Source organism: Actinomadura sp. NPDC048955 (assembly GCF_040649435.1).
Taxonomy (GTDB): Bacteria; Actinomycetota; Actinomycetes; order Streptosporangiales; family Streptosporangiaceae; genus Spirillospora; species Spirillospora luteofluorescens.
This window is the reverse complement of the sequence record NZ_JBEZJI010000015.1, coordinates 114,546-155,039: the sequence shown is the minus strand read 5'-3', so window position 1 is coordinate 155,039 and position 40,494 is coordinate 114,546. Positions and strand designations below refer to the sequence as shown.

The 40,494-nt window shown below is 71.8% G+C and carries 36 protein-coding genes, 1 other RNA gene and 1 pseudogene (1 of these 38 cut by a window edge); 12 read left to right on the top strand and 26 right to left on the bottom strand.

Annotation, left to right across the window (positions count from 1 at the left end; genetic code table 11):
* A partial coding sequence (locus AB0C84_RS17570; RefSeq protein WP_361066956.1) for an AAA family ATPase occupies positions 1–1,242 on the top strand: 1,242 nt, incomplete at its 5' end.
* Between the two features lie 13 nt (positions 1,243–1,255).
* Positions 1,256–1,936 (top strand): DUF3841 domain-containing protein, encoded by a 681-nt coding sequence (locus AB0C84_RS17565; RefSeq protein WP_361066953.1) that lies wholly within the window; start codon positions 1,256–1,258, stop codon positions 1,934–1,936.
* 28 nt (positions 1,937–1,964) lie between these two features.
* Here the strand turns inward: AB0C84_RS17565 and AB0C84_RS17560 are convergent, their stop codons facing one another.
* Both AB0C84_RS17560 and AB0C84_RS17555 read right to left on the bottom strand, forming a co-directional pair.
* Positions 1,965–2,516: a GNAT family N-acetyltransferase gene (locus AB0C84_RS17560; RefSeq protein ID WP_361066950.1), complete on the bottom strand. Its 552-nt coding sequence runs from the start codon at positions 2,514–2,516 to the stop codon at positions 1,965–1,967.
* Positions 2,513–3,799, bottom strand: coding sequence for a hypothetical protein (locus AB0C84_RS17555; RefSeq protein ID WP_361066947.1), 1,287 nt, complete (start codon positions 3,797–3,799; stop codon positions 2,513–2,515). Before AB0C84_RS17555 ends, AB0C84_RS17560 begins: the two co-directional genes overlap by 4 nt.
* A 138-nt stretch (positions 3,800–3,937) precedes the next feature.
* On the opposite strand from AB0C84_RS17555, the gene AB0C84_RS17550 reads away from it, so the two are divergent.
* On the top strand, positions 3,938–4,153 hold the full coding sequence (locus tag AB0C84_RS17550; protein ID WP_361066944.1) for a hypothetical protein: 216 nt from the start codon (positions 3,938–3,940) through the stop codon (positions 4,151–4,153).
* Positions 4,143–4,424, top strand: a complete 282-nt coding sequence (locus tag AB0C84_RS17545) for a hypothetical protein (RefSeq protein WP_361066941.1) — start codon at positions 4,143–4,145, stop codon at positions 4,422–4,424. The genes AB0C84_RS17550 and AB0C84_RS17545 overlap by 11 nt, the downstream gene beginning before the upstream one ends.
* A 196-nt stretch (positions 4,425–4,620) precedes the next feature.
* Here AB0C84_RS17545 and ssrA read toward each other — a convergent pair.
* The 6 genes from ssrA to ftsE form a co-directional block, all read right to left on the bottom strand.
* Positions 4,621–4,993, bottom strand: a transfer-messenger RNA (tmRNA) gene (gene ssrA / locus AB0C84_RS17540).
* Between the two features lie 307 nt (positions 4,994–5,300).
* Positions 5,301–7,238, bottom strand: coding sequence for a penicillin-binding transpeptidase domain-containing protein (locus AB0C84_RS17535; protein ID WP_361066938.1), 1,938 nt, complete (start codon positions 7,236–7,238; stop codon positions 5,301–5,303).
* 9 nt (positions 7,239–7,247) lie between these two features.
* Positions 7,248–7,739, bottom strand: coding sequence for an SsrA-binding protein SmpB (gene smpB, locus AB0C84_RS17530; RefSeq protein WP_258942779.1), 492 nt, complete (start codon positions 7,737–7,739; stop codon positions 7,248–7,250).
* 30 nt (positions 7,740–7,769) lie between these two features.
* Positions 7,770–8,948, bottom strand: coding sequence for a S41 family peptidase (locus AB0C84_RS17525; RefSeq protein ID WP_361066935.1), 1,179 nt, complete (start codon positions 8,946–8,948; stop codon positions 7,770–7,772).
* A 93-nt stretch (positions 8,949–9,041) separates the two neighbouring features.
* Positions 9,042–9,947, bottom strand: coding sequence for a permease-like cell division protein FtsX (ftsX, locus tag AB0C84_RS17520; protein WP_179846217.1), 906 nt, complete (start codon positions 9,945–9,947; stop codon positions 9,042–9,044).
* Between the two features lie 183 nt (positions 9,948–10,130).
* A complete protein-coding gene (gene ftsE, locus AB0C84_RS17515) occupies positions 10,131–10,820 on the bottom strand; it encodes a cell division ATP-binding protein FtsE (protein WP_067453578.1) in 690 nt (229 codons plus the stop codon).
* Between the two features lie 409 nt (positions 10,821–11,229).
* Here ftsE and AB0C84_RS17510 point away from each other — a divergent pair, with 409 nt between their 5' ends.
* The gene (locus AB0C84_RS17510; RefSeq protein WP_179846216.1) at positions 11,230–11,415 is read left to right on the top strand and encodes a hypothetical protein; all 186 of its coding nucleotides are present in this window, start codon (positions 11,230–11,232) and stop codon (positions 11,413–11,415) included.
* A gap of 13 nt (positions 11,416–11,428) precedes the next feature.
* On the opposite strand, the gene AB0C84_RS17505 is transcribed toward AB0C84_RS17510, so the two are convergent.
* Positions 11,429–12,487 carry a hypothetical protein gene (locus AB0C84_RS17505; protein ID WP_361066932.1) on the bottom strand — a complete coding sequence of 353 codons (1,059 nt, stop codon included), beginning with the start codon at positions 12,485–12,487 and terminating at the stop codon, positions 11,429–11,431.
* Positions 12,488–12,636: 149 nt separating this feature from the next.
* Here AB0C84_RS17505 and prfB point away from each other — a divergent pair, with 149 nt between their 5' ends.
* Both prfB and AB0C84_RS17495 read left to right on the top strand, forming a co-directional pair.
* Positions 12,637–13,746: a peptide chain release factor 2 gene (prfB, locus tag AB0C84_RS17500; protein WP_179846214.1), complete on the top strand. Its 1,110-nt coding sequence runs from the start codon at positions 12,637–12,639 to the stop codon at positions 13,744–13,746.
* Positions 13,747–13,872: 126 nt separating this feature from the next.
* Entirely contained in the window at positions 13,873–14,856 is a 984-nt protein-coding gene (locus AB0C84_RS17495) for a hypothetical protein (RefSeq protein ID WP_179846213.1), read from the top strand.
* A 425-nt stretch (positions 14,857–15,281) separates the two neighbouring features.
* Here the strand turns inward: AB0C84_RS17495 and AB0C84_RS17490 are convergent, their stop codons facing one another.
* From AB0C84_RS17490 to AB0C84_RS17480, 3 genes are all read right to left on the bottom strand, one after another.
* On the bottom strand, positions 15,282–15,764 hold the full coding sequence (locus AB0C84_RS17490) for a hypothetical protein (protein WP_361066927.1): 483 nt from the start codon (positions 15,762–15,764) through the stop codon (positions 15,282–15,284).
* A 244-nt stretch (positions 15,765–16,008) separates the two neighbouring features.
* Complete coding sequence (locus AB0C84_RS17485; RefSeq protein ID WP_361066924.1) at positions 16,009–20,841, bottom strand: NAD-glutamate dehydrogenase; 4,833 nt, start codon at positions 20,839–20,841, stop codon at positions 16,009–16,011.
* A 179-nt stretch (positions 20,842–21,020) separates the two neighbouring features.
* The gene (locus AB0C84_RS17480; RefSeq protein ID WP_361066921.1) at positions 21,021–22,595 is read right to left on the bottom strand and encodes a serine/threonine-protein kinase; all 1,575 of its coding nucleotides are present in this window, start codon (positions 22,593–22,595) and stop codon (positions 21,021–21,023) included.
* Between the two features lie 301 nt (positions 22,596–22,896).
* On the opposite strand from AB0C84_RS17480, the gene AB0C84_RS17475 reads away from it, so the two are divergent.
* Complete coding sequence (locus AB0C84_RS17475) at positions 22,897–23,490, top strand: hypothetical protein (protein WP_361066918.1); 594 nt, start codon at positions 22,897–22,899, stop codon at positions 23,488–23,490.
* On the opposite strand, the gene AB0C84_RS17470 is transcribed toward AB0C84_RS17475, so the two are convergent.
* The 6 genes from AB0C84_RS17470 to AB0C84_RS17445 form a co-directional block, all read right to left on the bottom strand.
* Positions 23,480–25,435 (bottom strand): acetoacetate--CoA ligase, encoded by a 1,956-nt coding sequence (locus AB0C84_RS17470; protein ID WP_361066915.1) that lies wholly within the window; start codon positions 25,433–25,435, stop codon positions 23,480–23,482. The two genes, AB0C84_RS17475 and AB0C84_RS17470, sit on opposite strands and share 11 nt — an antisense overlap.
* Positions 25,436–25,715: 280 nt before the next feature.
* Entirely contained in the window at positions 25,716–26,030 is a 315-nt protein-coding gene (locus tag AB0C84_RS17465; RefSeq protein WP_258942771.1) for a hypothetical protein, read from the bottom strand.
* 103 nt (positions 26,031–26,133) lie between these two features.
* The gene (locus tag AB0C84_RS17460; protein WP_339155358.1) at positions 26,134–26,844 is read right to left on the bottom strand and encodes a haloacid dehalogenase-like hydrolase; all 711 of its coding nucleotides are present in this window, start codon (positions 26,842–26,844) and stop codon (positions 26,134–26,136) included.
* Between the two features lie 130 nt (positions 26,845–26,974).
* On the bottom strand, positions 26,975–28,603 hold the full coding sequence (pruA, locus tag AB0C84_RS17455) for an L-glutamate gamma-semialdehyde dehydrogenase (RefSeq protein ID WP_361066910.1): 1,629 nt from the start codon (positions 28,601–28,603) through the stop codon (positions 26,975–26,977).
* Positions 28,604–28,669: 66 nt separating this feature from the next.
* Positions 28,670–29,179: a hypothetical protein gene (locus AB0C84_RS17450; RefSeq protein WP_361066968.1), complete on the bottom strand. Its 510-nt coding sequence runs from the start codon at positions 29,177–29,179 to the stop codon at positions 28,670–28,672.
* A gap of 25 nt (positions 29,180–29,204) precedes the next feature.
* On the bottom strand, positions 29,205–29,840 hold the full coding sequence (locus tag AB0C84_RS17445) for an HAD family phosphatase (protein WP_361066907.1): 636 nt from the start codon (positions 29,838–29,840) through the stop codon (positions 29,205–29,207).
* Positions 29,841–29,901: 61 nt separating this feature from the next.
* Between AB0C84_RS17445 and AB0C84_RS17440 the strand changes: the two genes are divergently transcribed.
* Positions 29,902–31,098: an acyl-CoA dehydrogenase family protein gene (locus tag AB0C84_RS17440; RefSeq protein WP_361066904.1), complete on the top strand. Its 1,197-nt coding sequence runs from the start codon at positions 29,902–29,904 to the stop codon at positions 31,096–31,098.
* Positions 31,099–31,335: 237 nt separating this feature from the next.
* On the opposite strand, the gene AB0C84_RS17435 is transcribed toward AB0C84_RS17440, so the two are convergent.
* Positions 31,336–32,232, bottom strand: a complete 897-nt coding sequence (locus AB0C84_RS17435) for an N-acetylmuramic acid 6-phosphate etherase (protein WP_361066901.1) — start codon at positions 32,230–32,232, stop codon at positions 31,336–31,338.
* A complete protein-coding gene (locus AB0C84_RS17430) occupies positions 32,229–33,209 on the bottom strand; it encodes a MurR/RpiR family transcriptional regulator (RefSeq protein ID WP_361066898.1) in 981 nt (326 codons plus the stop codon). Before AB0C84_RS17430 ends, AB0C84_RS17435 begins: the two co-directional genes overlap by 4 nt.
* Before the next feature lie 61 nt (positions 33,210–33,270).
* Between AB0C84_RS17430 and AB0C84_RS17425 the strand changes: the two genes are divergently transcribed.
* The 3 genes from AB0C84_RS17425 (at position 33,271) to AB0C84_RS17415 (ending at position 36,991) form a co-directional block, all read left to right on the top strand.
* Complete coding sequence (locus AB0C84_RS17425) at positions 33,271–34,488, top strand: BadF/BadG/BcrA/BcrD ATPase family protein (RefSeq protein ID WP_258942765.1); 1,218 nt, start codon at positions 33,271–33,273, stop codon at positions 34,486–34,488.
* A gap of 296 nt (positions 34,489–34,784) precedes the next feature.
* The gene (locus AB0C84_RS17420; protein WP_361066895.1) at positions 34,785–36,422 is read left to right on the top strand and encodes a glycoside hydrolase family 3 N-terminal domain-containing protein; all 1,638 of its coding nucleotides are present in this window, start codon (positions 34,785–34,787) and stop codon (positions 36,420–36,422) included.
* A 74-nt stretch (positions 36,423–36,496) separates the two neighbouring features.
* Positions 36,497–36,991, top strand: a complete 495-nt coding sequence (locus AB0C84_RS17415) for a hypothetical protein (RefSeq protein WP_361066892.1) — start codon at positions 36,497–36,499, stop codon at positions 36,989–36,991.
* Positions 36,992–36,998: 7 nt separating this feature from the next.
* Here AB0C84_RS17415 and ptsP read toward each other — a convergent pair whose 3' ends face one another.
* The 6 genes and pseudogenes from ptsP to AB0C84_RS17385 all read right to left on the bottom strand — a co-directional run.
* The gene (gene ptsP / locus AB0C84_RS17410) at positions 36,999–38,681 is read right to left on the bottom strand and encodes a phosphoenolpyruvate--protein phosphotransferase (RefSeq protein ID WP_179846199.1); all 1,683 of its coding nucleotides are present in this window, start codon (positions 38,679–38,681) and stop codon (positions 36,999–37,001) included.
* Between the two features lies 1 nt (position 38,682).
* Positions 38,683–38,955, bottom strand: a complete 273-nt coding sequence (locus tag AB0C84_RS17405; RefSeq protein WP_339155366.1) for an HPr family phosphocarrier protein — start codon at positions 38,953–38,955, stop codon at positions 38,683–38,685.
* Positions 38,956–38,969: 14 nt separating this feature from the next.
* Positions 38,970–39,647, bottom strand: a complete 678-nt coding sequence (locus AB0C84_RS17400) for an HAD family phosphatase (RefSeq protein ID WP_179846197.1) — start codon at positions 39,645–39,647, stop codon at positions 38,970–38,972.
* A 4-nt stretch (positions 39,648–39,651) separates the two neighbouring features.
* On the bottom strand, positions 39,652–40,101 hold the full coding sequence (locus AB0C84_RS17395; protein WP_179846196.1) for a PTS glucose transporter subunit IIA: 450 nt from the start codon (positions 40,099–40,101) through the stop codon (positions 39,652–39,654).
* A 37-nt stretch (positions 40,102–40,138) separates the two neighbouring features.
* Positions 40,139–40,381 (bottom strand): annotated as a pseudogene (locus AB0C84_RS17390) (PTS glucose/sucrose transporter subunit IIB); the annotation flags it as partial.
* 21 nt (positions 40,382–40,402) lie between these two features.
* A protein-coding gene (locus tag AB0C84_RS17385) for an SIS domain-containing protein (protein WP_361066887.1) crosses the window boundary here: on the bottom strand, positions 40,403–40,494 show its final stretch. Its footprint extends 949 nt past the window's final position; only the last 92 of its 1,041 coding nucleotides appear in the window; its start codon lies off the right edge, out of view — the gene reads right to left on this strand; it ends in the stop codon at positions 40,403–40,405.

Below are 40,494 nucleotides of genomic sequence, written 5' to 3'. Positions count from 1 at the left end.
AAGCTGATGGAGGACCACCGCGACGAGGTCGTGGTCATCGCTGCCGGATACTCGGCCGAGATGCGCGAGTTCCTGGCCGCCAACCCGGGGTTGAGCTCGCGGTTCTCCCGGACGGTGGAGTTCGAGAACTACAGCCCCGCCGAACTCGTCCAGATCGTCGGGACGCAGGCCGACAAGGACGGCTACCAGCTGGCCGAGGACGCGCGCACCGCGCTTCTGGCGCACTTCACGTCCATGAAGCGCGACGCCTCCTTCGGCAACGGCCGCGCCGCACGCCGCGTCTTCGAAGCGGCGGTGGAACGGCAGGCACAACGCCTGGCCGACATGGAAGAACTGCCCTCCGGCGAGGAACTGTCCCGGCTGATCGCCGAAGACCTCGACGTCGACACCGGCCTGGCCGCCCGGTTCGGAGAGGCCCGCGACCCCGACCAGGTCACCGCCCTGCTGGCGCGGCTGGCGGCGATGACCGGACTGGACGAGGTCAAACGCGACATCCGCGACCTACTCGACCTCATCGCCTCGGCCCGGCGCCGCCGCGCCGCCGGACTCGAAGCCGAACCCTTCACCGGCCACCTGATCTTCGCCGGCCCACCCGGCACCGGCAAAACCACCGTCGCACGCCTCTACGGAGAACTCCTCACCGCCCTGGGCGTCCTGGCACAAGGCCAGGTCGTCGAAGCCGCACGCGTCGACCTGGTCGGACAGTACGTCGGGCACACCGCACAAAAGACCAGCGAGGTCTTCGAACGCGCCCGCGGCGGCGTCCTGTTCATCGACGAGGCCTACACGCTGTCGCGCCAGGCCGGATCAGGCAACGACTTCGGCCAGGAGGCCATCGACACCCTCGTCAAACTCATGGAGGACCACCGCGACGAGGTCATCGTCATCGCGGCCGGATACACCTCCGAAATGGAAGGATTCCTGGCCACCAACCCCGGCCTGGCATCGCGCTTCGCGCGCACCCTCACCTTCTCCCCCTACGAGGTCGACGGCCTGGTCTCGATCTTCCTGGGCAAAGCCAAGACGGCCGACTACCGCGTCCCAGAACCCACCCAACAAGCCCTCACCACCTACCTGGCGGACAACCGCGACCAATTCCGCGAGGGCAACGGACGCGAGATCGACAAACTGTTCCGTTCCGCGGTGACCGCCCACGCACGCCGCACCGAACAACTCGCCAACACCGGCGCCGAACTCACCACCGAACAACTCACCACCCTCCTCCCCGAAGACATCGGCTAGAGGCCGCAACCCGTTGCTGGACGACGAGACGGCGGGCACCCGTTTCCCGATCCGCGACGCCGAGCCCGAGCAGGCCGTGCCCGCCGGTCCAATGGGCTACGACCTCGACGCGGAACGGCTGCTGCTGCACACCGTCCAATCGGTCGAGGCGTTCGAGGCCCTGCTCACGACGGGCACGCTGACGCCGGACCCGGCCCTGGCGGTGGCCGAGTTCGCGGACGCCTACGACTGGATGTACCGGATGATGGCGGAGCGCCTGCCGACCAGCGGCCAGGGTGCGCTGTGGCTCTGGGCACGCACCAACCGCAAGCATCTGGTCAGTGCCTGCCGCCACTCGCGCGGCCAGGTGCTGCTCACCTGCCGGGTCCCCCGCGACCGCGTGCTCCTCTCACACTTCGATGAGTGGCACATGGTCCTGAACCGAGGCCTTGGCATGCCGAGGCTGCCCGGCGAGCCCGAGGACGAGGCGTTCGCCCGCTGGGAGCAGACTCACGACGAGTTCGACGCCCGCCTCCGGGCAGCGGGGATGCATGACGCCCCGACCCGGGACTGGCCCACCACCCTGCGGAACGAGATCGAGACGTCCTGGGAGAGCATCCTCAACCGGGACAACTACGGCCCCTTCGAGTGCTGGCAGGCCACCGTCCATACCCTCACCGCCGACGAGGTGGTGGAAGCGGTCCGGATCATCTGAGCGGCCAAACGCGGCCCGGCACACGGCCCTAGCTCAACGGCAGATCCACGACCATCACATCGAAGTGCGGGGAGTCGGGGAACGGCTGCGCCTTGCCGGCCTTGCGCCATCCCCACCGTGCGTACGCGCGCTGCGCGGAGTCGTTGTCCTCGCGGACCAGCAGCGTCGCCCGCTCCTCGGACCGGCCGCCCAGCAGTGCATCATGCAGCGCGTGCGCCACCCCCCTGCCCTGCCACTCCGGAATCACCATCAGCTCGTTGAACGCGAACGTCCTCGACCCGGTCTCGACGGTGAACCCGTCCGGGACCGGGGTCGTCAGCCCGTTCCACCAGCGTGTCTTCACCGGCAAGGTGCATCCGAACGCCTGCCCCACCGGCTCGCTTTCGATGTGCGCGACGACGATCTGGAACCCGGGGACTCTCGTGTAGCTGAGGACCCGTTCGGCGAACCGCTCCGCAGAGTAGAACGGCTGGTCGACAACGTCCTGGTGGGAGGCGACATAGACCGGCACGATCACGCTGTCGAGGACCTTCTCGGCCTCGGCGGGGTCGTGGCGGGTGAAGGTGGGATCCGCGGTCATCGGTCTCCCGTCGCTGCTAGCAGTTCGCGCGCCTGCCGGACCGAGGCGCGCCCGGATTGAGCGGGCGCCGCGAGCCGCAACGAGATGAGCGCGCTGCCTTGCAGAAGTCCGTCGCTGCGCTGCTCGGCCGGTAGGCCCTCCAGGACCTGCGTCATATGGTGGACGCCCTCGTCGACGTCCCCGGCCCGGATCAGTGCGCCGGCGCGCTGCATCTCGACCTGGCAGCGGAACTTCCAGCTCTGGGCTGAGCAGACGTCCAGCGCAGCGTCCTGAGCTTCCAACGCCGGTCCAACGTTCCCGGCGCAGGTGTGGACGAGGCTGGCGACGAAGTGGAGGCGGCCGACGGACCAGCCCCAACTGCTCCGCTCGGTCCGCACGGCCCCCGGCAGTTGCTCGAACACGCCGCGCAGGTCCTCCAGGGCATCCTTGGCCTCATCGTGCCTGCCGAGTTCGGCGAGGGCCTGCGCTTTGGCGGCGTGCCCGTTGACGATGCCGTCGGGTATGCCTCGCCCCACCATGATTGCCTCCTCGGCGGCCTCGACGACCGAGAGGCGGGGCGTCTCGGTGTAGAGGGCGAAGATCGCGGCGCGGCCCCGGATGCGGGCGGCGGTGGCGTGGTCGCCGGTGTGGTCGGCGGCGCGGGCGGCGGTGCGCCACCAGCGGCGCGCGGCGCGCCCCTCGCCGAGGTTGGTCAGGTTGATCGCCATGAGCGCTGCCATCTGGGCGGCGACATGGATCAGACGGAGCTGGGCGGTTCCGGGGGCGGTGGGGACGAGCCTCGCCAGCTCGGCAAAGTCCGCCGCGAGTTCCGGCTGGAGGGCGGTCGCGGAAGCCCAGCCGACCTCGTGGGCGTAGTCGTGCGCGACGCGCTCCCAGGTGTCGGCGTCGCGGTCGTTGGCATCGGCAGCGACCGCGGCCTCGAACGCCTCCCGTAACGGTGCCGCGTCACGCGCCAGAGAGCTGGCGGCAGCCGTGGTGGCCAGCAGACCGAGGAGGGCACGGCGTTCCACGTCTTCATTGTCATCGACGCTGTCAAGCCGCCCGAACAGTTCGACTTCCCCGATCCCGAACGCCGCCGCGTAGTCGGTGGCCCACTCCCGGGGGAAGTGCTCGCCGCGTTCGTACTTGCGGATCTGACGGGCGAGCGACTCCACCTGCGTGCGATTGGGGCGCAGGTCACGGGCGGCGTAGAGGGCTTTCGCCATCCTCGGTTTGGACCATGCGCGGGCTTCGCGCTCGGCGCTTAACCGCGCCGCCCAGCGCGGGAGTTCGTCGTCGGTCATGCGTGCACCATCCCGCCGGGGCCGGGGCAGGCGGACCCTTCTGAACAGTCCGCCTTCTGACAGCCAGTATCCGGCTCCCGCGTCGCAGGCGTAGGGCTTTCACTGAGCGTGACCCAATCACCACGAGTGAGGGAGCGCATGGTGCACGCCCCTGACGTGTCAGTCGAAGAGGCCAAGGCGAGGTTGCGGGACGCGTTTCCCGCTTGGTCGATCATCCATACCCGGGACACCGGGCGATGGTGGGCGACCCGCGGGCCCCTCACGCGCGAGATCCTCGACCGGCCTTCCGACGTCTGCGCCGACACCGCCGAGGAGCTCGCGGACAAGATCCGGGAAGTGACCCGTGACGAGTGAGCGGGCGCCGCGCGACACGGCCGTGATCGATCCCGTGCCGATCCGCGTGATGGAGGCCCGCCGCATCCAGGACCACTACGGCGGGACGGCCGTGTGGTTCGGGTACTTCACGCGGAGCTGGTGGGCGCTCCTCCCCGAGGCGCGGCTCGTCGAAGGCACGACCCCGGAACGGCTCGGCTCGGCCATCGCGGCGGCGAGCGGCGCGGTGGCCTCGCTTGATCCGGAGCGGCAGCGCGAGCGGGACCGCGCCCGGCGGGCCGGGCGCCCATAGCCGGGGCAGCGCGGCCGGTCGAGACTTCCCCCTCACTCCCGGCCGCGTTGCCCCTTCCAGCCGTGCGTCGGCCGTAGGACGTCGAGATGAGGGTGTAGCGCGGCGGTCGCCGGGGTGCTCGGGAAGGGGGTGCCTTATGTGGGCGGGCATGCGAGAAGCCGCTGATCGGAACTTGTCTGATCAGCGGCTTCTCTTGCCGTGGAGGTGGCGGGAATCGAACCCGCGTCCTTCGGTGATGGGTCAGGGCTTCTCCGGGTGCAGCCTGCTTAGCGTTTTCTCAGTCCCGGCGCTCACGCAGGCGTGTCGCCGACGGACTCAGTCGCTGTTAGATGTCCCTGCCGGGCCCGCGACCGGACCGGTAGGTGGAGTCTCCTTGCGATGCCAGACCCCGGGACGGAGACGCGCCCGGGCTGACAGAGTTCGCTCCTCGCTCAGGCGGCGAGGGCGAACTCGGACTGCTTCTTGTTGGCAGTTATTGGTTTGCTGTCACAGGATTTACGAGGTCACGACAGCAACCCTCGACCCGCTTCCCCTGGCTCGAACGACCGAAGTCGAAGCCGGTCACCCCCATGTTGAGTTGTCAAAGCATCGGTCCGAAGACGTCCGCACGATGACGTTACAAGGATAACGCGTGCGGGGGCAACGTGATTCCCCTGGGCACACGTGAACCCCGGTGGACGCGAACGATGTCGCGTCCACCGGGGTCGACCGGCAGGGTCGGGCCGGTCCGGACGGCAGAGCCTCCCCCGAGACGAGGCTCTGGTCTCATCACGGCGACTGAGTCCGCAACCCCCCAAGCGGTGGCTCAGTCACCCGTAAAGACGCACGCGGGGGGCGGGTTGGTTGCGTCCGGTCCGTAAAGAGCCGACAAAGGACCTAGCCGCCGAGGAACTTGGCGGCCAGCGCCGGGGTGTTGATGACGCCCTCGACCGCGATGGCGAAGGCGCGGTCGCCGCTGGAGCCCACGAACCAGGAGACGGTCTTCGGGCGGCCGCCCTCGTTGTAGGTCGTGAGGGCGGCGACGCCGACGACGTCGCCTGAAACGCGGGCGCCGCTGGCGTTGCCGCGGGACGCGGTGCGGCTCAGGACCTTCTTGAGGTTGGAGATGGACTCGGGCGGCAGGCTCTGCGCCGGCGGCGCCTGGGCCGTCGTGGACGGGTCCTTGAGGACGTAGGGCGGCCGCCAGGTGCCGCTGTACGCGGCGGCGGCCACCATGGCCATCGCCAGGGGGCTGACCTGGACGGCGCCCTCACCGACCATGGCCGCGGCCTTGTCGCCGTCGTTCGCGGGGGCCGGGACGGCGCCGGTGAAGGCGGGGACGCCGAGGCCCCAGTTCTTGCCGATGCCGAGCTGGGACGCCTCCCGGAGGAGGGTCTGCGCGTCCACCTTGCTGCTGAGCTGCGCGAGGGTCGTCTTGCAGGACGCGGCGAAGTGGTTGGCGAAGCTGCTGTCGGGACGGGCCTTGTTGGTGAACGTCTTGCCGCCGACGGTGACGGTGCCGGGGCAGGTGGTCTCGGTGGACTGCTTCATGCCGGCCTGGGAGAACAGCGCCTCGGCGGACACGATCCCGAACGTCAGGCCGGGCGGGTAGTGGCCCTCGAACGCGGAGTTCCGGCCGCCCGTGCCGTGGTTGGACACGGCGAGCACCTCGCCGGTGCTCGGCCGCACGGCGACCATGGACGCCGGGAACTGGAGGCCGGCCAGCGCGTCGTCGGCATGGCGCTGGTAGCCGGGGTCGAGGGTCGTCTGGACCTGCTGCGGCTCCTGGCCGGGCCAGGAGCGCAGCTGCTCGGTGCTCTTGCCGGTCTCGTCCTGCGCGACGACGCTGACGGTGGGCGTCCCGGCGAGGCGGCGCTGCTGGAGCAGCTGGATGCCGCTGACCCCGATCGTGTCGCCCGGCTGGTAGGGGGCGCCGACCTGCTGGAGCCGGTCGGCGGTGGCGGGGCCGAGGTTGCCGATCAGCTCGGGCGCGTACGCGGGCGCGATCGGCGCGCGGACGCCCTGGAACCGCAGGCCCGGGATGTGGGTGAGCCGCTGGATCAGCAGGTTGTGCGTCGGGACCTGCAGGGTCAGCAGCGGCAGGTACGTCTGCGGCGGGGCGGACCGGACGCGGCCGAGCAGGCGTTCGGAGTCCAGCCGCCGGCCACCGTCGATCTTGGTCTGCCTGGTCAGCTGGTCGATGGTCTTCTGCGGGTCGGCGAGCTGCCCCGGATACACCCCGACCTGGTAGGCACCGATCTCGCGCAGCGCGGAGCGGCCCTGCGTGTCGGTGATCGGGGAGCGCTTGGGCACCTGCGTCACCACGGCGAGGCGCTGCCCCGGCTTCAGCTTGGTGTTGATGATGGACTGGTTCCAGACGACCTTCCACTTGCCGCCGACGCGGCGCAGGTGCATGAGGCCGGGGTACTCCCACGGCTGCCCGTTCTCACCCAGGTCGATCTTCACGGTGAAGCGGGCGTCGGCCTCGTCGCCCTTCTTGACGATCTGGTCGACGCCGGAGCCCTCGACCTCGGTGCCGAGCGACAGCCGCAGGGACGCCGCGTCGAGCTGCTGCCGGACGCGGCCGAGCGCGTCCTCGACCTGCCTGCGGTCGGCGCCGACGGTCCGCCCGGCGGCGGCCTCGTAGTTGCCGACCTGCCAGGCGATCAGAAAGTCGCGGACGGCGGGCATCGCCGACGGCTCGGCCCAGCATCCGGTCGTCATCGTCCCGACCAGGGCGCCGCAGGACGCCAGCGCGACCGCCCGGCGCCGCGCGGGCGAAAGCAACGGCGTCCGGGCCCCGGTACGGGCCCGCCTCCGGCCTCGGTTCGTCATCGACACCCTTCACCGTCTCCTGAACCGGGCCGCCGCGGCCTTCTGCATCTCACGCTCGGCTTCCCGCTTGGCGATGGCCTGGCGCTTGTCGTAGGTCTTCTTACCACGGGCCAGGCCGATCTCGACCTTGGCCTTCCCGTCCTTGAAGTACAGCGAGAGCGGGATCAGCGTCCAGCCCGGCTCCTCCGACCTCGCGATGATCTTCTGGATCTCGCGGCGGTGCAGCAGCAGCTTGCGGCGCCTGCGGGGCGCGTGGTTGGTCCAGGTGCCCTGCGTGTACTCGGGGATGTGGACGTTCTCCAGCCACACCTCGCCGTCGCGCACGTGCGCGAAGCCGTCGGCCAGGGAGGCCCGCCCGGCGCGCAGCGCCTTCACCTCGGTGCCCATGAGCACCATGCCCGCTTCCCACGTGTCGTCGATGTGGAAGTCGTAGCGGGCCCGCTTGTTCTGGGCGATGAGCTTGCGCCCGGTGTCGTTCTTCCGCCCGGTGTCCCGTGCCACGTCCTCAGTCCTCGTCCCGCGTCGTCGTCTTCAGCCCGGCATCGTCGCGTGGAGGCCGCGCAGCACCGTCCGGGCGCGCCGCTCGGCCGCCTTGGCGGGGCGGTCGGCGGAGACCTCCACGTCGGGTTCGATGCCGACCCCGTCGAGGTTACGGCCGCTCGGGGTGCGGTAGCGACCGACGGTCAGTTCGATGACCGACCCGTCGGCGAGCCGGAGGGGTTCCTGCACCGAGCCCTTCCCGTACGTACGCGATCCTACGATCACCGCGCGGTCGCGGTCGCGCAGGGAGCCCGCGACGATCTCCGCGGCGCTCGCGGTGCCCGCGTCGACGAGCACGACGAGCGGGGTCTCGGCGTCACCGGGGGCGGTGACGGTGCGCCGCTGGACGGGCCTGCCGCGCGGCTCGTAGGTCACGACCGGGCCGCCGGACAGGAACGCCGACGCCGTCTCGACCGCCTCGTCGACCAGCCCGCCGGGGTTGCCGCGCAGGTCGAGCAGGACGCCGCCCCGGGGACGGCCCGCGGGCGAGCGCCCGGTCACGGCCGCGCGGACCTGGCCGCCCGTCCCGCGCGTGAAGGCGCCGACCCGGATCATCCGCGCGCGCTCGGGAAGCTCGGTCACGGTGACGTCCCCTCCAGAGACCTTCGTGCGGACGAGGTGGAACCTCCTGGTTCGACGCTCGCGCTCCACGGTGAGTTCGACCGTCTCGTCCGTGCGCCCGCGCAGCGCCTCGGCGACGCGCGAGATGTCCCAGCCGGTCACGGAGGCGTCACCGACGCGGGTGACGACGTCACCGGCCTGGACGCCGGCGCGGGCTGCGGGGGTGCCGGGCTGGACGCTCGCCACCAGCACGCGGGAGTCGCCGTCCTCGCGGCCGAGCCACAGGCCGACACCGCTGTAGCGGCCGGTGAGGCGCCCCTCGACGTCGTCGAACTCGCGGGCCGAGTAGTAGTGCGCCCACCGGTCGCCGAGCCCGCGCAGCATGCCCTCGATGGCGGCGCGGTCGAGGGCGCCGCGGTCGACGGGCCGCGCGGCCCGGCCGCCGATCTTCGCGGCGGCCTCGTCGAGGACGGAGCCGCCCCCGGCGACGGCCGCGTGGCGCTCGGAGCCCGAACCGCTCACGACCCCCGCGCCGTAGGCGCAGACGAGCGCCGCCGCGATGGCGGCGCCGCGCAGCACGCCGCCCGGTCGCCTGCTCAGCGGGGACACGGGCGCGACGGGGGCGCGGAGGGGAACATGCGGCCAAGTGTAGGGCGGTGCCGCGGCCCGGATCCGGCGGTTGGGCCGGATCCGGCCGTCACGTCAGATTCGCAGGTATCTGCGCAGGGTCAGGAACGAGGAGACGGCGCACAGCAGGACGCCGAAGCAGATCGACACGATGATGACGAGGATCACCACGCTCCAACCGAGCTGGCTGACGAGCTGGACGTCCCCCGCGAGTCTGTCGACCAGGAGTTTCTTACTGAAGATCAGTAGGACGGACGCGAACAACCCGCCGATCAGCCCGGCGATCGCGCCCTCCAGGATGAACGGCAACTGGATATAGGTGTTGGACGCCCCGACCAGCCGCATGATGCCGGTCTCCCGGCGCCGGTTGAACGCCGACAGCCGGACGGTGTTGCCGACCAGCATCACCGCGGCGATCACCTGGATCAAGGCGATCGTCAGCGCGGCGACCTGCAGTCCGTTCAGGATCCTGAAGAACCGCTTCAGGATCTCCTGCTCGTTGATGACCGAGTCGACGCCGGGCTGGTTGAGCATCGCCTGCGCGACCGCCTTGTACTCCTCCGGGTTCTTCAGCTTGACCCGGAACGAGTCGGGGATGTCGCCCTCGCGGGTGCTCTCCACGAATCCGGGCGAGCCGGCGAAGCGGTCCTTGAAGCGGGCGTAGGCCTGCTGCTTGTTCTCGTACTGGACATCCGAGACCTGCGGCATCTTCGCCAGCTGCGCCTTGAGCGTCTCCCGCTGCTGTTCGGTGACGTCCTGCTTCTGGCAGACGGGGTTGGAGCTCGTCTTCGCGCACAGGAAGATCGAGACCTCGATCTTGTCGTACCAGTAGCTCTTGGAGGCGGAGACCTGCTGCCGCAGGAGCAGCCCGGTGCCGAAGAGCGCCATGGCGATGGCGACGGTGATGACGAGGGAGATCGTCATCGTCATGTTCCTGCGGAGACCGATCCAGATCTCCTGGAGAACGAACTGTACGCGCATGCCTCGCTGTCCTTGATCGCCGTTGCTGGGCCGGGAGCCGGGGCGCCGCGGGATGCGGCGCGGGCGGCTTCCTTTCGGGCACCCCTCTGGGTTTCCTACGACCCGGCGGGAATCGATGGTTCAGATGTCAGTGCGCCCTTGTCGGCACGCCTGTGTCAGTACGCCTGTGTCAGCGCGCCCGTATCAGTACGCCTGGCCGTAGACGCCGCGCGACTGGTCGCGGACGACGCGGCCGTCCTCCAGCTCGACGACGCGCTTGCGGAAGGCGTCGACGATGGCTGCGTCGTGGGTGGCCATGACGACGGTCGTACCGGTCCGGTTGATGCGGTCCAGCACCTTCATGATGCCGATCGAGGTCGCGGGGTCGATGTTGCCCGTCGGCTCGTCGGCGAGCAGGATCATCGGGCGGTTGACGAACGCCCGCGCGATGGCGACGCGCTGCTGCTCGCCGCCGGACAGCTCGTCCGGCATCCGGTGGGCCTTGCCCTCCAGGCCGACCAGGTCGATGACCTCGGGGACGACCTTGCCGATGAAGCGCCGCGGCTTGCCGATCACCTCGAGGGCGAACGCGACGTTCTCGAAGACGTTCTTGTTGGGCAGGAGCCGGAAGTCCTGGAAGACGCAGCCGATCCTGCGGCGCAGGTGCGGCACCTTCCAGTTGCTCAGCCTGCTCAGGTCCTTGCCCGCCACGTGCACGTGACCCTGGGAAGGACGCTCCTCCTTCAGGACGAGGCGCAGGAAGGTCGACTTACCGGAGCCGGACGGGCCCACCAGGAACAGGAACTCGCCCTTCTCGATGGCGACGTTCACATGCTGCAGGGCGGGCCGGTTCTGGCTCGGGTAGACCTTGGTGACGTTGTCGAAATGGATCACGGCTGCATCACGGCGGTTCGCTGTAGGGGTTGGGGAGCGGGCCGGCCCGCGGCCACGGAAGCGTCCGTGGCCCCTTGCCTGCGCCGCCCGGCTTCACGGCCAGGTGGGACGCGGAGCCTTCGAGCAGTGTAGAGGGGAGAGGCGACCACCTCGTCCCACTCGCAGTGGTACGGGCGTCCGGGGCCGGCACCGCGTCCGATCAGTGCGTGACGTCCGATCAGTGCCATGTAAACCGTCTCCCGACGTCCGGCCGTTTTATACCGTCTAGCCCCCGGACTTGCCGGAACGACCATACAGTCCGGCTAGGCTGGATGACGGCGAAAGATACCTAATAGGTGGACGAACGACCAGACAGGCCGACGCTTCCCGCACGGACCACGTGCCGTTGACGGAGATTGGGGCCCACGACATGAGCTGCGAACATCTCATCTGCGCTCGGTGCTCGAACCCGGTGGTGGAGGGACGCTGCCCCACCTGCCGGGAGGCCCGCTCGGAGCTGCACCACCACGGCCCGTCCGTGCCGCCCGCCGTCGTCCTGGCGGTCCTCGTCGCGCTGCTGTTCGCGGCGCTCGTCCTGCAGCGCGTCTACGGCTGACCGGCCCGGCGCGTCACGGCTTCTTGACCGGCGGCGTGCCCGCCTTGGTCACGGTGCCGTCGTCGGCGACCATGTGCGCCTTCGGCTGGGTCGCGCCCTTCTTGGCCTTCGGCGGATCGAACGCGGCGAAGTGCAGCGTGGCCGTGGTGTCGACCTCGTTGCCCTCGACCGTCCCGTCGAGCAGGTGCTCGGCCTCCTGCGGGATCTCCGGCTTCGGCGTGCCGGGATCCTTGGCGATCAGCGAGGTGTTGCGGAACAGCGAGTAGATCACCAGGCCGCCGCCGTGCTCGGTCCGTAGCCCGAAGTAAGGGAACGGCGTCGCGGTGTAGACGGCCGTGTAGGTGACGTCCTTCTTCTTGGCCTTCTTCCTGGCCTTCTTGGCGTCCTGGTAGAAGCCGGTGGTGACCGCGTTCGACCGCATCACCTTCGCGGCGACACTGCGCGGCCCCTCCGCGGCGATCGTCGCCTGGATCCCGCCGACGTCCCGGGGGCGGATCAGCACGGACGCGTCCTCCGCGCTCATGGCCGTCGCATAGCCGGCGGCGTCGATCGCGACCTTCGGCTCCTTGGCCTTCTCCTGCAGAAGGGTCGCGAGGGTGAGCTTCCAGTGGTCGGACGGGCCCCGCAGGATGAAGCTCATCAGCGCCCTGCGCTTGGTCTTGGGCTGGCCCACGACGGAACGGTCGACCGACACCACGAACCATTGCGGGTAGGCGGCGTCCCTCAGCTTCGGCACGTACAGCTTGGGCGTGCCGTACACGAAACGCCGCACCGGATCGCCGTCGTAGGCGGCCTTGCGGAACTCGGCCGCGGTCAGCTGGGACTGGCCGTCGGACGTCCACGTCAGCGCCAGACGTTCGTCGCCCGCGGCCCTGGCCACGTCCTCGTCGGTGACGTAGGAGCGGAACGCCTGGCCGGCGACCTGCGGGGTCAGCGCCACCGGCGCGGGCGGGGACGTCTCGGGCACGGTGACGGTCGGCCGCGCCTCCGTCTTGTCGCCCTCGGCGCAGCCCGCGGCGGTGAGCAGGGTGAGCAGCGCCCCGGCCGCGACCACCCGCAGGAAGCTGTGCAAAGACCCGTCCCCCGGAGCGAGAATCCTTGGCCGGCCGCCTCGGCCGACCTCCTCGGCCCGTGATTCTGCCACCCGCATGGTATTGGCCGGACCTCCGGTCGCCCGCCACGAGGCGATAAGCAGTGCCGGGACGGCGATAAGCTCGGAACGTGGCAGGCATCGAACCCGAAGAACAGCTCAAGGAGCTCGGCTCGACCCTGTCCAGCATCGAGCAGGTGCTGGACCTCGACACCATGCGCCGCGACATCGCCGAACTGCGCGAGCAGTCGGCCGACCCCGACCTGTGGAGCGACCAGGAGCGCGCCCAGGGGGTGACGCGCCGCCTGTCGTACCTGGAGAGCGAGCTCAACCGGGTCGAGGGCCTGCGGCAGCGGCTGGAGGACGCCGCCACGCTGTACGAGATGGCCCGGGAGATGGACGACGCCGACACGCGCACCGAGGCCGACGAGGAGCTGGCGGCGCTGCACAAGGCCGTCCAGCAGCTCGAGGTGCGCACGCTCATGTCGGGCGAGTACGACGCCCGCGAGGCGCTGGTCACCATCAACGCGCAGGCCGGCGGGGTGGACGCGGCCGACTGGGCCGAGCAGCTGCGGCGGATGTACCTGCGCTGGGCCGAGCGGCACGGCTACCCGACGGAGGTCTACGACACGTCCTACGCCGAAGAGGCCGGGATCAAGTCGACCACCTTCGCCGTGAAGGCCCCCTACGCCTACGGCACGCTGCGCGGCGAGCACGGCACCCACCGGCTCATCCGTATCTCCCCGTTCGACAACCAGGGCCGGCGGCAGACGTCGTTCGCGGGCCTGGACGTCGTCCCCGTGGTGGAGCAGAGCGACCACGTCGAGATCGACGAGAGCGAGCTGCGGATCGACGTCTACCGGTCGTCGGGGCCCGGCGGCCAGGGCGTCAACACGACCGACTCCGCCGTGCGGATCACCCACATCCCGAGCGGCATCGTCGTGTCCTGCCAGAACGAGCGCAGCCAGCTGCAGAACAAGGCCACGGCCATGAACGTCCTGCAGGCCAAGCTGCTGGAGCGCAAGCGCAAGGAAGAGGCGGAGAAGCTCTCCGAACTGCGCGGCGAGGGCACCACGAGCTGGGGCACGCAGATCCGCAACTACGTGCTGCACCCGTTCAAGATCGTCAAGGATCTGCGCACCGGCGTCGAGGTCGGCAACACCTCCGCGGTCCTGGACGGCGACATCGACGAGTTCATCGAGGCCGAGATCCGCTGGCTGCGCCAGCAGGAGAGCGCCTGACCCGAGACCGTCCCCCGACCGGTCCCCCACCTTTTACGGCCGACTTTCGTGTTCGCAGAGTGATCACATGATCACTCTGCGAGGATGCCGGGTGGTCCGGACCAACGTCGCCATTCGGGGGGCCTCATGGCAGCACGCACTCTCGTCCCACTACTCCTACCCGGCCTGCTGGCCGCCGCCGTCAGCACCGGCTGCTCCGGCAACAACACCTCCTCCGCGGCCCCGGGGAAGCCGCAGGGGCCGCCCGCCCTCACCAAAGAGCAGGCACAGCAGGTACTCACGTCCTTCGCCTCGGGCATGAACCAGGCAGGGCTCAGATTCAGCGGCAGGACACTGCGCACCGTCGAAACCGACCCGCAGCTCACCATGGACGTCGCCGCCCTCAAGCTCCGCCGCGCCGTCCGGCAGCGTCCGCCCAAGGTCGTCTTCAGCCACACCACGTTCTACATCCCGCGGCTGACCGGCCACCCGCGCTGGTTCGCGGCCGACGCCGTCAGCGGCAAGGGCAAGCAGGCCCTGCGGCACGCGCTGCTGTTCACCCAGTCCAGCGAGAACGCGCCCTGGCTGCTCGCCGCCGACCCGTACCCGTCCGAACTCGCCCTCGCCCACGTCGCGCTCGACCCGCAGGGGTACGCCACCCCGGTCGCCCCCGACGTCGAAGACCTCGCGGTCGCCCCCGCGAAGCTCCCGAAAGCCCACGCGGCCCTCCTCACCGACGGGCCCCGCGCCTCCGGAGCCTCCGTCCTCGCCGACGGGGCGAAAACCAGCGAAACCTACAAGGCGCTCAAAGCAGGCGAGAAGACCCTCGCCACCCGCGGCGTCACACTCTCGTCCCGCTTCTCTCCCGCCGAGTACAAGGTCTACGGGCTCCGCACCAAAGACCGCGGAGCCGTCGTCTGGTACGTCCTCAAACAGAACGAGGCCTACTCGGCCGCCCAACGAGGCAAACTCGCCGTAAGCGGCGACCTCGTCGGCCTCGCCCCATCCACCACCGCCCGGACGCGCCTCGACACCACCGTCCTCGTGCAGTACCTGGCCACCATCCCACCCAAAGGCCGAGCCACCATCAGCGGCATGTACCGCAAAGCCGTCACCGCCCAAGGCTCCTGAACCCCGTCGGATACCGGCCGGCCCGCCCCTCCTGACCGCTGCGGCGGAACCGGCCGGTGTCCGATGGTTTATTGCTTTTTTCTCTGCAGTGCTCTCCTCCTTCGGGCCTGGCGGCCCTCCATCGTCGAGCACCGCGGGCGATCGCTGGCATCGCTACGACTCGCCTTGCGGCTCGCTGCGCGATCAGATTCTTGCTTCGCTCGAATCTGCCTTCGGACGCGATCGCGACCATTGAGGCTGTTGCGGGGTTGCTGAAGTGGCTGAGCTTGTTGCGCCCGGTGGTCCTCTTCAGGAGAAGGTGCGGGCAGCGCTCCGACTCGCCTCGCGGCTCGCTGCGCGATGAGGTTCTCGCTTCGCTTGGACCTGCCTTCGGGCGCGGTCGGGACCGATGCCGGGTGCTGCGGGTTGCGGTGGGGTTCGTGCGTTCATCGCTTTGCTCGGGGCCTTGGTCCTGGGTGGGGCGGAGTCAGGAGGCCGTGGGAGCTCATGATCGCTAAAGTCACGCCGCTGGCTCCTGTGCCCACGCCCAGGGCGGTGGCGATGATGGCTCCGGTCTCGCCGCCTGCCAGGAGGAGAAAGACGATCAGCGCGGCGACGTTGAGGCCCAGGGAGAGCGCGAGGGATATGCACAGCTTGCGCGTGCCGAGGTTCACGGCAGTCCTTTCAGCGAAAGGCAGTGGCCAGCGCGCCCGCGACAGATCACCAACGGCCCGCGGGACATGCACTACCTGTTCGGGACGCCCTTCAACGAGCGCCCGGGCAAGGGCTCCCGCCGCATGGTTCGGGGTGAACCACGCGGCGGGCTCAATGGTTGCGATCGCGTCCGAAGACAGGTTCAAGCGAAGCGAGAACCTGATCGCGCAGCGAGCCGCAAGGCGAGCCGGAGCGATGCCAGCGATCGCCCGCATTTCTCGACGATGGAGGGCGCCCAGCGCCCGAAGGAGGAGAGAAATGCAATAAGCACGCCCCCGCCGCGTGGTTTGAAGTGAACCACGCGGCGGGCCTCAATGGTTGCGATCGCGTCCGAAGGCAGGTTCAAGCGAAGCGAGAACCTGATCGCGCAGCGAGCCGCAAGGCGAGTCGAAGCGATGCCAGCGATCGCCCAGCTTTTTCGACGATGGAGGGCCGCCAGGCCCGAAGGAGGAGAAAAAGCTATTCAGCGGGAAGGCTGCTGGAGGTTACGAGGGTGCGGATGGCGCCTAGGGCTACTGAGAGGGTTGCCAGGTCGAAGCTGTCGCTTTCCCAGATTTCGCTCAGTGTTTGCTGGGCTCGTTGGACGGCTGGTTTGTTCTTTTCCGCCCAGTAGATCATCCGTTCTTCGGGGTTGCCTCCGGGTTCGCTGGTGACGAGGACGTCGCGGGTGAGGGCGGAGTGGGCGGCGTACAGGTCGTCGCGGAGGGCGGAGCGGGCCATGGAGCGCCACTTGTCGTCGCGGGGCAGCGCGATGATGCGTTCGCGCAGGCGGGACAGTTGGAGGCGGTCGGCCAGGTCGAAGTAGATTTCGGCGACTTCTTCCACCGGGCGTTGGGTGTCGTGGGCTATGCCGACGACGTCGAAGGTGGAGTAGGCGGGGACGAACGTGGCGCATTGTTCGGCGAGTTCGTCCGGGACGCCGAGTTCGGCGAAGCCGTCGCGGCGCTGTTCGAAGGCGGCCAGGTCCAGGCCGACGAGCAGCTTCGAGAGGTGTTCGCTGAGGGTGGCGGCGCCGCCGCGGAAGAAGTCGATCGTCTCCTGGATGTCGAACGGGGGGCGCCGGTTGTGCAGGAGCCAGCGGGCGCCGCGTTCGGTGAGCTTGCGGGCCTCCAGCAGCATCGCGACCTGTGTCGACTCTTCGATGTGGTGCGACAGGCTTTCCACCGACCGCCAGAATCGCGGCATCTGGAAGACGTCGCGGGCGACGAGGTAGGCGCGGGCGATGTCGGAGGAGGACGCGCCGGTCTCCTCGTTCATCCGGAACACGAACGTGCAGCCGCTGGCGTTGACCACGTCGTTCACCACGGCCGTCGTGATGATCTCGCGGCGGAGCGGGTGCCGGTCCATGTGGGGGCGGAACCGTTCGCGCAGCGGGGTCGGGAAGTAGTCGACCAGCCACGACTCCAGGTAGGGGTCTTCGGCGAGGTCGGAGGCGACGAGGTCGGCGTCCAGGGCGAGCTTGGCGTAGGCGAGCAGCACCGAGAACTCGGGGCTGGTCAGCCCGAGGCCGGACTGGCGCCGCTCGGCGAGGGCCTTGTCGTCCGGCAGCGCCTCCAGGCGGCGCTTCAGGCGGCCGTCGCGTTCCAGCTTGCGCATGTAGCGGGCGTGGACGTGCAGCATCGCGGGGGCCTGCGCGCGGGCGGCGGCGAGCACCACGTTCTGCGCGTAGTTGTCGCGCAGGACGAGCCGCCCGACCTCGTCGGTCATCTCGTAGAGCAGGCCGTCGCGCTGCTTGCCGGCCAGTTCGCCGTCCCGCACCGCCTGGTCGAGCAGGATCTTGATGTTGACCTCGTGGTCGGAGGTGTCGACGCCCGCGGAGTTGTCGATGAAGTCGGTGTTGATCAGGCCGCCGCCGCGGGCGAACTCGATGCGGCCGAGCTGCGTCACGCCGAGGTTGCCGCCCTCGCCGACGACCTTGCAGTGCAGTTCGGCGCCGTCCACGCGGACGGGGTCGTTGGCCTTGTCGCCGACGTCGGCGTTGTTCTCGAAGGACGACTTGACGTAGGTGCCGATGCCGCCGTTCCACAGGAGGTCGACCGGGGCGCGCAGGATGGCCCGGATCAGCTCGAAGGGCGGAAGGGTCTTCACGCCGTCGCCGAGCCCGAGCACCGCCCGCATCTGCGGGGTGATCTGGATCGACTTGACGGTGCGGGGGAACACGCCGCCGCCCTTGGAGATCAGCGAGGTGTCGTAGTCGGCCCAGCTGCTGCGCGGCAGTTCGAACAGGCGGCGGCGCTCGGCGAACGAGGCGGCGGCGTCCGGGTCGGGGTCGAGGAAGATGTGCCGGTGGTCGAACGCGGCGACCAGGCGGATGTGCTCCGACAGGAGCATCCCGTTGCCGAACACGTCCCCGGACATGTCGCCGATGCCGACGACGGTGAAGTCCTCGTTCTGAATGTCCTTGCCGAGGGCCCGGAAGTGGTACTTCACCGACTCCCAGGCGCCGCGGGCGGTGATGCCCATGCCCTTGTGGTCGTAGCCGACCGAGCCGCCCGAGGCGAACGCGTCCCCGAGCCAGAACCCGTAGTCGGCGGCGACGCCGTTGGCGATGTCGGAGAACGTCGCGGTGCCCTTGTCGGCGGCGACGACCATGTAGGTGTCGTCGCCGTCGTGGCGGACGACGTTCGGCGGCGGGACGACCTTGCCGTCCACGAGGTTGTCGGTGAGGTCGAGCAGGCCGGAGATGAAGTCCTTGTAGCAGTCGATGCCGGCCTTCTGCCACGCCTCCCGGTCCACGGACGGGTCGGGCAGCTGCTTGCCGACGAAGCCGCCCTTGGCGCCGGCCGGGACGATGACGGTGTTCTTCACCGCCTGCGCCTTGGCCAGGCCGAGGATCTCGGTGCGGAAGTCCTCGCGCCGGTCCGACCAGCGCAGCCCGCCGCGCGCGACCGACCCGAACCGCAGGTGCACGCCCTCGACCTTCGGCGAGTACACGAAGATCTCGTAGGTGGGGCGGGGCAGCGGCAGGTCCGGGATGCCCGCCGGGTCGAACTTCATCGCCAGGTACGGCTTGTTCTGGTAGTGGTTCGTGCGCAGGGTCGCCTGGACGAGCGCCAGGTAGGAGCGCAGGATGCGGTCCTCGTCGAGGCTCGCGACGTCGTCCAGCTTGCCGCGGATCTCCTCGGTGATGCCGTCGCTGCGCTCCTCCTCGCCGCCCTGCAGGGTCGGGTCGAGCCTGCTCTCCCACAGCCGGATGATCAGCCGGGTGATGGAGGCGTTGCGCAGCAGCACCTCCTCGAAGTACCGCTTGGAGAACGCGGCGCCCGCCTGCCGCAGGTACAGGGCGTAGGCGCGCAGGATCATCGCCTGCCACCAGGTCAGGCCGACGTGCAGGACGAGGGCGTTGAAGCCGTCGTTCTCGATGTCGCCGCGCCACAGCACCGTGAACGCGTCCTGGAACAGGTCCTTGACGGCCTCTTCCGGGACGTCCGCGGGCGGCACGTACCGCAGCCCGAGGTCGTAGATCCAGAACCGGCGGCCGTCGGAGGTGTTGATCTCGTAGGGGCGCTCGTCGATCACCTCGACGCCCATGTTCTGCAGCAGCGGCAGCACCCGGGACAGCGAGATCGGCTCGCCCATCCGGTAGATCTTCAGCCGCCGCTCGCCGGGCCCGGCGCCGGCCGGCTCGTACAGGTCGATCGAGGTGTCGACGGCCTCGTCGAGCGCGTCGAGGCGGCGCAGGTCGCTGACGGCGGTGCGGGCCGGGAAGTCGGCCTTGTAGCCCTCGGGGAACGCTTCGCCGAACGAGCGGCCGAGCGTTCCGGAACGTTCCTCTCCGCACTGGGCGACGATCGCGTCGGCGAGGTCGTCCTCCCAGGAGCGGGTGGCGTCGGCGAGGCGCTCCTCCAGCTCCGGGACGTCGACGTCCGGCAGCGGGCGGCCGCGCTCGCCGCGGACCACGACGTGCAGCCGGGCCAGGTTCGACTCGGTCACGTTCGCGCTGTAGTCGACGCTGACGCCCTCGAACGCCTCCTTGAGCAGGTCCTGGACGCGCAGCCGGACCTTGGTGGTGTACCGGTCGCGCGGCAGGTAGACCATGCAGGACATGAAGCGGCCGTACAGGTCCTTGCGCAGGAACAGCTTCAGCTGGCGGCGCTCGCGCAGCCGCAGCACGCCGAGGGAGATCTTCAGCAGGTCGTCCACCGAGATCTGGAACAGCTCGTCGCGCGGGTAGCTCTCCAGGATCTCGATGAGGTCCTGGCCGTCGTAGCTGTCGGGGGTGAACCCGGCGCGCTCCAGCACCTCGTCGAGCTTGGGACGCAGGACGGGGACGTGCGCGATCGACTCGCTGTAGGCGACGTGCGTGAACAGGCCGAGGAACCGGCGCTCCCCGACGACCTCGCCGGACGCGTCGAACTTCTTCACCCCGATGTAGTCCAGGTACAGGGGGCGGTGGACGGTGGAGCGCGAGTTCGCCTTGGTGAGGACGAGCAGGCGCTTCTCCGTCGCCTTCTCGCGGACCTCGGGCGGCAGCGCGGCGAAACCGGCGGACTCGCGCTTGTCCATGCGCAGGATGCCGAGGCCCGAGCCGGGCTCGGGGCGCAGCGCCGTGCCGTCGTCGGTGAGGGTGTAGTCGCGGTAGCCGAGGAACGTGAAGTGCCCGTCGGCCAGCCAGTCCAGCAGCTCGACGCCCTCGGCGAGCTCCTTGTCGGACAGGGGCGGCGGGACCTCCTGGATCGCGGTCGCGATCTCGTGGGCGCGGGCCCGCATCTTGGGCTCGTCCTCGACGGCGACCCGCACGTCCTGCAGGACGCGGATCAGGTCCTTCTCCAGGACGTCCAGGAGAGCCTGGTCGGTCGTGCGGTCGACCTCGATGTGCATCCACGACTCGTCGACGTCGGCGTCGCTGTCGCGCTTGCCGCGGAACGCCCTGAGGTGGCCCGCGACGTCGCGGTCCACGCCCAGCAGCGGGTGGACGATCAGCTGGGTCGCGAGCTGGTGGCGGCTCAGCTCCATCGTCACCGAGTCGACCAGGAACGGCATGTCGTCCGTGACGACCTGGACGACGGTGCGGCCGGGGTTCCAGCCGTCCTCTTCCAGCGTCGGCGTGAACACGCGCACCTTCGCGCGTCCCTGCGGCCGCTCCTCGGCGAGCGCGCGGTGCGCCAGCGCGGGCCCGCAGATGCCGGCCGGGTCGCGCTCCAGCAGGTCCTCCCGCGCGACCTGGCGGTAGTAGAGGCGGAGGTAGGCGAGAACCTCCTCCGCGTCCCCGCGCGCGTCCGGACGCCGCGCGCACGTCTCGGCGGCCCGCCGGAGCAGGTCGTCCTTCTCTTGATCGAGCATGCCGCTCATCGACAATCTCCCCTTGAGACCCATCGCCACCTCGTTGTGGCGCCGCTCACTGCACGAGCGTAACCAGGAATCGCCGCAAAGCCGACCTGGTCGCGTGCATGGCCGACGTGGCCTATCCCACCCTGCCAGGGCCACCGCCGCCGCTCAGGGTGATCTTGAAAATCGGTGCCGCGCGCGCGTCAGCCCGCGGCCTGGCCGCCGGTGCCCGTTCCGGTTCCGGTGCCGGGGTCGGTGCCGCCGCCTCCGGGATCGGTCGGCGGGTCGCCGGGGTCGGTCGGCGGGTCGCCCGGGTCCGTGGGCGGAGACTCCGGGTCGGTGGGCGTGCCCGTCGGCGTGTCGGTCGGGGTCGGGCTGCCGGTCGGCGTGGGGCTGTCGGTCGGCGTGGGGCTGCCGGTCGGGGTGGGGCTGCCGGTGGGCTCCGGGTCGTAGGACGTCGGCGGCTGCTCCTGCACGGCCCGGCGGCTCGTCGGCGGCGCGGTGGTGGGCGCGACGTCGGTCGAGGCGGGCGGCGCGCTCGGGTCGCTGACCTTGCGGCCCGCCTTGCCGCTGTCGCCGGAGCCGAGCAGCAGGACGGAGGACACCACGATGAACGCGACGACGAGGGCCGCGGCCCCGGCGAGCACGGCGGAGCGTCCCGAGCCGGCGAGCGAGCGACGCAGGCCGCCGCCCTTGCCGCCGGAGCCGGGCATCGTCTCGTCCGCGGCCCATTCGGCGGGCGTGCGGTCGGCGTCGTAGGCGTCCGGGACGGCGCCGGCGGCCGCGGGAGCCTCGAAGGCGGCGTCGTCGAAGATCGGGTCATCGGCGGGGAGGGGGGCGCCGGCGCGCGCCGCGGCGGGCTCGAACACCTCGTCCTCGTCGCCGCCCTCGGCCGCGAGGACGGACCCGGCGGCCAGCATCGCGGTCTCGTCGGTGTCGCCGGACGGGCGGGCCGCCGGGCGCGCCGCGGCCTCCTCGTGCCCGAGCAGCCGCATCAGCACCTGCCGGGCGCCGGGACGGCGGGAGGGGTCCTTGTCGAGGCAGTCGAGCACCAGGTCGCGCAGCGGCCCGTCGAGGTCGCCGAGCTCGGGCTCCTCGTGCAGGATCCGGTTGATCACGGCGGGGATGGTGTCCTGCCCGAAGGGCGGCTCCCCGGTCGCGGCGTAGGCCAGCGTCGCCGCCCAGCAGAACACGTCCGCGGGCGTCCCGACCACGTCGCCGCTGATCTGCTCGGGCGCCATGTAGGACGGGGTGCCGATCACCCGGCTGGTGAGGGTGGTGCCGCCGCTGAGCGCGCGGGCGACGCCGAAGTCGATGACGCGCGGGCCGTCGGGGCCGATCAGCACGTTGTGCGGCTTGAAGTCGCGGTGGACGATGTCGGCCTGGTGGATCGCGGCGAGGGCCGTGGCGGTGCCGACGGCGAGCCGGTCGAGCGCGGCGCCGGCGAGCGGGCCGTCCGCCAGCACGTGCTGGTTCAGCGACGGGCCGGGCACGTACTCGCTGACGATGTAGGGCCGGTCGCCGGTCGCGTCGGCGTCGATCACCTGCGCCGTGCAGAACGGCGCCACCTGCTTGGCGACCTCGAGCTCGCGCAGGAAGCGGGCGAGCGCCTTGTCGTCGGACGTCAGTTCGGCGTGCAGCAGCTTGATCGCGACCTGCCGGCCGTCCTCGGCCGCGCCGAGGAACACCGTTCCCTGGCCGCCCTCGCCCACCCGGCCGATCAGGGCGTAGGTCCCGAGCCGGTCCGGGTCTCCGGACCGCAGCGCCCCAACCTCCATGCGTGGAACCGTCCCTCTCCTTGATCGGTGAATCGAGTGTGCGTCGACCCGGATCACCCCTCCGACTGTGTGACGCGCGAGGCCCGAGCCGAGTTCACCGGATCCCGCGACCATTCGGAGCGATATGGACGATCATCTCCGCGGGTCGGCTTTGGGTCGTAGACCACCTTAATGGCGTTACTTCCCCCAGCGCCGGGGGCGCGCCCGCTGTCACTACGGAAGCGGCGTTCATATCCGGCAGTCTCGCTGGCGCGGTGGGGGCGTACAAGCGGAACGCTGCCACACGCGGGAGACTGAGCCCATGGCGACACTCGACGGCCGCCGCGTTCGCACGCGCGCCGAACTCATGGACGAGCACGGGCTCGGGCGCAGCACCCTGGAGAAGTGGTACCGCGAGCGCGCCGCCAACGGCCATCCCGAACCGGTGGGGACGGTCGGTTCCCAGCTGGCGTGGGACGCCGCCGAGTGGGAGCGCTGGTACGAGGCGCGCCGGGCCCGGGACGTCCCGACCGGCCTCGCCACCCGCGACGAGCTGGCGGAACGCCACGGCCTCAGCCGCCACCGCCTCAAGCAGCTCTGGGCGGACCGCGCCTCCAACGGCCACCCCGACGTCGCCCACCGCGCCGGCAAGGCCCTGTACTGGGACGAGGCCGCCTGGACGGCCTGGTACCGCGCCCTGGAGGAACGTCCGGCCGAGGAAGCGCCGGACGACCTGGTCACCCTGGCGGAGGCCGCCCGCATCCTCGGCCTGGCGCAGACGAGCGTCACCGTCTACGCCAGGCGCCCGCCGGCGGGCTGGCCGGAGCCCGCCAGGGTTGAGCCTCTGGGAGGAGGCCGCGTGCGGCGCCTGTACCGCCGCCGCGACGTCCTCGCCTACGCCGCCGCTAAGGGGTGAAGTGGCGGAGCACCTCGGGGTTGGCCATGGAGTCGCGGTTGGCGGCCCGGTCGACCGGGGTGCCCTGGAGGATCTTGCGGACGGGGACCTCCAGCTTCTTGCCGGACAGCGTGCGCGGGATGCCGGGCACCGCGGTGATCTCGTCCGGGACGTGCCGGGGCGACAGCGCCGACCGGATCCGCCCGCGCAGGTCCGCCACCAGCTCGTCGGTGAGCGACGCGCCCTCCGCGAGCTGGACGTAGAGCAGCAGCCGGCCCTCCTGGCCGAGCCGGCCGGTGTCGATGACGAGGCTGTCGGTGATCTCGTCGAACGCCTCGACGACCCGGTAGAAGTCGGAGGTGCCCATGCGGACGCCGCCGCGGTTGAGGGTCGAGTCGGACCGCCCGTAGATCACGCAGCCGCCGTCCGGCAGGACCTTGATCCAGTCGCCGTGCCGCCACACGCCCGGGTACATGTCGAAGTAGGAGTCGCGGTAGCGCTCGCCGCCCTCGTCGTTCCAGAAGAAGACGGGCATGGACGGCATGGGCTCGGTGATGACCAGCTCCCCCACCTCGTCGATCACCGGCTTGCCGTCCTCGCCGAACGCCTCCACCTTGGCGCCGAGGCCGCGGCACTGGATGACGCCGGCGCGCAGCGGCAGCAGCGGCGAGGGGCCGACGAAGCCGGTGCACAGGTCGGTTCCGCCGGAGAACGAGCCGAGCAGCAGGTCGCGGCCGACCGACTCGTACACCCAGGCGAAGCCCTCCGGCGGAAGGGGTGAGCCGGTGGAGCCGATGCCGCGCAGGCGGGACAGGTCGAGTTCCTCGCCGGGGCGGCGCCCCTCCTTCGCCGAGGCGGTGATGTAGGGCGCACCGACCCCCATGTAGGTGACGCCGTTCTCGGCGGCGAGCGACCACAGGTCGAGGGGGGCGCCGTCGTACATGACGACGGTGGACCCCACCAGCAGGCCGCCGATGAGGTAGTTCCACATCATCCAGCCGGTGGTGGTGTACCAGAAGAACACGTCCCCGGGTCCGACGTCCTGGTGGAACGACAGCGCCTTGAGGTGCTCCAGGACCACGCCGCCGTGGCCGTGGACGATCGGCTTCGGCAGCCCGGTCGTCCCGGACGAGTAGACGACCCACAGCGGGTGGTCGAACGGGACGTCCTCGAACTCCAGGGTGTCGTGGCCCTGACGGGGCAGCTCCCCGTAGTGCATGCCGACGCGCAGGCCCTCCGGCGTCGCGGCCGGGTCCAGGTACGGGACGAGCACGGTGGCGGCGAGGGTCGGCAGGGCGGCCTCGATCTCCGCGACGATTCCGCGGCGGTCGAACCGCTTGCCGTTGTAGGCGTAGCCGTCCACGGCGACCAGGACCTTCGGCTCGATCTGCGCGAACCGGTCGATCACCGAGGAGGACCCGAAGTCGGGCGAGCACGACGACCAGACCGCCCCCAGCGACGCCGTCGCCAGGAAGCAGATCAGCGCCTCGGGGATGTTCGGGATGTAGGCGGCGACCCGGTCGCCCTTGCCCACCCCCAGCTCTGCCAGGCCCGCGCGCACCTCCGCGACGTGCAGCGCCAGTTCCCGGTACGACAGCAGCCGGTGCCCGCCCGCCTCCGACCGGAACACGACCGCCGTCTCGTCGGGCGCCTCCCGCGCCCGGCGCAGCGCGTTCGCCGCATAGTTGACGGTCGCGCCCGGGAACCACTCCAGCCCGTCGACCGGCATGGGTCCGCCCGTCCGGACGGGCCCCTCACCGCGCTCGCCGACGACGTCGAAGTACGACCAGATCGCGTCCCAGAACGCGTCGACCTCCGTGACCGACCAGTGCCAGAGCTCGTCGTAGGACTCCTTGAGGACGCCCCGGTCCCCCAGCCAGTGGGCGAACCGCGTCACCCGCGCGTCCGCGACCACCTCCTCCGACGGCTCCCACAGCGCCGAACCCTCGGATACCTCCCGGGCCATCTCTCTCCCTCCCCGCCGCGCCACGCCGCGCGACCATCCCAATATCGGGCCCGCCCGGCACACCGCGCAACCTGCCCGCCACGCCCGCCGTCAAGCCCCGAACCCGGTCCCATCGCAGGTCAAAACGCGTCCTCGGACAACCCCGCGCCCCCACACAGAACCGGCCCCGGACATCCCCCGCCCCCACACACCCGCGAGAACGGGCAGCTTGGAGAGGGCACACCGGCGGGCGCGGCGATGTGTCGGCCGCCGCGCCGAGGAATCGCCCCGGAGGGAGAGATCAGCCTTGCCGGGGCCGGCAGTTCTGGCCGTCGGCCCAGAGCGAGCCCTCGGCCCAGCCCGTCCGGCAGTGGTAGGTGTTGTCGTTGCGGCGGTCGATGACGGTGAAGTCGGAGAGCGGCCCCCCTTGGGCGGAGTCGCAGTTCCGGCCGAAGACCTGGGGATACCGCGACTCCACCTGCTCGCACACGAGCATCTCCCCGGCGCGCTCCGCGGAGGCCCGGCCGGGATCGGCCGGGGGCGTGGTGAGGAGGAGCGCGGCGGCGCCGAGGGCAGCGGCGAGGACGGTGGACAGGGCGACGGTACGACACGGCACGGCAATCACTCCTTGACGTCAAGTGATTACTCAAAGTTAGCGATACCGTCCGGACGGCGCCGCCCTTCCGAGGTGACAACCTTGTCTCACATGCGGGCGCGTCTCACATGCGGGTCAGGTCGGCGACCGCGCTCACCACCGCGTTCGTGTCGGCGAGCGTCGCCAGGACGTGGTCCGCGCCGGCGGCGCGGAGTTCGGCCTCGGTGGCGCTCCCGGTGGCGACGGCGATGATCGGCGAGCCGGCGATGTGCGCGGCCTGGACGTCGCGGGGCGAGTCGGCGACGTAGACGGTCGCGGACTCGGGGTAGCGGGCGCCGTGGCGCTCCCCGGCGCGGGCGCGGGCGACCTCCAGGAGGGCGGCCTTGCTGTAGACGCCGTTCTCGTAGCCGCCGGCCTCCAGGTCGAGGCGGCCGGCCAGGCCGAGCTCGGTCACCTTCAGCACCGCGTTCGGCTGGAGCGATCCGGTCAGCACCGACTGGACGACGCCGGGCACGTGGGCGAGCGCCTCGACGGCCTCCCGGGCGCCGGCCAGGACGCGGCCGTGCGCGCCCAGGTCGGCGCGACGGCTCGCGAACGCCTCGGCCAGCGCGTCGAAGAAGGCGGGGAGGTGGTCGTCGGTGGTGACGACGTCGTTGAACGCGAGGGTCTCGAAGATGATCTCGGATTCGGTGCGGCCGGGGGTGGGCGGCAGGCGCACCAGCGGGCGCCCGATGGTCCGCTGGAACGCCTCGGCATAGGCGTCCCGGGTGATCCGCCCGACGTCGACCAGGGTGTGGTCGATGTTCCACAGCACGAGACGGTTCAGCGTCGACATCCCGTTCCCATGACGCCTCCAGGGGGTGTGCTCAGGCGCCGTCCACCGGACGGCGAGGCGAGCCTATCGTCAAGCCTCCCACCCCTACGACCGGTCGGGAAGAGGGCCCGGGGGCGGGCCTGGCGGGGCCTCAGCCCATGTGCGGGTAGCGGTGGTCGGTGGGCGGGACGAAGGTCTCCTTGATGGAGCGGGCGCTCGTCCAGCGCGTGAGGTTGAGGATCGAGCCGGCCTTGTCGTTGGTCCCGGACGCGCGGGCCCCGCCGAACGGCTGCTGGCCGACGATCGAGCCGGTCGGCTTGTCGTTGATGTAGAAGTTCCCGGCGGCGAAGCGGAGCCGCTCGGTGGCCTCGGCCGCGGCGGCGCGGTCGTCGGCGATGACGGCGCCGGTCAGCGCGTAGTCGGAGACGCCCTCCATCTGGGTGAGGACGCCGTCGTAGTCGGCGTCGTCGTAGACGTGGACGCCGAGGATCGGGCCGAAGTACTCCGTGGTGAAGATCTCGTCGGTCGGGTCGGAACACTCCAGGACCGTGGGGCGGACGAAGTAGCCGCGCGAGTCGTCCAGCTCGCCGCCGGCGAGGATCTGGATGGTGGCGGTCCCGCGGGCTCGCTCGATGGCGCGGCGGTGCTTGGCGAAGGCCCGGTCGTCGATCACGGCGCCCATGAAGGCCGACAGGTCGTCGGCGACGTCGCCCACGGTGAGGGCGTCCACCTCGGCGCAGAAGTCGTCGCGCATGCCGGCCCAGATCGAGCGCGGGATGTAGGCGCGGGACGCGGCGGAGCACTTCTGCCCCTGGTACTCGAAGGCGCCGCGGACGAGCGCCGTCTTCAGCACGGCCGGGTCGGCGGACGGGTGCGCGACGACGAAGTCCTTGCCGCCGGTCTCCCCCACGATGCGCGGGTAGCCCCGGTAGCCGGAGATGTTCTCGCCGATCGTCCGCCAGAGCCGCTGGAACGTGGCGGCCGAGCCGGTGAAGTGCAGGCCGGCGAGCTCGGGGTGGCGCAGGGCCACCGCGGAGACGGCGGCGCCGTTGCCGGTGACCATGTTGATCACGCCGGGCGGGAGCCCGGCGGCCTCCAGCAGGCGCATCGTGTGGTGGGCGGCGAGCTGCTGCGTCGGGGACGGCTTCCACACCACGACGTTGCCCATCAGGGCGGGCGCAGTCGGCAGGTTCCCGGCGATCGCGGTGAAGTTGAACGGGGTGATGGCGAGGACGAAGCCCTCCAGCGGCCGGTACTCCAGCCTGTTCCACACCCCCGGCGGCGACAGCGGCTGCTGCTCGTGGATCTGCTGCGCGTACCGGACGTTGAACCGCCAGAAGTCGATCAGCTCGCAGGCGGCGTCGATCTCGGCCTGCTGCACCGACTTGGACTGGCCGAGGATCGTGGCGGCGTTCACCGTGGACCGCCACGGCCCGGCGAGCAGCTCGGCGGCGCGCAGGAAGATCGCGGCGCGGTCGTCGAAGGACATGGCCCGCCAAGCGGGCGCCGCCTCCCGCGCCGCGGCGACGGCCTCGGCCACGTCCGCCTCGGTCGCCTCGCCCATCCGGCCGAGCACGTGGCCGTGGTCGTGCGGCTCCACGACGTCGACGGGCGTGCCCGCGCCCATGCGCCGCTCGTCGCCGATCGCCATGGTCAGCTCGGTCTGCGCGCCGCCCAGCTCCTTGATCCTGGCTTCCAGCGCGGCGCGCTCGGGGCTTCCCGGCGCGTACGTCCTGACCGGTTCGTTCATGGGAACCGGCACGGTGGTGACGGCGTCCATCTGACGTCTCCCTGCGATCCGACGGCATTGTCGACGTGCCGAGGGACCTACCCCGCGCCCGGGCCGCTAGTCGAGCAGGTGGACGAGTTCCTGGGTGGCGTACCAGAGGAGCTCGTGGCCCTCGGCGCCGTCCACGGTGAAGCGGGCGTCCTCGTCTCCGGCGTCGGCGGCCGCGAGGGCCTCCGCGGCGGCGTCGACGTCGGGGGCGGCATCGGGGTCGTCGACGTGGCCGGAGGCGATCCGCTTCCACGCGACGGGGGCCGCGATCTGGACGAGGGCGCGGTGCCCGTTGCCGAGGGCCGCGTCGCCGCGCGCCCAGGAGACCTGGTCGTCGGGGACCTCGGCGGCCAGCACGACCCGGCGGCGCGGGACGGACGGGTCGGCGGCGAGCAGGCGCAGCGAGGCGCGGGCGGCGGCGGACATCGCCGCGTACTCCAACTCCTCCTGGTCGCCGCCCGCGTACCACTCGCGCAGCGCGGGCGTGACCGCGTGGGCGGCGAGCGGCGCGGGACCGATCTCGCGCGCGGCGTGGACGCCGGCGAGCAGCGTGAGCGTGGACGGCAGGTAGACGCGCATGACGGTCAGCAAGTCTGCCAGACGGTCAGGGCAGCAGGTCCATTCCGCGCAGTTCGGCGATCGTCGTGTCGGGGCCGGTGTGCAGGATGCCGCGGATGCCGAGGGCCTGCGCGGCGCGGATGTTGTGCTCGATGTCGTCGATGAACACGCACTCGGCGGCGTCGAGGCCGAGCAGGTCCAGGGCGTGCCGGAAGATCCGCTCGTCGGGCTTGCGCATCCCGACCTCGCAGGAGATGACGACCGCGTCGAAGAGCTCGGCGAACAGGTCGTGGGGGTAGTCGTTGCCCCAGGAGTTCGACAGCAGGGCGGTGCGGGCGCCCGCCGCGCGGACCGCGCGCAGCGCCTCGTACATCGGCTCGACCGGGGCGAACGCGCCGAACATCCGGGCGATGAGCCCGGCGGCCTCCACGGGGGCGCCGTCGACGGTGAGCAGCTCGGCCGCGAGGAGGCGTTCGAACTCGGAGGTGGGCAGCGAGCCGTCCTCCAAGCCGTGGATGGGGTTCGTCCCGGCGCCGTCGTAGGCCTGCTTCACCCAGGCGCGCATGACGGTCTTGTAGCGCTCGACGTCGATGCGGTCGGCGGTGAGCCAGACCTCGATGGCCTCGGCCAGGGGCGAGGTGAGGACGCCGCCCCAGTCGGTGATCACAGCTTTGACGCTCACGCGCCGATGGTAGGCGATCCCCGGCGAAACGACCGAATCCCGTTCTGTCAGAATGCGGCCCATGGACTTCGAACTCAGCCCGAAGGCACGCGACCACCGGGACCGGCTCCAGGAGTTCATGGAGGCGCGCGTCTACCCGGCCGAGCCCGTCTACGCCGCCTGGCGGGCGGAGAACGACCCGCACGCGCTGCCGCCGGTCGTCGAGGAGTTGAAGGCCGAGGCGCGCGAGCGCGGCCTGTGGAACCTGTTCCTGCCGGACGTCTCCGGCCTGTCCAACCTGGAGTACGCGACCCTCGCCGAGCTGACCGGACGGTCGCCCGACCTCGCGCCCGAGGCGGTCAACTGCGCGGCGCCCGACACCGGGAACATGGAAGTCCTGCACATGTTCGGGACGGACGAGCAGAAGGAGCGCTGGCTCAGGCCCCTGCTGGACGGCGAGATCCGCAGCGCGTTCGCGATGACCGAGCCCGAGGTCGCCTCCTCCGACGCCACCAACATCACCACCTCGATCGTCCGGGACGGCGACGAGTACGTGATCAACGGCCGCAAGTGGTTCATCACCGGGGCCGCCGACGAGCGCTGCAAGATCTTCATCGTGATGGGCAAGACCGACCCCGGGGGGCCGCCGCACCGGCAGCAGTCGCAGGTGCTCGTGCCGCGCGACGCCCCGGGCGTGACGGTCGTCCGGCACCTGCCCGTGTTCGGCTACCAGGACCAGCACGGCCATTCGGAGATCCTCTTCGAGGACGTCCGGGTACCGGTGTCGAACCTCGTCGCGGCCGAGGGCGACGGATTCATGATCGCGCAGGCGCGCCTCGGGCCCGGCCGCATCCACCACTGCATGCGGGCGCTCGGCATGGCGGAGCGGGCGCTGGAGCTGATGTGCCGCCGCGCCCTGTCGCGTGAGGCCTTCGGCGGGCCGCTGGCCCGGCAGGGCGTCGTCCGGGAGCAGGTCGCCGAGTCGCGGATGGCGATCGAGCAGGCCCGGCTGCTGACCCTCAAGACCGCCTGGCTGATCGACCGGCACGGGGCCAGGGGCGCGCGAACGGAGATCGCCGCGATCAAGGTGGTCGTTCCGCGCATCGCCCACGAGGTCCTCGACCGCGCGATCCAGGTGCACGGCGCCGCCGGCGTCTCCGACGACACCCCGCTGGCGGCGATGTACTCCTGGGTCCGCGCGATGCGCATCTTCGACGGCCCCGACGAGGTCCACGTCCGCACCGTGGCCCGCCAGGAACTCCGTAGGTACGAGGCTTGATTTATTGCATTTTTCTCCTCCTTCGGGCGCTGGGCGCCCTCCATCGTCGATAAACGCGGGCGATCGCTGGCATCGCTCCGGCTCGCCTGGCGGCTCGCTGCGCGATCAGATTCTTGCTGCGCTCGAATCTGCCTTCGGACGCGATCGCGGCCACTCAGGTTGTTGCGGGGTTGTTGTGGTGGCCGGTGTTGTCGGGATCGCGAACTTGAGGTGGGGGGCAGCGGTTCGCTTGCTGTTCTATGCGGATCTGAGTCTCTGCAAGGCCTCTCGGACGCCGCCGTCGGTTTCCTCGAGGACCATCGTGGCGCGGGACGCGGGGACCTCGCCGAGGAGCGAGACCAGGGCGACGCGGGTGTTGCCGCCTGCCTCGGACAGCGCGTTCTCGCAGGTGCGGGCGTCCATCCCGGTCGCCTCGGTGAGGATGCGCACCAGCCGGGCGCGCAGCTTGGAGTTCAGCGCGTTCACGCTGACCATCAGGTTGGAGTAGGTGCGCCCCATCCTGATCATCAGGGTGGTGGAGAAGGAGTTGAGCACCAGCTTGGTCGCGGTGCCCGCCTTCATCCGGGTGGAACCGCTGATCACCTCGGGCCCGGTGGCGAGCCCGATGTGCACCTCCACCTCGTCCCCGTACGGCGTGTGCGGGTTGCAGCTGATCAGGGCCGTGCGCGCCCCGACCGCGGCGGCGGCGCGCAGCGCCCCCACCACGTACGGGGTGCGGCCGCTGGCCGCGATGCCGATCGCGACGTCGCCCGGCCCGACGTCGAGGGCGTCCCGGCGGCCGAGCTCGACGTCGTCCTCCACGCCGGAGACGGCCTGCGACAGCGCGCCGGGCCCGCCCGCGTTGTGGGCCACGACCCGGCCCCAGATGCCGAACGTGGGGGGAAGCTCGGCGGCGTCGAGCACCGCGAGCCGGCCGGACGTGCCGGCGCCGAAGTAGTGCACGCGGCCGCCCGCGCGCAGGGACTCCACGGCGAGGTCGACCAGCCGGGCGACCTCGGGAAGCACGGAGCCGACCACCCTCGGCACGGTCGCGTCCTCAGAGTTGATCAGGCGTAGCACCTCCATGGTCGGCAGCGTGTCGACGTCGAGGGTCCGGGGGTTCCGTCCCTCCGTGGGGAGCTCGCAATCGATCACCGACGCCTCCGGTCGGGTCGCACGGTCCGTCCGCGGACCGCCTCGTACGTGGCTTCGAGGGCCTTGCGGGTAGACCCGTAGGTGCGCTGCGCGACTCCGACGAAGAGGCAGTCCACCACCGTGAGCTGCGCCAGCCGGCTCGCGGTCGCGCCCGAGCGGAACGTGGTCTCCCTGGCGGCGGTCGTCAGGATCATGTCCGCGACTTCCGCTATGGGGGACTTCGGGAAGTTGGTGAGCCCCACGGTCCTGGCGCCCCGGGTCTTGGCGACCTCCAGCGCGTCGATGGTCTCCACCGTCGCCCCGGTGTGCGAGATGCCGATCGCCACGTCGCCGGGGCTCAGGACGGCGGCGCTGGTCAGCATGATGTGGGCGTCCGCCCAGGTGGAGCAGACCCGGCCGATGCGGTGCAGCTTCTGCTGGAAGTCGGCCGCGACGAACGCGCTCGCGCCGACGCCGTAGACGTCGACGCGGTTCGCGTTGACGACCGCGTCCACGACCTGCTCCAGCATCTTGATGTCGAGCTGGGAGGCGGTCTCCTCGACGGCGCGCGCGTCGGCGAAGGTGACCTTCTCCACGATCTGTTCCAGCGAGTCGTCGGGACTGATGTCGCTGCCGATGACCCGGCCGCCGGTGGCGCTCTGGGCCCGTCCCGCCTCGGTGGCGAGGGTCAGCCGCAGCTCTGGGTAACCATGGAACCCGATCGCCCGGCAGAACCTGATGACCGTGGTCTCGGAGGTGCCGCAGTTCTGGGCGAGTTCGGTGATGGTCGAGTTGGCGACCCCTTCGGGGTCGTCGATGACGCGTTGAGCGACTCTTCGCTCGGCGGGGGGCAGCGAGGGCAGCAGCGAACGGACCCGCACCACCGTGCTCAGCGGCGTGGCGTCCCTGTCCCTGCCCGCCGCGTCGTCCCGTGGCGCCGCGGGCTCCCCCGTGTTCCCCCGCTCGGGGCCCCGAGCGGGGCCGATGGGTTTCCTCATGGAGGAAATTTTCTTACGCGCTGGATGTCACGTCAACGTTAGGAAAGGCTACGGTCGCCATGTGTTGACCCATTTGGCCGGTCCTTACGTGGTCGGTATCGACGCGGGTGGCACGAAGACCCGCTGCGTCGTGCTGACGCTCGGGGGAGCCCTGGCCGGTTCCGGCACCGGCCCAGGGGCCAACCCCAACTCAGGAGGCGACACCGCCGGGGCGCTGACCACCGCCCTGCGGGAGGCACTCGGGGATCTCGACCGTACCCACATCCTCACCGGCGTGTTCGGCATCGCCGGCGCCGGCTCGGCCGGCCGGCCCGCCGCGGTCGCGGCGGCCCGGCGGGCCTGGCAGGCCGTCGGGCTGCGCGGCTCGCCCGCCGTGGTGACCGACATCGCGGTGGCGTTCGCCGCCGGGACCAGCGAGCCCAAGGGCATCGTGGTGTTCTCCGGCACGGGCGCCGGCGCGGCGGTCATCAACGACGGCGCGATCGTGCAGCGCGCGGACGGCTACGGCTGGCTCGTCGGGGACGAGGGTTCGGCGGTGTGGCTCGGGAAGGAGGCCGTCCGGGCCGCGCTCGCCGCCTACGACGGCCGCGGCTCCCCGACGCTGCTCACCGATTCGGTCCCCCGGGCGCTGCTCGGAGCCACCGTGGTCGCACAGATCGACTCGGAACGGCGAAGACCCCGCCACCCAAGGGCGCTGGCCATGGCCGGCGCCCCTTCGCCGTCCCCGGGCCCCGCTGTGCCGCCGCAGTCCGCCGCGCTGTCCGCCGGCGGGGGCTCCCCCGGCGGGCGCGCCACCGGCACCGCCGTCCTCGCCCTCGAATCCGCCTACCCGCCGTCCGCCCGCCACCCCGCCCACGGCGGCGGGCCGCCGGGCCCGCACGGGCCGCCGTGCCATCCCGAGTCTCCCGGCACCCCGCCCAATCCCCGCCTCGCCCAGGCGATCATCAAGGAGGTGTACGGCCGCCCGCCCGCGGCCCTGGGCCGCCTCGGCCCGGTGGTCGCCGCCGCCGCGGCCGCCGGTGATCCCGTGGCCAGGCGCATCACCGACGAGGCCGCGCAGTGGCTGCTGGCCGACGTCGACGCGGTGCGCCCGGCCTTGTCCGACCCCTGCGCACCGGTCGTCATGCACGGCTCGGTGCTCCGTGAAGGCCCCGTCGCCGAGGCCGTCCGCTCCGGGCTGCGCGCCCGCTTCGCCGACGCGCCCCGCAGCGCCGGCGACGGAGCCGTCGGCGCGGCCGGGATGGCGCTGCGCCGCCTCGGCCACCCCTTGCCGGGCTGAGCACCGCCGCCACGCGGCGAAGGGCCCGCCCGGCCCGGCCCGGCCGATCCGGCCCGGCCGCCGGTCCATCGCGATGGACCCCACATGATCCGACACCGCTCGCGGTCCGGGGTCCATCGTGATCACCGTGTGACCCCCGTGGCCGCAGAGCCCTGTGAGCCGCCCGTCCGTCCGGGTCGTCCAGGTCGTCCAGGTCGTCCGGGGCCGCCGGAGTCGACAGCGGCGCGGGGAGCGGCTACGGTCGCGGGCGTCCGATGCGACCGAGTAACCGAGACCACGTCGGGGGGCCTGGTCAGGTGCGTGCTTCACGTTCACTCGCGCTCGCGGCGGCGGTGTCCGCGCTGGTCGCGGTGACCGCCGGCTGCGGCGGCGGCGAGAGCGGCAAGGGCGGGCGGACGCCGTCCGCCGGGTCCGCCGCGCCCGGTTCGCCGCCCGCGGCGGACGCCTGGATCCCCGGCCGGGTCGCGAAGATGAGCGTGGCCGAGAAGGTGGGGCAACTGTTCGTCCCCACGTTCTCCAGCCGCGCCGACGCGCTCACCAAGATCAGGAAGTACCGGGTGGGCGGGCTGATCTACTTCCCCGGCAACATCGGCACCCCGGCGCGGACGGCCGCGCAGTCGAACGCGCTGCAGAAGGCCTCGAAGATCCCGCTGCTGCTCGGCGTGGACGAGGAGCAGGGCATCGTGTCCCGGACGCCGTTCGTCACGACGTTCCCCGGCAACATGGCGCTCGGCGCGACCCGCAGCCCGGCCGACGCCCGCGCCGCCGCCCGGGTCACCGGCGCCGAGCTGCGCGCGGTCGGCATCAACCTCGACTACGCGCCCGACGCCGACGTGAACGTGAACCCGCGCAACCCGGTGATCGGGCTGCGCTCCTTCGGGTCCGAGCCGGGCCTGGCGTCCACGCTGGTGCGGGGCGCGATCGGCGGCTTCCAGGAGGCCGGGGTCGCCGCCGCGGCCAAGCACTTCCCCGGCCACGGCGACACCGCCACCGACAGCCACACCGGCCTCCCGGTGATCCGGCACTCGCCGCGGACGTGGGAGCTGCTGGACGCGCCCCCGTTCAGGGCGGCGATCGCGGCGGACGTCGACATGATCATGACCGCGCACATCGTCGTCCCCGAGCTCGACGGGTCGGGCGACCCGTCCACGCTCTCCAAGAAGGTCCTGACGGGGCTGCTGCGCGGCGGGCTCGGCTACCAGGGCGTGATCACCACCGACTCGCTGGAGATGGCCGGGGTCCGCGAGAAGTACGGCGACGCCGGCGTCCCGGTCAGGGCGATCAACGCGGGCGCCGACCAGCTGCTGATGCCGCCGGACCTGCCGCGCGCCTACGGCGCCGTGATGAAGGCCGTCGAGACCGGGAAGATCACGCGGAAGCGGCTGGACGAGTCGGTGACGCGGATCCTCAGGCTCAAGCAGCGGCGCGGCCTGTTCCAGGGGACCGCCGTCGACCCCGCCAAGGCCGCGGCGGCGGTCGGCACGGCCGCGAACAAGGCCGTCGCGCGGGGCGTCGCCGAGCACGCGGTCACCCTCGTCCGCAACGACGGCGGCCTGCTGCCGCTCAAGGGCAAGAAGGTCGCCGTGTCCGGCCCGGGCGCCGACCGGCTCCAGGCGGCCCTGCGCCGCCAGGGGGTGGCGGTCGCGGCGCCCGGCTCGGCGGACGTCACGGTGCTGACCACTCTGAACGCCGGTGCGGCGACCGCGTCCCGGATCCGGGCGCTCGGCCCGAAGCCGGTGGTCGTCGCCGCGCTCGGCCGCCCCTACGACCTCGACTCGGCGGGCGGCGCGAAGGCGGCGCTCGCCACCTACTCCTCCAGCCGGGTCTCGGTGGAGGCGCTGGCCCGGGTGCTGGGCGGAGCGGTGAAGCCCACGGGCAGGCTGCCGGTGCCGGCGGGCGGGAAGCGCGCCGGGTACGGGACGGGCTACCGGTAGGGCCGCCGCCGATGGACGCGGGGGCCGCACTGCTGGGAAGATCGGGCCGCCTTCGCGCCCCCAGGAGGTCCCCCGTGCGCGTCCGCCCGTCACTCGCCGCCCTGACGCTGCTTCCGCTGCTGGCGGCCTGCGGGGGCGGGAACGAGGTCACGATGCCGCCGCTCACCCCCGAGCCCGGCGACTCCCGTCCCGCCGCGGCGTCCCCCGCCGCGCCGGCGCGGCAGACGCTCCCGGCGCGGCTGGCGCTCTACAAGTACCTGCGCGGGCTCGCGGCGGGCAACGCCAGAGCGTGCGCGTATCTGGCGCCCGCCTACGAGCGGCGCGTGTTCGGCGGGCCCGGCCGCTGCCGTTCAGGCCTCGGCCGGGCCCGCGCGAGGCTGCGCCCTCAGGACCTCGCCGCGCTGCGCGGCGTGACCGTCCCGACCTGCGAGCAGGGGCCCGGCGCCGGGGAGTGCACCGTCCGGTTCGAGCACCTGCGGTGGAAGGGCGCCCCCGCCCGGCCCGGCGGCCTGCTCGCCGCCGGCTTCGTCCTGCGGGGGCACGGGAACCGCTGGCAGGTCGCCGGCTGACCGGGGGTCACAGCCCGAGGTCCGCCAGCCCGGGCAGGTGGGCGCGGGCCGCCTCCCTGGCCTGATCGGCGGTGCGGGCGGCGCGGGCCGCCGCGGCCGCCGCGCGGCACTCCTCCAGCGTGTGCCGCACGAGCGCGGCCCGCACCAGCGGAAGGGACGGCGCGCTCATCGACAGCGACGTCACACCGAGGCCCACCAGCACGCACGCGAGCGCCGGATCGCCCGCCGCCTCCCCGCACACGCCGCACGGGACGCCCGCGCCGGCCGCGGGGGCGACCAGGTCGAGCACGGCGGGCTGCCACGGGTCCTGGAGGTGCGCGAGGCCGCCGACCTGCCGGTCCGCCGCGCACGCGTACTGGGTGAGGTCGTTGGTGCCGATGCTGAAGAACTCCACCTCGGACGCCAGGTCGCGGGCGCGCAGCGCGGCGGCCGGCACCTCGATCATGACGCCGGGATGCTCGACGCCGGCCTCCCGGCACGCGGCCGCGAAGTAGGCGGCCTCGTCGGCGCCGGTCACCATCGGCGCCATGACCTGGAGCTTGACGCTCAGACCGGCGGCGGCGCGGGTCAGCGCGGCGAGCTGCGAGACCAGCACGTCCGGGTGCCGGCGCATCATCCGCAGGCCCCGCTCGCCGAGCGCCGGGTTCGGCTCCTCGCCGGGGGCGGGCAGGAACGCCAGCGGCTTGTCGGCGCCGGCGTCGAGCGTCCGGACGACCACGCGGCCCTCCGGGAACGCCTCCAGCACCTTCCGGTACGCCTCCTCCTGCTCCTCGTCGGACGGCGGCGCCGCGCGGTCGAGGAACAGGAACTCCGTCCGGTACAGGCCGACGCCCTCGGCGCCGTTCGCCAGCGCCGCCTCCACGTCCTTGGGGCCGCCGACGTTGGCCAGCAGCGGGACCGCATGCCCGTCCTTCGTCGCGCCCGGCCCGGTGGACTCCTCCAGCGCCGACGCGCGGGCGGCGGCCGCGGCACGCGCCGTTGCCACCTCCGCCTCGGACGGGTCGGGGAGCACCGTCCCCGCCGCGCCGTCGACCAGGACGCGGGTCCCCTCGGGAAGCGAGGTCGCGCCCGCGAGCGCGACCACGGCGGGGACGCCCATCGTCCGGGCAAGGATCGCGGTGTGGCTGGTGGGGCCGCCCTCCTCCGTCACGAACGCCACGACCTGCGCCGGGTCGAGGACGGCCGTGTCCGCCGGGGCGAGGTCGCGGGCGACGAGCACGAACGGCTCGTCGGACTCCGGGACGCCGGGCATGGGCAGGCCGAGCAGCCGCGCGATCGCGCGGTCGCGGATGTCGTCGAGGTCGGTGACCCGCGCGGCCATGTACTCGCCGGCCCCGGCGAGCATCTCCCGGTACACGCCGAACGCCTCGAACACGGCACGGGCCGCCGACGTCCCCTCACCGATCTTGGCGCGGACGCCGTCGGCGAGGCCGGGGTCGCGCGCCATCAGCGCCTGCGCGTTCAGCACGTCGCGCCCGTCGGCGTTCCCGGCCGCGGCGGCGCGCTCCCCGCGCTCCTCCAGGTCGGCGGCGACCGCCTCCAGCGCGGCCAGGGCGGAGTCGCCCTCGGCGCCCGCGTCGCCGCCGTGCCGCGATCCGGCGGGCGGCTCCGGGACGGCCCCGGCGATGGTGCGCACCGGCCCGGTCCCGACGCCGGGGCTGACGCCCGCGCCCTGCATCACCTCGCCCATCTCACGCCCCCTCGGGCTCCGGGGTGGACAGCAGCTTCTCCAGGTCGTCGAGCAGCTCGTCGGCCCCCTCGCCGTCGGCCGCCAGCACGATCTCCTCGCCGTGCCGAGCGTCCAGCCCGAGGACGGCGAGGATGCTCTTGGCGTTCACCGGGACGCCGCCGCGCTTGGACACCGTCACGTCCATCGGGGCCTTGGCCGCGGTCTGGACGAACAGCGCGGCCGGCCGCGCGTGCAGCCCCACCCTGGACTCGATCTTGACGTTGCGCTCGGTCACCGCATTACTCCCAATCAGCTCGTTACCGTCCGCAGCACCCGCAGCGCGGGGCCCGGCACGACGTCCACTTCCATGAAATCGGCCACCACGTGGTCGGCCCCGGACAGCGCGACCACCGTCTGCGTGGTGACGACGCCCACGCAGGTCATTCCCGCGGCCTTGACGGCCGCGACGCCCGCCGGGGCGTCCTCGAACCCGACCGCCTCCCGCGGGGGGACGTCCAGGTCGCGTGCGGCCGCCAGGTACCCCTCCGGGTGCGGCTTGCCGGTGACGACGTCCCCGGCGGTCACCACGAGGTCCAGCAGGCCGCGGATGCCCAGCACGTCCAGCAGGCGCTCGGCGTAGGGCCGCTGCCCCGACGTCACCACCGCCAGCGGCACGCCCGCGTCCGCCAGCGACCGGACGAGGTCGACCGCCCCGGGGACGGGCGCCACGTCCGGCATCCCCGGCAGCGACTCGTAGGAGACCGCCTGCTCGAACAGCTCCTCGACCGTCCGCCCGGGGAACAGGTGCGCGTGGTCCGCCAGCGCCTCGATCCCGCGGCGCCCCGCGAACGAGCCGATCAGCGCCTCGTCGTAGGGGACGCGGTGGGCGTCGAACAGCCGCGACCACATCCTGCGGTTGCGCGGCTCGGTGTCGATGAGGGTGCCGTCGAGGTCGAACACCGCCGCGCCGATACCGATCACCGCCATGCGCTCAGCTCCATGTGAACAGCTCGGTCCCCTTCGCCACCTCGCCCGACTCGCGCACGTCCGACAGGGCGTCGGCGCCCGCGTCCAGCGCGACGACCGCGCAGATCGGCGAGCGGCCGCCCGCCTCGATCACCGCCGGGTCCCAGCCGACGAGCGGCTGCCCGGCGGTGACCTCGTCGCCCTCGGCGGCCAGGAGCTCGAAGCCCTGCCCCTTCAGCTTGACGGTGTCGATGCCGAGGTGGACCAGGACCCCGTGGCCCTCGGCGTCCACCACGACGTAGGCGTGCGGATGCAGCTTGACGATCTTCCCGGTGACGGGCGCGATCGCGTGGCCGGGACCGCGCTCGGGGTCGACGGCCGTGCCCGGGCCGACCATGGCCTGGGCGAACACCGGGTCGGGGACGCCGGCGAGGCCGACGACCCGGCCGGAGACCGGGGACAGTACTCGGGTCATCAGAGGGGTTCCCTTGGTCGGTCGGGGACGGTGGCTGTCAGTCGAGGATGTCCTCGATGTCGCTGGCGATGGTGTCGGCCTCAGGGCCCACGACGACCTGCACGACGGTGCCGCTGCGCATGACGCCGTACGCGCCCGCCTTCTTCAGCGCCGCCTCGTCGACCCTCCCGGCGTCGGAGACCTCGGTCCGCAGCCGCGTCGCGCACGGCTCGATCTCCACGATGTTCTCGGCCCCGCCCAGGGCGGCGACGATGGCCTCGGCCTTGTCCATGCTCGTTCTCTCTTCTCGGGTCCGGGTCGCTCAGTCGGTCTGGGTGACCTTGTTGAGGCCGCGCGGGACGTCGGGGTCGATCCCGAGCCGGCGGGCCAGGCTCTCGACCATGATCTGGCCGG

Excerpts from the sequence above, each read along its gene's own strand:
- ftsX (WP_179846217.1), bottom strand. The coding sequence starts at position 9,947 with ATGCGCGTACAGTTCGTTCTCCAGGAGATCTGGATCGGTCTCCGCAGG.
- AB0C84_RS17440 (WP_361066904.1), top strand. The coding sequence starts at position 29,902 with ATGGACTTCGAACTCAGCCCGAAGGCACGCGACCACCGGGACCGGCTC.
- AB0C84_RS17480 (WP_361066921.1), bottom strand. The coding sequence starts at position 22,595 with ATGGAGGTTGGGGCGCTGCGGTCCGGAGACCCGGACCGGCTCGGGACC.
- AB0C84_RS17495 (WP_179846213.1), top strand. The coding sequence starts at position 13,873 with ATGGCAGCACGCACTCTCGTCCCACTACTCCTACCCGGCCTGCTGGCC.
- AB0C84_RS17460 (WP_339155358.1), bottom strand. The coding sequence starts at position 26,844 with ATGTCGACGCTGAACCGTCTCGTGCTGTGGAACATCGACCACACCCTG.
- AB0C84_RS17395 (WP_179846196.1), bottom strand. The coding sequence starts at position 40,101 with ATGACCCGAGTACTGTCCCCGGTCTCCGGCCGGGTCGTCGGCCTCGCC.
- AB0C84_RS17510 (WP_179846216.1), top strand. The coding sequence starts at position 11,230 with ATGAGCTGCGAACATCTCATCTGCGCTCGGTGCTCGAACCCGGTGGTG.
- AB0C84_RS17550 (WP_361066944.1), top strand. The coding sequence starts at position 3,938 with ATGGTGCACGCCCCTGACGTGTCAGTCGAAGAGGCCAAGGCGAGGTTG.
- AB0C84_RS17450 (WP_361066968.1), bottom strand. The coding sequence starts at position 29,179 with ATGCGCGTCTACCTGCCGTCCACGCTCACGCTGCTCGCCGGCGTCCAC.
- AB0C84_RS17485 (WP_361066924.1), bottom strand. The coding sequence starts at position 20,841 with ATGAGCGGCATGCTCGATCAAGAGAAGGACGACCTGCTCCGGCGGGCC.
- AB0C84_RS17490 (WP_361066927.1), bottom strand. The coding sequence starts at position 15,764 with ATGCGGGCGATCGCTGGCATCGCTCCGGCTCGCCTTGCGGCTCGCTGC.
- AB0C84_RS17555 (WP_361066947.1), bottom strand. The coding sequence starts at position 3,799 with ATGACCGACGACGAACTCCCGCGCTGGGCGGCGCGGTTAAGCGCCGAG.
- AB0C84_RS17475 (WP_361066918.1), top strand. The coding sequence starts at position 22,897 with ATGGCGACACTCGACGGCCGCCGCGTTCGCACGCGCGCCGAACTCATG.
- pruA (WP_361066910.1), bottom strand. The coding sequence starts at position 28,603 with ATGGACGCCGTCACCACCGTGCCGGTTCCCATGAACGAACCGGTCAGG.
- AB0C84_RS17430 (WP_361066898.1), bottom strand. The coding sequence starts at position 33,209 with ATGAGGAAACCCATCGGCCCCGCTCGGGGCCCCGAGCGGGGGAACACG.
- AB0C84_RS17400 (WP_179846197.1), bottom strand. The coding sequence starts at position 39,647 with ATGGCGGTGATCGGTATCGGCGCGGCGGTGTTCGACCTCGACGGCACC.
- AB0C84_RS17535 (WP_361066938.1), bottom strand. The coding sequence starts at position 7,238 with ATGACGAACCGAGGCCGGAGGCGGGCCCGTACCGGGGCCCGGACGCCG.
- ptsP (WP_179846199.1), bottom strand. The coding sequence starts at position 38,681 with ATGGGCGAGGTGATGCAGGGCGCGGGCGTCAGCCCCGGCGTCGGGACC.
- AB0C84_RS17470 (WP_361066915.1), bottom strand. The coding sequence starts at position 25,435 with ATGGCCCGGGAGGTATCCGAGGGTTCGGCGCTGTGGGAGCCGTCGGAG.
- AB0C84_RS17560 (WP_361066950.1), bottom strand. The coding sequence starts at position 2,516 with ATGACCGCGGATCCCACCTTCACCCGCCACGACCCCGCCGAGGCCGAG.